The organism is Acidovorax sp. FG42, from assembly GCF_057809195.1.
Genome location: NZ_JBMDJM010000007.1, coordinates 57,672 through 113,195 on the forward strand (window position 1 = coordinate 57,672; position 55,524 = coordinate 113,195).

55 protein-coding genes and 1 pseudogene (1 of these 56 cut by a window edge) are annotated in these 55,524 nt (G+C 65.8%); 24 read left to right on the forward strand and 32 right to left on the reverse strand.

Translation table 11 applies throughout. From position 1 onward, the window contains the following. Window positions 1-153: 153 nt before the first annotated feature. A complete protein-coding gene (gene panB / locus ACODSM_RS09490; protein ID WP_488805083.1) occupies window positions 154-1,035 on the forward strand; it encodes a 3-methyl-2-oxobutanoate hydroxymethyltransferase in 882 nt (293 codons plus the stop codon). 36 nt (window positions 1,036-1,071) lie between these two features. Next, the gene (gene panC / locus ACODSM_RS09495) at window positions 1,072-1,917 is read left to right on the forward strand and encodes a pantoate--beta-alanine ligase (RefSeq protein WP_488805084.1); all 846 of its coding nucleotides are present in this window, start codon (window positions 1,072-1,074) and stop codon (window positions 1,915-1,917) included. A 73-nt stretch (window positions 1,918-1,990) separates the two neighbouring features. Here the strand turns inward: panC and ACODSM_RS09500 are convergent, their stop codons facing one another. Next, window positions 1,991-2,713, reverse strand: coding sequence for an alpha/beta fold hydrolase (locus ACODSM_RS09500; RefSeq protein ID WP_488805085.1), 723 nt, complete (start codon window positions 2,711-2,713; stop codon window positions 1,991-1,993). 161 nt (window positions 2,714-2,874) lie between these two features. On the opposite strand from ACODSM_RS09500, the gene ACODSM_RS09505 reads away from it, so the two are divergent. The 3 genes from ACODSM_RS09505 (at window position 2,875) to ACODSM_RS09515 (ending at window position 10,169) form a co-directional block, all read left to right on the forward strand. Further along, entirely contained in the window at window positions 2,875-6,372 is a 3,498-nt protein-coding gene (locus tag ACODSM_RS09505) for a transglutaminase family protein (RefSeq protein WP_488805086.1), read from the forward strand. 162 nt (window positions 6,373-6,534) lie between these two features. Next, window positions 6,535-9,180: a circularly permuted type 2 ATP-grasp protein gene (locus tag ACODSM_RS09510; protein ID WP_488805087.1), complete on the forward strand. Its 2,646-nt coding sequence runs from the start codon at window positions 6,535-6,537 to the stop codon at window positions 9,178-9,180. A 2-nt stretch (window positions 9,181-9,182) separates the two neighbouring features. Then, entirely contained in the window at window positions 9,183-10,169 is a 987-nt protein-coding gene (locus tag ACODSM_RS09515; RefSeq protein ID WP_488805088.1) for a transglutaminase family protein, read from the forward strand. Here ACODSM_RS09515 and ACODSM_RS09520 read toward each other — a convergent pair. The 8 genes and pseudogenes from ACODSM_RS09520 to ACODSM_RS09555 form a co-directional block, all read right to left on the reverse strand. Continuing rightward, window positions 10,135-11,094, reverse strand: a complete 960-nt coding sequence (locus ACODSM_RS09520) for an alpha-E domain-containing protein (protein WP_488805089.1) — start codon at window positions 11,092-11,094, stop codon at window positions 10,135-10,137. The two genes, ACODSM_RS09515 and ACODSM_RS09520, sit on opposite strands and share 35 nt — an antisense overlap. Window positions 11,095-11,183: 89 nt before the next feature. Beyond that, a pseudogene (locus ACODSM_RS09525) lies at window positions 11,184-11,243 on the reverse strand (alpha-E domain-containing protein); the annotation flags it as partial. Between the two features lie 2 nt (window positions 11,244-11,245). Next, window positions 11,246-12,778 carry a circularly permuted type 2 ATP-grasp protein gene (locus ACODSM_RS09530; RefSeq protein WP_488805090.1) on the reverse strand — a complete coding sequence of 511 codons (1,533 nt, stop codon included), beginning with the start codon at window positions 12,776-12,778 and terminating at the stop codon, window positions 11,246-11,248. 93 nt (window positions 12,779-12,871) lie between these two features. Beyond that, entirely contained in the window at window positions 12,872-14,053 is a 1,182-nt protein-coding gene (locus tag ACODSM_RS09535; RefSeq protein ID WP_488805091.1) for a zinc-binding metallopeptidase family protein, read from the reverse strand. A gap of 183 nt (window positions 14,054-14,236) precedes the next feature. Further along, complete coding sequence (locus tag ACODSM_RS09540; RefSeq protein ID WP_015015472.1) at window positions 14,237-14,554, reverse strand: BON domain-containing protein; 318 nt, start codon at window positions 14,552-14,554, stop codon at window positions 14,237-14,239. Window positions 14,555-14,719: 165 nt separating this feature from the next. Next, complete coding sequence (locus tag ACODSM_RS09545; RefSeq protein ID WP_110960112.1) at window positions 14,720-15,112, reverse strand: hypothetical protein; 393 nt, start codon at window positions 15,110-15,112, stop codon at window positions 14,720-14,722. Between the two features lie 74 nt (window positions 15,113-15,186). After that, complete coding sequence (locus ACODSM_RS09550; RefSeq protein WP_010463174.1) at window positions 15,187-15,351, reverse strand: DUF1328 domain-containing protein; 165 nt, start codon at window positions 15,349-15,351, stop codon at window positions 15,187-15,189. 303 nt (window positions 15,352-15,654) lie between these two features. Then, entirely contained in the window at window positions 15,655-17,061 is a 1,407-nt protein-coding gene (locus ACODSM_RS09555) for a sensor histidine kinase (RefSeq protein ID WP_110960114.1), read from the reverse strand. Window positions 17,062-17,183: 122 nt separating this feature from the next. On the opposite strand from ACODSM_RS09555, the gene ACODSM_RS09560 reads away from it, so the two are divergent. Further along, on the forward strand, window positions 17,184-17,816 hold the full coding sequence (locus ACODSM_RS09560; protein WP_015015475.1) for a response regulator: 633 nt from the start codon (window positions 17,184-17,186) through the stop codon (window positions 17,814-17,816). A 131-nt stretch (window positions 17,817-17,947) separates the two neighbouring features. Here ACODSM_RS09560 and ACODSM_RS09565 read toward each other — a convergent pair whose 3' ends face one another. The 4 genes from ACODSM_RS09565 to gpmA form a co-directional block, all read right to left on the reverse strand. Then, entirely contained in the window at window positions 17,948-18,385 is a 438-nt protein-coding gene (locus ACODSM_RS09565) for a response regulator (RefSeq protein ID WP_043566880.1), read from the reverse strand. A 112-nt stretch (window positions 18,386-18,497) separates the two neighbouring features. After that, a complete protein-coding gene (locus ACODSM_RS09570; protein WP_488805092.1) occupies window positions 18,498-19,247 on the reverse strand; it encodes a HesA/MoeB/ThiF family protein in 750 nt (249 codons plus the stop codon). A gap of 105 nt (window positions 19,248-19,352) precedes the next feature. Next, the gene (locus ACODSM_RS09575; protein ID WP_015015478.1) at window positions 19,353-20,789 is read right to left on the reverse strand and encodes a S41 family peptidase; all 1,437 of its coding nucleotides are present in this window, start codon (window positions 20,787-20,789) and stop codon (window positions 19,353-19,355) included. 122 nt (window positions 20,790-20,911) lie between these two features. Continuing rightward, window positions 20,912-21,655 (reverse strand): 2,3-diphosphoglycerate-dependent phosphoglycerate mutase, encoded by a 744-nt coding sequence (gene gpmA, locus ACODSM_RS09580; protein WP_488805093.1) that lies wholly within the window; start codon window positions 21,653-21,655, stop codon window positions 20,912-20,914. An 87-nt stretch (window positions 21,656-21,742) separates the two neighbouring features. Between gpmA and ACODSM_RS09585 the strand changes: the two genes are divergently transcribed. The 4 genes from ACODSM_RS09585 (at window position 21,743) to ACODSM_RS09600 (ending at window position 24,122) form a co-directional block, all read left to right on the forward strand. After that, window positions 21,743-22,150 (forward strand): rhodanese-like domain-containing protein, encoded by a 408-nt coding sequence (locus ACODSM_RS09585; protein WP_110960116.1) that lies wholly within the window; start codon window positions 21,743-21,745, stop codon window positions 22,148-22,150. Between the two features lie 78 nt (window positions 22,151-22,228). Then, window positions 22,229-22,486, forward strand: coding sequence for a glutaredoxin 3 (grxC, locus tag ACODSM_RS09590; RefSeq protein ID WP_488805094.1), 258 nt, complete (start codon window positions 22,229-22,231; stop codon window positions 22,484-22,486). Window positions 22,487-22,594: 108 nt separating this feature from the next. Further along, window positions 22,595-23,053 (forward strand): protein-export chaperone SecB, encoded by a 459-nt coding sequence (gene secB, locus ACODSM_RS09595; RefSeq protein ID WP_488805095.1) that lies wholly within the window; start codon window positions 22,595-22,597, stop codon window positions 23,051-23,053. Between the two features lie 52 nt (window positions 23,054-23,105). After that, the gene (locus tag ACODSM_RS09600) at window positions 23,106-24,122 is read left to right on the forward strand and encodes an NAD(P)H-dependent glycerol-3-phosphate dehydrogenase (protein ID WP_488805096.1); all 1,017 of its coding nucleotides are present in this window, start codon (window positions 23,106-23,108) and stop codon (window positions 24,120-24,122) included. A 332-nt stretch (window positions 24,123-24,454) separates the two neighbouring features. Here ACODSM_RS09600 and lysA read toward each other — a convergent pair whose 3' ends face one another. Further along, on the reverse strand, window positions 24,455-25,699 hold the full coding sequence (lysA, locus tag ACODSM_RS09605; protein ID WP_488805097.1) for a diaminopimelate decarboxylase: 1,245 nt from the start codon (window positions 25,697-25,699) through the stop codon (window positions 24,455-24,457). Between the two features lie 237 nt (window positions 25,700-25,936). Between lysA and ACODSM_RS09610 the strand changes: the two genes are divergently transcribed. Next, entirely contained in the window at window positions 25,937-26,887 is a 951-nt protein-coding gene (locus ACODSM_RS09610) for a LysR family transcriptional regulator (protein WP_488805098.1), read from the forward strand. Between the two features lie 112 nt (window positions 26,888-26,999). Here the strand turns inward: ACODSM_RS09610 and coaD are convergent, their stop codons facing one another. Next, a complete protein-coding gene (coaD, locus tag ACODSM_RS09615) occupies window positions 27,000-27,506 on the reverse strand; it encodes a pantetheine-phosphate adenylyltransferase (RefSeq protein WP_488805099.1) in 507 nt (168 codons plus the stop codon). A gap of 218 nt (window positions 27,507-27,724) precedes the next feature. On the opposite strand from coaD, the gene ACODSM_RS09620 reads away from it, so the two are divergent. From ACODSM_RS09620 to ACODSM_RS09645, 6 genes are all read left to right on the forward strand, one after another. After that, a complete protein-coding gene (locus ACODSM_RS09620; protein WP_488805100.1) occupies window positions 27,725-28,525 on the forward strand; it encodes a DUF3667 domain-containing protein in 801 nt (266 codons plus the stop codon). 146 nt (window positions 28,526-28,671) lie between these two features. Then, complete coding sequence (locus ACODSM_RS09625; RefSeq protein WP_488805101.1) at window positions 28,672-29,853, forward strand: helix-turn-helix transcriptional regulator; 1,182 nt, start codon at window positions 28,672-28,674, stop codon at window positions 29,851-29,853. 74 nt (window positions 29,854-29,927) lie between these two features. Further along, complete coding sequence (locus ACODSM_RS09630; RefSeq protein WP_488805102.1) at window positions 29,928-31,658, forward strand: TPM domain-containing protein; 1,731 nt, start codon at window positions 29,928-29,930, stop codon at window positions 31,656-31,658. Window positions 31,659-31,673: 15 nt separating this feature from the next. Further along, window positions 31,674-31,994, forward strand: a complete 321-nt coding sequence (locus ACODSM_RS09635; RefSeq protein WP_488805103.1) for a hypothetical protein — start codon at window positions 31,674-31,676, stop codon at window positions 31,992-31,994. 73 nt (window positions 31,995-32,067) lie between these two features. Further along, window positions 32,068-32,547, forward strand: a complete 480-nt coding sequence (locus ACODSM_RS09640) for a lysozyme inhibitor LprI family protein (RefSeq protein ID WP_488805104.1) — start codon at window positions 32,068-32,070, stop codon at window positions 32,545-32,547. Then, window positions 32,544-32,984 carry a hypothetical protein gene (locus ACODSM_RS09645; RefSeq protein WP_488805105.1) on the forward strand — a complete coding sequence of 147 codons (441 nt, stop codon included), beginning with the start codon at window positions 32,544-32,546 and terminating at the stop codon, window positions 32,982-32,984. Before ACODSM_RS09640 ends, ACODSM_RS09645 begins: the two co-directional genes overlap by 4 nt. A 111-nt stretch (window positions 32,985-33,095) precedes the next feature. Here the strand turns inward: ACODSM_RS09645 and rsmD are convergent, their stop codons facing one another. Genes rsmD through ACODSM_RS09660 form a run of 3 tightly spaced genes read right to left on the reverse strand, consistent with a single transcriptional unit; the run spans window position 33,096 to window position 36,599 of the window. Beyond that, the gene (rsmD, locus tag ACODSM_RS09650) at window positions 33,096-33,788 is read right to left on the reverse strand and encodes a 16S rRNA (guanine(966)-N(2))-methyltransferase RsmD (protein ID WP_488805106.1); all 693 of its coding nucleotides are present in this window, start codon (window positions 33,786-33,788) and stop codon (window positions 33,096-33,098) included. Continuing rightward, window positions 33,785-35,143 (reverse strand): M16 family metallopeptidase, encoded by a 1,359-nt coding sequence (locus tag ACODSM_RS09655; RefSeq protein WP_488805107.1) that lies wholly within the window; start codon window positions 35,141-35,143, stop codon window positions 33,785-33,787. The genes rsmD and ACODSM_RS09655 overlap by 4 nt, the downstream gene beginning before the upstream one ends. A 22-nt stretch (window positions 35,144-35,165) precedes the next feature. Next, window positions 35,166-36,599, reverse strand: coding sequence for a M16 family metallopeptidase (locus ACODSM_RS09660; protein ID WP_488805108.1), 1,434 nt, complete (start codon window positions 36,597-36,599; stop codon window positions 35,166-35,168). 28 nt (window positions 36,600-36,627) lie between these two features. On the opposite strand from ACODSM_RS09660, the gene ftsY reads away from it, so the two are divergent. From ftsY to ACODSM_RS09680, 4 genes are all read left to right on the forward strand, one after another. Next, window positions 36,628-38,013: a signal recognition particle-docking protein FtsY gene (ftsY, locus tag ACODSM_RS09665; RefSeq protein ID WP_488805109.1), complete on the forward strand. Its 1,386-nt coding sequence runs from the start codon at window positions 36,628-36,630 to the stop codon at window positions 38,011-38,013. Window positions 38,014-38,131: 118 nt separating this feature from the next. After that, entirely contained in the window at window positions 38,132-40,780 is a 2,649-nt protein-coding gene (locus tag ACODSM_RS09670; RefSeq protein WP_488805110.1) for an EAL domain-containing protein, read from the forward strand. 230 nt (window positions 40,781-41,010) lie between these two features. Further along, window positions 41,011-41,952, forward strand: coding sequence for an RNA polymerase sigma factor RpoH (gene rpoH, locus ACODSM_RS09675; RefSeq protein ID WP_488805111.1), 942 nt, complete (start codon window positions 41,011-41,013; stop codon window positions 41,950-41,952). 115 nt (window positions 41,953-42,067) lie between these two features. Then, complete coding sequence (locus tag ACODSM_RS09680) at window positions 42,068-43,108, forward strand: Bug family tripartite tricarboxylate transporter substrate binding protein (protein ID WP_488805112.1); 1,041 nt, start codon at window positions 42,068-42,070, stop codon at window positions 43,106-43,108. Window positions 43,109-43,197: 89 nt separating this feature from the next. On the opposite strand, the gene ACODSM_RS09685 is transcribed toward ACODSM_RS09680, so the two are convergent. The 5 genes from ACODSM_RS09685 to ACODSM_RS09705 are packed head-to-tail and all read right to left on the reverse strand — an operon-like array spanning window position 43,198 to window position 47,374. Then, on the reverse strand, window positions 43,198-43,812 hold the full coding sequence (locus tag ACODSM_RS09685; RefSeq protein WP_488805113.1) for an SCO family protein: 615 nt from the start codon (window positions 43,810-43,812) through the stop codon (window positions 43,198-43,200). Between the two features lie 8 nt (window positions 43,813-43,820). After that, entirely contained in the window at window positions 43,821-44,723 is a 903-nt protein-coding gene (gene cyoE, locus ACODSM_RS09690; RefSeq protein WP_488805114.1) for a heme o synthase, read from the reverse strand. Further along, window positions 44,720-45,904, reverse strand: a complete 1,185-nt coding sequence (locus ACODSM_RS09695) for a COX15/CtaA family protein (RefSeq protein ID WP_488805115.1) — start codon at window positions 45,902-45,904, stop codon at window positions 44,720-44,722. The genes cyoE and ACODSM_RS09695 overlap by 4 nt, the downstream gene beginning before the upstream one ends. Further along, a complete protein-coding gene (locus tag ACODSM_RS09700) occupies window positions 45,901-46,644 on the reverse strand; it encodes an SCO family protein (RefSeq protein WP_488805116.1) in 744 nt (247 codons plus the stop codon). Before ACODSM_RS09700 ends, ACODSM_RS09695 begins: the two co-directional genes overlap by 4 nt. Continuing rightward, complete coding sequence (locus tag ACODSM_RS09705) at window positions 46,586-47,374, reverse strand: SURF1 family protein (protein ID WP_488805117.1); 789 nt, start codon at window positions 47,372-47,374, stop codon at window positions 46,586-46,588. The genes ACODSM_RS09700 and ACODSM_RS09705 overlap by 59 nt, the downstream gene beginning before the upstream one ends. A gap of 15 nt (window positions 47,375-47,389) precedes the next feature. Between ACODSM_RS09705 and ACODSM_RS09710 the strand changes: the two genes are divergently transcribed. Next, entirely contained in the window at window positions 47,390-47,611 is a 222-nt protein-coding gene (locus tag ACODSM_RS09710; RefSeq protein ID WP_015015500.1) for a twin transmembrane helix small protein, read from the forward strand. A gap of 126 nt (window positions 47,612-47,737) precedes the next feature. Here the strand turns inward: ACODSM_RS09710 and ACODSM_RS09715 are convergent, their stop codons facing one another. From ACODSM_RS09715 to ACODSM_RS09750, 8 genes are all read right to left on the reverse strand, one after another. Then, entirely contained in the window at window positions 47,738-48,619 is an 882-nt protein-coding gene (locus tag ACODSM_RS09715; RefSeq protein ID WP_015015501.1) for a cytochrome c oxidase subunit 3, read from the reverse strand. 63 nt (window positions 48,620-48,682) lie between these two features. Then, the gene (locus ACODSM_RS09720) at window positions 48,683-48,910 is read right to left on the reverse strand and encodes a DUF2970 domain-containing protein (protein ID WP_488805118.1); all 228 of its coding nucleotides are present in this window, start codon (window positions 48,908-48,910) and stop codon (window positions 48,683-48,685) included. Next, a complete protein-coding gene (locus ACODSM_RS09725; protein ID WP_209818369.1) occupies window positions 48,907-49,542 on the reverse strand; it encodes a cytochrome c oxidase assembly protein in 636 nt (211 codons plus the stop codon). The genes ACODSM_RS09720 and ACODSM_RS09725 overlap by 4 nt, the downstream gene beginning before the upstream one ends. A 16-nt stretch (window positions 49,543-49,558) precedes the next feature. Further along, window positions 49,559-49,669 carry a cytochrome oxidase small assembly protein gene (locus ACODSM_RS09730; protein WP_209819187.1) on the reverse strand — a complete coding sequence of 37 codons (111 nt, stop codon included), beginning with the start codon at window positions 49,667-49,669 and terminating at the stop codon, window positions 49,559-49,561. 11 nt (window positions 49,670-49,680) lie between these two features. Next, window positions 49,681-51,312, reverse strand: coding sequence for a cytochrome c oxidase subunit I (gene ctaD, locus ACODSM_RS09735; protein ID WP_488805119.1), 1,632 nt, complete (start codon window positions 51,310-51,312; stop codon window positions 49,681-49,683). 30 nt (window positions 51,313-51,342) lie between these two features. Next, window positions 51,343-52,512, reverse strand: coding sequence for a cytochrome c oxidase subunit II (gene coxB, locus ACODSM_RS09740; protein WP_291443930.1), 1,170 nt, complete (start codon window positions 52,510-52,512; stop codon window positions 51,343-51,345). 59 nt (window positions 52,513-52,571) lie between these two features. Next, window positions 52,572-53,048: a DUF2244 domain-containing protein gene (locus ACODSM_RS09745; protein WP_056066007.1), complete on the reverse strand. Its 477-nt coding sequence runs from the start codon at window positions 53,046-53,048 to the stop codon at window positions 52,572-52,574. Between the two features lie 152 nt (window positions 53,049-53,200). Further along, on the reverse strand, window positions 53,201-54,103 hold the full coding sequence (locus ACODSM_RS09750) for a methyltransferase domain-containing protein (RefSeq protein ID WP_488805120.1): 903 nt from the start codon (window positions 54,101-54,103) through the stop codon (window positions 53,201-53,203). 35 nt (window positions 54,104-54,138) lie between these two features. Here ACODSM_RS09750 and ACODSM_RS09755 point away from each other — a divergent pair, with 35 nt between their 5' ends. Both ACODSM_RS09755 and ACODSM_RS09760 read left to right on the forward strand, forming a co-directional pair. Then, complete coding sequence (locus tag ACODSM_RS09755) at window positions 54,139-54,861, forward strand: ComF family protein (protein WP_476017397.1); 723 nt, start codon at window positions 54,139-54,141, stop codon at window positions 54,859-54,861. 116 nt (window positions 54,862-54,977) lie between these two features. Continuing rightward, window positions 54,978-55,505, forward strand: coding sequence for a tRNA (cytidine(34)-2'-O)-methyltransferase (locus ACODSM_RS09760; RefSeq protein WP_015015510.1), 528 nt, complete (start codon window positions 54,978-54,980; stop codon window positions 55,503-55,505). On the opposite strand, the gene ACODSM_RS09765 is transcribed toward ACODSM_RS09760, so the two are convergent. Further along, window positions 55,498-55,524, reverse strand: the end of a protein-coding gene (locus ACODSM_RS09765) for a LysR family transcriptional regulator (RefSeq protein WP_056746814.1). It continues 915 nt past the right edge of the window; only the last 27 of its 942 coding nucleotides appear in the window; the start codon falls outside the window, past its right edge; it ends in the stop codon at window positions 55,498-55,500. The genes ACODSM_RS09760 and ACODSM_RS09765 overlap by 8 nt on opposite strands.

Genomic DNA, 55,524 nt, shown 5'->3' on the forward strand with positions numbered 1-55,524 from the left:
GGGGGTGTCGCAGCTGTCATGGGCCGCGAGCATACCGGGAACGCAAAGGCCACTGTGCCAGCGCAGGCCCACCCTGCCCGCGCAGGAAACCAATAAGTACACCCAGTATTGGTCGCATAGACTCGCGGCAATTTTTTGGCCCCACCGCGCTCCATGACCGCCACCAGCCCTGTTTCTGCCACGCCCTACGGCACGCTGCCGCCTGCATCGCCCCTGCCCCAGCGCCGCCCTGTGAGCCTGCCGCGCCTGGCGCAGATGCGCGCAGCGGGCGAGAAGATCACCATGCTGACCGCCTACGACGCCACCTTTGCGGCCGTGGCCGATGCGGCGGGGGTGGAATGCATTTTGGTGGGTGACTCGCTGGGCATGGTGTGCCAGGGCCTGCCCAGCACGGTGGGAGTGACGCTGGACACCATGGCCTACCACACGGCCAGCGTGGCGCGCGGCCTGCATCGCGTGCAGGGCACCGCCTGGCTGGTGGCCGACCTGCCCTATGGCACCTACGCCGAAAGCCGCGAGCAGGCACTGCGCAGTGCCTGTGTGCTGATGCAGGCGGGGGCGCACATGGTCAAGCTCGAAGGTGGTGGCTGGACCGCGCCCACAGTGGAATTTCTGGTGCAGCGCGGCGTGCCGGTGTGTGCCCACCTGGGCCTCACGCCACAGACGGTGCACGCGCTGGGCGGCTACCGCGTGCAGGGCAAGACCGACGACGCCGCCCGCACCCTACGCAAAGAAGCGCATGAACTGCAGGACGCAGGCGCCGCCATGCTGGTGCTGGAGATGGTGCCCGCCGTGCTGGCCGCCGACCTGACAGCCGAGCTGCCGCACTGCCACACCATTGGCATCGGCGCGGGCAACGGCACGGCCGGGCAGGTGCTGGTGTTGCACGACATGCTGGGCATGAACCTCGGGAAGATGCCGAAGTTCGTCCACAACTTCATGCAGGACGCGGGCAGCGTGCGCGGCGCCATGGAGGCGTATGTGCAGGCCGTGAAACAAGGGCGTTTCCCGGACAACGCTGTACACGCCTGGTAAGCCCTTTTCCTTCCTTTCTCTGACCCCTCCGAACCCATGCTGATCGCCCGCTCCATTGCCGACCTGCGCCAGGCCCTGGCCCCCTACCGCCGCCCCGCCTTTGTGCCCACCATGGGCAACCTGCACGATGGGCACATTGCCTTGGTGCGCCAGGCCCAACCCCTGGGCGATGTGACCGTGGCCAGCATCTTTGTGAACCGCCTGCAGTTCTTGCCGCACGAGGACTTTGACAGCTACCCCCGCACCTGGGAGGCCGACTGTGCACAGCTGCAGGCCGCTGGTTGCGATGTGCTGTTTGCCCCGCGCGAGACGGACCTGTATCCCGAGCCCCAGACCTTCAAGGTGCACCCCGACCCGCAGCTCGCCGACATGCTGGAGGGGAACTTTCGCCCCGGCTTTTTTGTGGGCGTGAGCACGGTGGTGATGAAGCTGTTTGCCTGCGTGCTGGGCGCCACGGGCGGCACGGCCGTGTTTGGCAAGAAGGACTACCAGCAGCTCATGGTGATCCGCCACATGGTGCGGCAGTTTGCGCTGCCCATCGAGATCGTGGCGGGCGAGACCTGCCGGGCGGCCGATGGTCTGGCGCTGAGTTCGCGCAATGGCTACCTGGGCCTGGAAGAGCGGCAAGAGGCCGTGGCCCTGTCGCAAGCTTTGCAGCGGCTCGCGCAGCAGTGGCTGGGCACCGCCCCGAGCGACCGCAACCTGCTGGAGACATTGGCCCTGGACGCCCTGCGCGCACGCGGCTGGGCGCCTGACTACCTCACCGTGCGCCGCCGCGCCGACCTGTTGCCCGCCACAGCCAGCGATGCGGCGGGCACGCTGGTGGCACTGGGCGCCGCGCGGCTGGGCAGCACACGGCTGATTGACAACCTGGAGTTTTGATTAGCTACTAATTTCATAGCTATCAGCGCTTACCCATCGCGCGGCAGGGGCCAAAAAGGCCTCAGAACCCGGATCAAATCCACCCGTTGCGGCCCAGCCACTGCACCAGCAGGCGGGTCACCACCTCGGGCTGCTCCATGGTCAGCATGTGGCCGCTGTCGGGCAGCAGGTGGTGTTCGGCGCCGGGCACCAGCGCCGCAATCTCTGCAGAACATTCGGGCGGTGTGAGCTGGTCGGCCGCGCCACACACCACCAGCACGGGGCTGGCCACCTGCGGCAGATGCACCCGCGCATCGGGCCGATGGATCACGGCGCGGTTTTGGCGCACCAGGTGGTCGGGGCCCGCGTCCAGCACAAAGTCCAGGTAGGCCTGCACTAGGTCCGTGTTGGCGGCATTCACGGGGTGGAAGGCCAGGGCCACGTTGGGCTCGATGACCTCGCGCATGCGGCCCTGTTCAAACAGCTCGATGGCGCCCTCGCGCAGGGCGCGCATGTCGGGCGTCTCGGGCCGCGCGGTGGTGCCCAGCAGCGCCAGCCCTGCGACACGCTGCGGCGCCTGGCGCGCGGCCTCCATGGCGATCATGCCGCCCATCGACGCGCCCGCCAGCACCAGCGGCCCCGCGTGTTGTGCCAGCAGGCGTGCGGCAAAGTCTTCGATGCGGTGCAGGTTCACATCCTGGTGGGCGGTGGCGACCTCGGGGCGCAGCGCGGCGGGCAGCAGCGGCAGAACGCCGCGCCACATGCGTTCATCAGCGGCCAGGCCCGGCAGGAGCAGTAGTTGGGGGGAATGGGACATGGGTGAATCAGGGCATCACCAAGTTGGTGCGCGATAAGCCAAAGAGAGACAGCCCCAGCAGCGGGGCACGGACCGCACATTGTGAACAGCCGATGACCGCTTGTCACCGCCCCCGGAATAGTTGCCCGCGATGGCTCGGGACTTGCTAGCATGGCCTGCATATGCCCATCCACGCCGCGCTCCACCACGTCACGCATTACCAATACGACCGGCTGGTCGGCCTCGGGCCACAGACCATCCGATTGCGGCCCGCGCCCCACTGCCGCAGCAACGTCATTTCGTATTCGCTCAAGGTCGAGCCTGCACAGCACTTCATCAACTGGCAGCAGGACCCGTTTGCCAACTACCAGGCGCGGCTGGTCTTCCCCGAGAAGACGCGCGAGTTCAAGGTCACGGTGGACCTGGTGGTGGAGATGGCGGTGTACAACCCCTTCGACTTCTTCCTGGAGCCCGAGGCCGAGAACATCCCGTTCAAGTACAGCAGCGATGTGCAGCAGGAGCTGGCGCCCTACCTGGCCACCGACCCAATGACACCGCTGGTGCAGGCCTATCTGGACAAGGTGGACCGCAGCAAGCAGCGCACCATCGATTTCCTGGTCAAGCTCAACCAGCAGGTCTCGCAAGACATCCGCTACCTGATCCGCCTGGAGCCCGGCGTGCAGACACCCGAGGAAACGCTGCAAAAAGCCAGCGGCTCGTGCCGCGACTCGGGCTGGCTGCTGGTGCAGCTGCTACGCCACCTGGGGCTGGCGGCGCGGTTTGTGTCGGGCTACCTGATCCAGCTGACCCCCGACGTGAAGGCGCTCGATGGCCCCAGCGGCACCGACCACGACTTCACCGACCTGCACGCCTGGTGCGAGGTCTACCTGCCCGGCGCAGGCTGGATCGGCCTGGATGCCACCAGCGGCCTGATGGCGGGCGAGGGCCATATCCCGCTCGCTTGCACACCCCAGCCCTCGGGCGCCGCGCCGATTGAAGGCGGCGTGGACAAGGCCGAGGTGGAGTTCAGCCATGATATGCGCGTGACGCGCATCTTTGAATCGCCCCGCGTGACCAAGCCCTACACCGAAGACCAGTGGCAGGCTGTGCTGGCGCTGGGCGAGCAGGTGGACGCCGACCTGGTGGCGGGCGACGTGCGGCTGACGATGGGCGGCGAGCCCACCTTTGTGGCCGTAGACGACCGCGACGCGCCCGAGTGGAACACCGACGCGCTGGGCCCCACCAAACGCGGCCTTGCCACCGAACTCACGCACAAGCTGCGTGCCGAATATGGACAGGGCGGCTTTCTGCATTTTGGCCAGGGCAAGTGGTACCCGGGCGAGCAGCTGCCGCGCTGGGCGCTGTCGATCTGCTGGCGCGCCGACGGCCAGCCCGCGTGGCAGAACCCCGCGCTGTTCGCCGACGAGCGCAACCCCTCGCACTACACCAGCGCCGACGCCGAGCGTTTTGTGCGCCACCTCACGCGCAAGCTGGGCGTGACGGACCGCTACATCCAGCCCGGTTACGAAGACACCTTCTACTACCTGTGGCGCGAGCGGCGCCTGCCGGTCAACGTGGACCCGTTTGACGCGCGCCTGGACGATGAGCTGGAGCGCGCACGCCTGCGCCGCGTGTTCGAGCAAAGACTCGACAGCGTGGTGGGCTATGTGCTGCCGCTGCAGGCGGGTGTGGGCGCGGGCACGCTGGCGGGCAGCGTGTGGAGCACCGGGCCCTGGTTCTTCCGCGACGACCGCATGCTGCTCATCCCCGGCGATTCGCCCATGGGTTACCGCCTGCCGCTGGACGCCCTGCCCTGGGTGAAGGCCTCAGACACCGAGCACCTGATCCCGCAAGACCCGACCGCACCCCAAGGCCCGCTGCCCGCTGCAATCGCGCTGCGGGCGCGGTATTCCATTCCAGCGGGCCCGGTCACCGGCGACCGCGACCTGGCCTACCTTGCGGGTGCCACCGCGCCGGGCGAGGCACGCCGCATGACGCAAGGCACCGCAGGTGGCGACCACGCACGCCAGGCCGGACAACCTGACCCGCATGCGGGTACGCAGCCGCCGGGCAAATTCCAGTCGGCCGCAGGCCTGTCGCGCACCGCCTTGTGTGTGGAGGTGCGCGACCCGCGCCGCGCCAGCGGCCCCAAGGCCGAGAAGGTGGGCGAGAAGTACGGCGTTTTGTACGTGTTCATGCCGCCGCTGGCGCGCCTGGACGACTACCTGGACCTGCTGGCCGCCATCGAGGCCACGGCCGAAGAACTGGGCATGAAGATCGTGCTGGAAGGCTACCCGCCGCCGCGCGACGCGCGCCTGAAGGTGCTGGCGGTGACGCCCGACCCGGGTGTGATCGAGGTGAACATCCACCCCGCCAGCCACTGGAAGGAACTGGTGCAGCACACCGAGTTTCTGTACCAGGCCGCGTGGGAGACGCGCCTGTCGGCCGAGAAGTTCATGACCGATGGTCGCCACACGGGCACCGGGGGCGGCAACCACTTTGTGATGGGCGGTGCTACCCCGGGGGACTCGCCGTTCTTGCGCAAGCCCGAGCTGCTGGCCAGCCTGCTGCTGTACTGGCACAACCACCCGAGCCTGAGCTACCTATTCAGCGGCCTGTTCATCGGCCCCACCAGCCAGTCGCCGCGTGTGGACGAGGCCCGCAACGACCAGCTCTACGAACTGGAAATCGCCCTGCGCGAGATCGAGGCCAACCGCGCGATCTATGGCCAGGACATGCCGCCCTGGCTGGTGGACCGCACGCTGCGCAACATCCTGGTGGACGTGACCGGCAACACACACCGCAGCGAATTCAGCATCGACAAGATGTTCTCGCCCGACAGCAGCACCGGCCGCCTGGGCCTCTTGGAGCTGCGCGCCTTTGAGATGCCGCCCCATGCCCACATGAGCGTGGTGCAGCAGTTGCTGCTGCGCGCCTTGATCGCCCGCTTCTGGAAGGCGCCCTACCGCGCCCCCGCCGCCCGCTGGGGCACTGAGTTGCACGACCGCTGGATGCTGCCCACCTTCATCCAGCAGGACATGCACGACGTGGTGGCCGAGATGAACGCCGCAGGCTACGCGTTCGACCCCGCCTGGTTTGCGCCGCAGTTCGAGTTCCGCTTCCCCATGGTCGGCACTGTCCAATCGATGGGCGTGGAGCTGACCCTGCGCAACGCGCTGGAGCCCTGGCATGTGATGGGCGAGGAAGGCTCTGCCGGTGGCACGGTGCGCTACGTGGACTCGTCGCTGGAGCGCATCGAGGTGCGCGTGACGGGCATGAACGAAAGCCGCCATGTGGTCACCGTCAACGGCCAACCGCTGCCGCTGCAGAGCACGGGCACGACCGGCGAATTTGTGGCAGGCGTGCGCTACAAGGCCTGGAACCCGCCTTCGGCCCTGCACCCGACCATTGGCGCGCATGCGCCGCTCACGTTCGACATCATAGACACCTGGATGAACCGCTCGCTGGGCGGCTGCCAGTACCACGTGGCGCACCCGGGCGGGCGCAACTACGACACCTTCCCGGTCAACGCCTACGAGGCCGAAAGCCGCCGCCTGGCGCGCTTCTCGCGCATGGGCCACACGCCGGGGCGGCTGGCTGTGCCGCCTGCGACGATTGAGCTGCCGGGCAGCCGGGAGTTTCCGTTCACGCTGGATCTGCGGCGCAAGATGCGGCCGTAGGAAAGCCCCCCTGAGTCGCTGCGCGCCTTCCCCCAAGGGGGACGACGCCAGTGGCCTGGCAAAGCCAGTTCCACGGCGTCCACGGGTCGGGGCCGCGCTGGCTTTGCAGGCTGTGGGTAACCCGCAGAGTGCCGGAGACCAAATGCCCGAAAATCGAGCGCAGTGAACCATCTTAACGACAGCCTTCCCCCTCCCGACCCTTCCGACAGCGCGGCCCAATGGGCGGCTGCGCTGGCGCCTGCTGCGGCGGCCGGGCATTTTGACGAGTTGCGGGGTGCCCGTGTGCCGGACGACTCCAGCACGGCCACCGCAGCATCAGCTCCTAAATCAATAGCAACCAACCCAAATATCACTAGCGCCTGGGCCCAATTCTTTGATCAATTAGGTCCAGAAGGTTTTCAGGATCTGGACCGGCGCATGCAGAGCCTGCAGCGGCAGGTGCGCGACAACGGCATCACCTACAACGTCTATGCCGACGCCGACGGCCCGCAGCGGCCCTGGTCGGTGGACCTGTTCCCGCTGATCCTCTCGCAGGGCGACTGGGCGCACATCGAGCGCGGCGTGTTGCAGCGCGCGCGCCTGCTCAACCGCGTGATGGCTGACGTGTATGGCCCGCAGGAGCTGCTGCGCAGCGGCCTGCTGCCAAGCGCCCTGGTGCAGGGGCACCCGGGCTACCTGCGCGCCATGCATGGCGTGCAGCCCGTGGGCGGCACCCATTTGCACATCGCAGCGTTCGACATGGCGCGCGATGCGCAGGGCGACTGGTGGGTGGTCACACAACGCACGCAAGCGCCCTCGGGCCTGGGGTATTTGCTGGAGAACCGGCTGCTCATCTCGCGCCTGTTCCCCGAGGCGTTCAGCCAGATGCATGTGCAGCGCCTGGCCGCCACCTACCGCGCGTTGCTCGACGGGCTGCGGCAGATGAGCCCTGCGGGGGCGGATGCGCGCATCGTGCTGCTCACGCCCGGCCCGTACAACGAAACCTACTTTGAGCACGCCTACCTGGCGCGCTATCTGGGCCTCACGCTGGTGGAGGGCAACGACCTCACGGTGCGCGATGCACGCCTGTACCTCAAGACACTGCACGGCCTGCAGCCGGTGCATGGCATATTGAAGCGCCTGGACGACGAGTTTCTGGACCCGCTGGAGCTGCGCAGCGACTCGCGCCTGGGCGTGCCCGGCTTGCTACAGGCCATCCGCGCGGGCAACGTGCTGGTGGCCAATGCGCCGGGCTCGGCGTTTCTCGAATCATCGGCGCTGCTGGGCTTCATGCCCGCGCTGTCACGCCACCTGCTGGGCGAAGAGCTGGCCCTGCCGTCGCTGCCCACCTGGTGGTGTGGCGAGCGCTCGGCCATGCAGGCGGTGCTGCCGCAGCTCGCGCACAGCGTGATCCGCCCCACCTGGCCCATGGCGCAGCGCGTGCCCGTGCTGGGCGGCGCGCTGTCGGCGCAAGACCTGATGCAGTGGTCTGCGCGCATCGAAGCGCAGGGCGATGAATACACCGTGCAGGCCCACCTGCCGCTGTCGCAAATGCCCACTTGGCGCACGAAGGACACGGAGGATGCCGCGCCGAATAGCAGCCCCATCGCCCCCCGCTCGGTGATGCTGCGCGTGTTTGCAGTGTGTGATGGCCCGGGCTCCTGGCGCGTGTTGCCGGGCGGGCTGGCCCGCCTGGCCCAAGGCGACAGCGGCATCACGTCCATGCAGCGCGGCGGCAGCAGCGCCGATGTGTGGGTGCAAACCGATGACCCCGTGGACACCACCACGCTGCTGGCCCACAACCAGGCCGCGCCCGCCGTGGTGCAGCGCAGCCGCCAGGTGACCAGCCGCGCGGCCGAAAACCTGTTCTGGCTGGGCCGCTACACCGAGCGCACCGAGAACGTCACGCGCCTGGCGCGCATCACGCTGCAATGCCTGAACGGCGAGGACCAGACCTCGCAGCCGCTGCTGGCTTGGCTGAGCGCCATGGGCGTGAGCCAGGGGCTGGTGCTGCCCACGGTGCCGGCGGCAGGGCAAGCACGGCGCGTGTTCGAGCGCTCGCTGATCGCCGGGCTGACGCAACCCGCGCAGGTGACCAGCGTGGGCTTCAACCTGCGCGGCATTCTGGGCGCCGCATCGGCCGTGCGCGACCGCCTGTCGCAAGAGCACTGGAACCTCATCGTGCGGGCCGAAGCGGAATTTTTTGCGCCCCGCACCGGGGCCGAAGACGACGGCGACTATTCGCCACTGGATGCGCTGCGCCAGCTGGAAGTGCTGAGCGGCCACACCGCCGCCATGACCGGCCAGCAGACCGACCGCATGACCCGCGACGACGGCTGGCGCCTGCTGTCCATCGGCCGCCATCTGGAGCGCCTGGGCTTTCTGGCCTCGGCACTGGAAAGCGGCCTGCAGACCGGCGCCGTGCACGATGAGGGCGGCTTCGAGGCCATGGTGGCGCTGTTTGACAGCACCATCACCTTCCACGCGCAGTACCAGCAGCGGCGCGACATGCCCGCCCTGCTGGACCTGCTGGTGATCGACCGCGACAACCCCCGCTCGCTGGCCTGGGTCGCGCAGACGCTGCGCGGGCGCATTGCCAAGATCGAAGCGGCCGCGGGCACGCCCGGCGAATCCGCCGCCACGGGCATCCCTGAGGCGGCCGACCTGTCGCTGGTGGCGCTGTGCGCACAGGATGCCGAGGGGCGCCATGCCGCGCTGGAAGAGTATCTGGGCCGGTGTGTGCGGGGTGTGATGGGCTTGTCGGATGTGCTGGCCACGCGCTACTTCACCCACTCCATCGATGCGTTGCGGCACAGCGTAGGAGCTTGACCATGAAGCTGCGCGTCATCCACGAAACGGTGTACCACTACACCCCCACGGTGCAGAACGCCCAGCACATGGCCCATCTGCGCCCGCGCACCGGCATGGTGCAGCGAGTGCTAACCCACAGCCTGCAGGTGGACCCCGCCCCAACCCAGTGCAACATGGTGCAGGACGTGTTTGGCAACACCCGCACGTTCTTCAGCCTGCCCTTCACCCACGAGCAACTGCGGGTACGCGCCGAAAGCCTGCTGGAGACCCGACCCGTGCCCGCCGCACCGCCCGGCGAGCCATGGGAGGCCGTGCGCGAGCGCCTGAGCTACCGGCGCGGCCAGCCCTACCACGCGGCCACCGAGTTCAGCTTTGCCTCGCCCTATATCCCCCGGCACGCCGACTTTGCGGCCTATGCCGCCAAGAGCTTTGCGCCAGGCCGCCCGCTGATGCAGGCCGCCAGCCACCTGATGTCGCGCATCCATGCCGACTTTGCCTACACCGCCAACGCCACCGATGCGGGTACGCCCGCGCTCGAATCGCTGCGGCTGCGCCGGGGCGTGTGCCAGGACTTTGCCCACGTGATGATTGGCTGCCTGCGCAGCCTGGGCCTGGCAGCCCGCTATGTGAGCGGCTACCTGCTGACCGAGCCCCCGCCCGGACAGCCCCGGCTGGTGGGCGCCGATGCCTCGCACGCCTGGGTGTCGGTGTGGTCGCCTTCAGCGGATGGTGGAGACAGCGCGCAGGACGAGAACGCCTGGTTTGACCTGGACCCCACCAACGACCGGCCGGCGGGCGAGGACTATGTGACGCTAGCCATCGGCCGCGATTTTTCGGATGTGTCGCCGCTGCGCGGTGTGATCCACGGCGGCGACCACCATGTGCTGCAGGTGGGGGTGACGGTGGAGCCGGTGCCCGAAGCCGCGGCCACTAGTGCTGCGGCCGCTGCACTGACTGCGTCAGACGCACCCCTCACACCGCCGCAGGCACCAGGAAGTCCCGGCTGATCCGCGCCCCCAGGTCGTTCACCCGCTCCAGGAACTGGGTGAGGTAGGCGTGCAGGCCATGGGTCAGGATTTCATCGATGCGCGCGAACCTGAGGTGCGCCAGCAGCCGCCCCGCGTGCCGCTGGGTCTCGGCCGACTGGCCGCTGGCCAGCATGTCGAGGTTGCCCAGCACCTCCTTCATGCAGGCGTGCAGCGAGCGGGGCATGTCGGCCCGCAGGATCAGCAGCTCGGCCACACGCTCGGGGGTGATCACATCGCGGTACACCTTGCGGTAGGTCTCGAAGCCCGACACGCTGAGCAAGATGGCGCTCCAGTGATAGAAGTCATAGTCTTGGTCCTGCGCCGCGGCCGCGCCCCTGAAGTCGCTTTGCACCGCGTGGAACTTCACGTCCAGCAGCCGCGCTGTGTTGTCGGCCCGCTCCAGAAACGTGCCCAGCCGCATGAAGTGCAGCGCCTCGTCCTGCAGCAGGGTGCCCACCGTCACCCCGCGCGACAGGTGCGAGCGGAACTTCACCCATTCGAAGAACCGTGCAGGGTCCTGCTCCAACGCACCGCTCGCAATCAGGCGGTTCACTTCAAGCCAGGTCTGGTTCTGGATCTCCCAGGCCTCGGTGTTGAGCGCCCCGCGCACCGCCCGCGCGTTCTCGCGCGCGGCCTGCAGGCAGGCCACGATGGACGAAGGGTTGCTCGGGTCCTTGACCATGAAGTCGAGCACCTTGACGGGCGTCACCTCGCCATGCTGGGCGGTGTAGGCGGGTAGCAGCTCGCTGATGGACAGCAAGCCCTGCCAGCCGAGGGTGGCGACCTCGGTCGATTGGGGCAGCAACGCGCTCTGGTAATTGACGTCCAGCATCCGGGCGGTGTTCTCTGCCCTTTCGGTGTAACGGGCCATCCAGAACAAATGATCGGCGGTGCGGCTTAGCATGTGATCTCCTTCTTGGACGAGGGCAGAGAACCCCGAGCGTGTTGCACACGCTTGCCGTATTTTTTCGAAAGCCCCGCTGCGCAGGGCTTTTCTGCCCGCTCGGTGTAACGGGCCATCCAGAACAAATGATCGGCGGTGCGGCTTAGCATGGTCATTCCCTCCCTTGGCGTTGTGTTTGCATGGGCAGCGGCGAGGCCTGCGCTGCCGCAGGCTGGTCGCCCAGCACCCAGGTGTCTTTGGTGCCCCCGCCCTGTGATGAATTGACCACCAGCGACCCCTCCTTAAGGGCCACGCGCGTCAGGCCGCCCGCCACCATCTGCACCTTCTGGCCGCTGAGCACAAAGGGCCGCAGGTCGATGTGGCGGGGAGCAATGCCGCTGTCCACATAGGTAGGGCAGCTGGAGAGGCTCAGCGTGGGCTGGGCGATGTAGCCGTCGGGCTTGGCGATGACTGCTGCGCGGAAAGCGTCGATCTCGGCCCGGGTGGCTGCGGGGCCAATCAGCATGCCGTAGCCGCCCGCGCCGTGCACCTCCTTCACCACCAGTTCGTGCAGATGGTCCAGCACGTACCGCAGGTCGTCCGACTTGCGGCACATCCAGGTGGGGACGTTCTGCAGGATGGGCTCCTCTCCCAGGTAGAAGCGGATCATGTCCGGCACGTAGGGGTAGATGGACTTGTCGTCGGCCACGCCCGTGCCTACGGCGTTGCAGATGGCGACATTGCCCGCCCGGTAGGCGGACATGAGCCCCGCACAACCCAGGGTGGAGGTGGGGCGGAAGACATCGGGATCGAGGAAGTCGTCATCCACCCGGCGGTAGATCACGTCCACCCTCTGCAGCCCGCATGTGGTGCGCATGTACACAAACTGGTCCTTGACCACGAGGTCCTGCCCCTCGACCAGCTCCACGCCCATCTGCTGCGCGAGGAAGGCGTGCTCGAAGTAAGCGCTGTTGTACATGCCCGGCGTCAGCACCACCACGGTCGGGTTGGCCGCGCCGGCCGGGGCGCTGGCGCGCAGGGTGTCCAGCAACAGGTCCGGGTAGTGCGCCACCGGTGACACCTGGTGCTGTGCGAACAGTTCGGGGAACAGCCGCATCATCATCTTGCGGTCTTCGAGCATGTAGCTCACGCCGCTGGGCACGCGCAGGTTGTCTTCCAGCACGTAGTACACGCCCTCGCCCGACGCATCCGGCGCACGCACGATGTCGATTCCGCTGATGTGGGAGTAGATGTCGAGCGGCACATGAACGCCGACCATCTCGGGCCGGAACTGGGCGTTGCGCAGGATTTGCTCGGCGGGCACGATGCCGGCGCGCAGGATGTCCTGGCCGTGGTAGACGTCGTGAATGAAGCGGTTGAGCGCCGTGACCCGCTGCACCAGGCCGCGCTGCATGTGCGCCCATTCCTGCTGCGGGATGATGCGGGGGATCAGGTCAAAGGGGATAAGCCGCTCGGTGCCCGCGCCGTCCTCGTCCTTGGCGCCATACACGGCAAAGGTAATGCCCACGCGCCGGAAGATGACCTCGGCCTCGGCGCGGCGCGCCTGCATGGACTCGGCGCTCTGGCGCGCCAGCCATTGCGCAAACCGCGCATAGTGGGGCCGAACATCGCTGCCCGCCCAGCCTGCCGCACCGTCCAGGCCGGCCAGGGGCAGCCGGGTAACCATCTCGTCGAACTTCTGCATGAGAGCCAATCTCCTGCAAGCCCTCAAGCAAGTTCCAGGCCGTTTTCAAGCCCAGCGGACGGCATGGCCGCCAAATTTCAGCCAAACCACCTGCTAGCGCCGGTCCTTATTGACTGTTTTGCTATTCTTTTTGATGCCTTGATTGGCAGCAGGTGGAGCTAGCGGAACGGGGGCCGAAGCGGCCACAGGGGCCGGCCGCAAGGCGGCTTCGCGCACCATGTCGTGCACAAAGCGCAGTTTGGCCAGCACCGCGCTCGCCAGCGCAAACGGGTAGGCATCGGGCTGCCCCAGGCTGCGTGTGAGGCTGTTGAGCAGCAGCGTCAGCGGCACCAGGTGCTGCACCATGGACTGAAAGTCGGGCGCCGGACTGGCAAATGGGTCGATGGCGCTGCTGCGCTGCGGGCCGTAAATCCCGGGCACGGTGACCTCGGTGGCATAGCTGGCCGAGGTTTCCAGCAGGTCGATCATGTGCAGGTAGTGCGCCCAGGTTTCGGCCCAGTCTTCCCAGGGGTGGGCAGCGGCGTAGGCGCTCACATGGTGGTCGGCCCAGTCGTTGCCCTCATTGCCCTTGGCATAGTGGGCCTCCAGGGCCGCTGCATAGTCCTGGCGCTCGTCACCAAACATCTGGCGAAAGTCATCCAGCCGCCCGCCATCGCGCACCAGCTGGTCCCAGTAGAAGTGGCCGGACTCGTGGCGCAGGTGGCCAATCAGCGTGCGGTAGGGCTCACCCAGCGCGATGCGGCGGCGCGCGCGCTCATCGTCATCAGCCTCGGCCACGTTGAGGGTGATGGTGCCGTTGTTGTGACCCGTCAGCACGGGCGGGCCGCCCGGCACTTCGGCCAAAAATTCAAACACCGGGCTCGTGCCGCCGGGCGCGGGCTCCAGCCCCAGGCGGGCCAGGCTGTAGAACAGCCGCCGCTTGGCGGCTTCGATCTGCATCCAGCGACCCATGTTCGCAGGCTCGGACAGGTCGGGCATCACGCGGGTCTGGCGGCACGACACACACAGCTCTGTGAAATCGTGGACAGGTATCGCAAAGTTGCAGGCTTGGTGTTCCGTGTGGTTGCGGCACATGCGGTACAGGCGCCCGCTGGAATGAGCGCCGCCCTGCCTGCCCCGGCGGCGCCACAGTTCGGCACCGTCCTGCGGTGCAGGGGTCAGCGCGGCGATGGTCAGCACATCGGGCAAAAACGCCAGCGTACTGCCGCAATGCAGGCACTGCACGCTGTCAAAAAACACCAGATGACCGCAGTGGTCGCAATTGAATACCCGCATGGTGTGGAGCTTATACCCCGTGGGTCGGGGCAATGAGAGTGAACGAAGCGCAGGCTCTCCCGACACAGCGCCGGAGGAGCCCACAAAAAAACAGGCTCCGGGATATGCCCGGAGCCTGCTTCAGGGGGTAACGCCATCGGGCGTGAGCGTTAGGCACATGCGCGTGGCGCAAGCCCCATCCGGTCAAGGACGCACAACGATGCTGTTGCGCACTTCGCGCACGTGCTTGGTATTGCGCGCAATGTTTTCAGCCTGGTTCTTTTCGGTCTGCGACTTGGCAAAGCCCGACAGCTGCACCGTGCCGTTCAGCGTTTCCACGCTGATGGAGGTGGCTGACACGTTCTTGTCTTCGGCCATCTTGGCCTTCACGGCAGCGGTGATGCCAGCGTCATCCACATATGAACCCACAGTCTGCTGTTCGCGAGCCACCGAGCAGCCTGTGGCCGTAACGATGGTGATGCCAGCAACTGCGGCGAAAGCGAGGGCACGTGCGTATTTCATGGTGTTTTCCTTGTTCAAGAATGGTTGGGAACGCGGGTGCTGGGACATATTCAATCCACCGGTCTGTTGCACCCTCCGCGACCGGCGGACTGTGGGAAAAGGGCTAAAAAATCAGAGCTGGCAGGGCACCGGCGGACGAACGCCGGCATCACCCACTTTCAACGCTCAGTATGCATCGCGGCGGCGCGACATCCACATCGCCACGGTGGCCAGCAGGGCACCCGATGCGGCGGCGATCAACAGCGACTTGCCGGGCTGCTCAGCCACGTACTTGCTGGTGGCTTCTGCGGCCTGCTGCATCTGGCGGCGTGCACGCGCGCTGGTCTCGGCGCAGTAGTCAATGCTGCGGGCAGCCAGGTCCTGGGCACGGGCGGCCAGGTCGTCAATGGCGGGGTCGGCCTGGCGGCGCAGGGCACGCACACGTTCTTCGGCCTTGTCGAGCGACTGGTCTGCGGCAGCACGCGTGGTCTGCACAGCCTCTTGGGCGCTTTGCAGCACGTCATCGGTGAGGTTGCGAACGCCAGTCGTCACTTTGTCGGTTGCTGTCTGAAGGCTCATCAAAAAACTCCTTGGGATATGCAAAAGGGGAATGCGCGAGGGGCTGGGGCGAAGGCCGGGCCGTCAGGCCAGGCTTACCCCTTTTTGAGCAGACCCAGCACGAAGGTGACCACGGCCATGATCACGAACACAAAGAACAGAATCTTTGCGATGCCCACGGCGCCGGCAGCAATACCGCCAAAACCGAAGAGGGCTGCAATCAGCGCGATCACCAGAAAAACAACTGCGTAGTGCAACATTTCCATCTCCTTATGGGTGGCCGGCTTGCCGGCAGATCGGGTGGCGCCAAAACCTCAGCGCCTGGGGTCAACTGTAGGTATCGCCCGCAGCCCTGAATGCCGGTGTGCGGCGCGCCCCCGTGTCGGCGGCGCAGTGGGGGTGGTGTAGGACGGCACGCACGGGCAGATACCGACGGCTACGCCGCGCAGGGCGGTGCTACGGCCCAGGTGCAGCGCCCCGTGCCCGTGATGGCCGTACCCGGTTAGCCGTGCATCGCGGCGAGAGGGGAAGAAGGGGGATGGGAAAAGCCGTAGGCCTGGGCTTCAGGCGTCATGCGCAGCGGCGTCGCGGCGTGTATCTGAGGCAGTGCGCGGCAGTGGCAAAACGGCCGACAACAAAGTGCCATTGCCCGGCCGCGAGGTGAGCGTGAGGCGCCCGCCCGCCGCCTCAACCCGGTGGCGCATGCCGGCCAGGCCGTGCGAGGTGGGGCGCACGCTGCCGGGGTCAAAACCCACGCCATCGTCGCGCACCTGCACCGCCACATGCGTGGGGTAGCCGTGCACCGACACCAGCACCTTGCTGGCCTTGGCGTACTTGCCGATGTTGGTCAGTGCCTCCTGCACCATGCGGTACACCGTGAGCTGCGCTGCATCGGGCAATTGCACCGGCTCCAGGCTGGTCTCGACGTCGATGCCTGCGCGCTCGGCGTATTCGCGCGTCAGGATCTCCAGTGCGGCCGTGAGCCCCAGGTTCGACAGGGACGAAGGCCGCAGGTCTTCGATGATGCGGCGCTTGAGCGCAATGCCGCTGTTGAGCGTCTCCGTAAGGTGCTTGAGCCGCTCCGACACATCGGGGGCAGTGGCGTCGATCTTTGACTTGAGGCGCGCCACATCCAGCTTGGCGGCCGTCAGCAGCGCGCCGAGTTCGTCATGCAGCTCTCGCGCCAGATGGCCGCGCTCTTCTTCGCGTACCTGTTGCAAGTGGTTGGCCAGCTCAGACAACGTCGCGGTGCGATCGCGCACGAGGCCCTCCAGGCGGTCGCGCTCGCGCTCCAGCACCTCTTGCTCGCGCAGGTTCACCGTTTGCACGGCCTGCGTCTGGCGCAGGTACATGTAAAAGGCCAGCAGGCCGATGGCAGTGACTGTGGCAATGCCGATGCGCGACAGCATCAGCGACTGCTCGATCTGCTCGCGGCCTTGCTGCAGGCGCTTGTCGCTGCGGGCGATGAGCTCTTGCGCATGTTGGCGGATCGCCTCCATGTGTTCCTTGCCCACATCGGTGTTGAGGATGAACTTCCACGCGTCTTCGTTGCCCTGGCGGCGCAGGCGCAGGCTCAGTTCCATCTCGGCCAGCTTGCGCGATATCTGCCGCGACAACAGCGCAAACTCCTGCATGTCTTCCGGCGAGGCCATGAACTGCATGCGCAGGCTGTCGAGATTGGTCTGCACGGTGGCCACGGCCTTGTCGTAGGGCTCCAGGTAGGTTTCATTGCCCGTGAGCAGATAGCCGCGCTGGCCGGTTTCTGCGTCCAGCATGCTCTGCAACAGCTTGTTCACATCAGACCGTGTGGTGAGCCCCTGGGCCAATTGCTCCACCGCATCTTGCGAACGCATGTGCCCCGTTTCATTGATGCCCACCAGCACCATGGCCGCCAGCAGCGCCATGGGCAGGCTCAAGGCCATCTGTCGGACTTTTGGTAACCAACGCCGGGTGTTTTCTTGGAGATTCATACGCTTATTCTGGATAATGACTGACTACCGTTTTGACGCCCCTGCCGTGCCATGACACGATGGGGCATCTGGACTTCAACACACACCGGCAGTCTGTGGCTGCCGCCTCGAAAGAAGCATCAATGATCAAGATCGGCATTGTGGATGACCATGCGATTGTTCGTTCCGGGCTCAAGCAGTTCCTGTCCGAGCATGTGGACCTTCGGGTCGAGGGCGAAGCCGCCAACGGCCGTGAGGCCATCGACCTGGTGCGCAACAAGGAAATCGATGTACTGCTGATGGACCTGTCGATGCCCGGCCAAAGCGGGCTGGATGCCCTGGCCATGCTGCGCGCCAAGGCGCCTGACATGGGCATCCTGATCCTGAGCGGGTACCCCGAAGAACACTATGCGATCAACCTGATCCGCCAGGGCGCGAGCGGCTACCTGAACAAGGAGTGCGAGCCGTCGGAAATTGTGGAAGCCATCCGCACCATCGCGCTGGGCCGCCGTTACCTGACGCCTGCCGTTGCCGAGCTGCTTGCGCAGCAACTCAACCGCAAGGACGACGCGCCGCCGCATGAGCAGCTGTCGGAGCGCGAGTTTCAGGTGTTTCTCAAGCTGGCCAAGGGAGAGACGGCGGGTGACATTGCCAAGTCGCTGTCGCTGAGTGTGAAGACTGTCAGCACCTACCGCACACGCCTGATGGAAAAAATGAGCCTGTCGTCCAACAGCGACCTGACCTACTACGCGCTCAAGAATCGCCTGATCGACTGACATCGTCTCGCCTGCCTGCGCCCTGCTGCCTCGCAGGGCCCGGGCAAGGTCACCTGCCGCACTCCAAAAAAGAGAAGAAAAGCAAACACCGCGACCACCGCATGCACCTACGCACGCGGCAGCGGGTGGTGTCACTGGGCCGCGCCTGATGACGCAGCTGGCGCTCCGCCGCTGCTGGTGGCGCCCATGGTGTGCGACAGGCTGCTGTGTTGCACACAATAGTCCACCAGGGCATCGATCTCGTTGGACTTGTCGAACACCGCATCCACACCCAGTTGCGCACAGCGCATGCGCACATCCGGCGTGGCGTAGTTGCTGAGCACGACCATCTTCTGCCCGGGCCGGCGCGTACGGCAAGCCGCCAGCACACCCAGCCCGCTGCCTTGCCGCAAGAACAGATCGACGATGGCCAAGTCCCATTCCTCGGGGTGGGTGGACAACCAGTTCGTGCCCTCGTCTTCCGTTTCTGCCACGCCCACTGCTTCCACAGACGCCAACTCCTCCAGAGTCCCGATCAGGTTCTCTCGGATGGTGGCGTTGTCTTCAACAATGTAGGTGCGCAGTTTCACGGGCGGGTCCATCTGTACGGACAGCGCAGATCACGCTGTCCTAGCCTTGAATTTAAGGCTTCTGTCCGCCGGATTCTGCCAGCCACAGCACGCTGGCCATGTAGGAAGAGTCCTACCGCGCAACACATACCGGACAGTCGGCATGGCGCTGCACCCGCATGGTGTTCCACTCCATGGCCCGGCCATCCAGCATGAGCAGCCGACCCGCCAGCGACTGCCCCACCCCCGCAATGAGCTTGAGCGCTTCGGCCGCCTGCATCGCACCCACGACACCCACCAGCGGTGCAAACACCCCCATCGTGGAGCAGCGGACTTCCTCAAACTCCGCGTCGGGCGGGAAGATGCAGGCATAACAAGGCGACTGCGCATCGCGCGGGTCCACCACCGTGATCTGCCCGTCAAACTGGATCACAGCCCCTGCCACCAAAGGCTTGTGATGGCGCACACACGCCGCATTGACTGCCTGGCGGGTCGCGTAGTTGTCGCTGCAGTCGAGCACCACGGTGGCATCACGCACCAGGCTGTCCAAAGCTGCAGCATCCACCCGGGCCTGCAGGGCGGTGACCTGCACCTCGGGGTTGATGTCGGCCATGGCCAGCGCTGCCGACTGGACCTTGGGAGTGCCCACACGGGCTGTGGTGTGCGCGATCTGGCGCTGCAGGTTGGTCAGGTCCACCACATCGTCATCAACGAGGGTAATGCGCCCCACACCAGCGGATGCCAAATACAGCGCAGCGGGCGACCCCAATCCGCCAGCGCCGATGATGAGCGCATGGGCTGCCAGCACCCGCTCCTGCCCTTCGATGCCGACCTCGTCGAGCAGGATGTGGCGGGAATAGCGCAGGAGCTGGTCGTCGGTCATGGGAAGGCTGGCCTGCAGCGGCCAAAAAATCAACGGTGAAACAGGCGGACATGAAAAAGGCTGGATTCCTCGCGAAATCCAGCCCGGGTTCAGAGCGCGAAGGGCTCAATTCTCTTTCTTTTCTTCCTTGCGTTCGGTCAACGTCTTGCTGACCAGCACAGGACGGCCCTTGAGTTGGTTGAGGGCCTGCACCAACTGGAAGTCCTTGTCGGAGCCAAACTCGGGCACCTTGCGGTCGGCCGCAGGCTTCTTGGCCTCTTCTTCCATGCGCTTGCGGGCTTCCTCACGGGCCTTTTCACGGGCTTCGTCCTTCTTCTCTTCACCCTGGCCGCTGTTCAAGTGCTTGTCCAGATCTGCCTCGCGCATGCGCAAGGCGGCAAAGATGTTGCCCTCTTCCGACTCGTCAATCATCACGTCGGGCACGATGCCCTTGGCCTGGATCGACTTGCCGCTGGGGGTGTAGTAGCGGGCAGTGGTCAGCTTGATGCCCGTGTCAGGGCCCAGCGGCCGCACGGTCTGCACCGAGCCCTTGCCAAAAGTCTGGCTGCCCATGATGGTGGCGCGCTTGTGGTCCTGCAATGCGCCCGCCACGATCTCACTGGCGGAGGCCGAGCCCTCGTTGACCAGCACCACCAGCGGCACCGACTTGAGGGACGCTGGCAGGCGCTTGAGCGGATCACCGCCGCCCCGGCGCTGGTAATAGTCGGGCGCGGCTTTGTAGGTGGCCTTGCTGTCGGCCAGCTGGCCGTTGGTGGTCACCACCGTCACGTTCTCGGGCAAGAAAGCCGCAGAGATGGCCACGGCTGCATCCAGCAGGCCGCCCGGGTCGTTGCGCAGGTCCAGCACCAGGCCCTTGAGATTGGGCTCCTGCTTGTAAACCTCTTCCACCTTGCGCACAAAGTCATCCACCGTGCGTTCCTGGAATTGAGACAGGCGAATCCAGGCGTAGCCCGGCTCGATCACCTTGCCCTTGACGGACTGGGTCTTGATCTCTTCCCGGGTGATGGTGACAGGGAACGTGCGGTTCTCGTCCTTGCGGAAGATGGTGAGCGTGACCTTGGTGCTGGGCTCGCCGCGCATGCGCTTGACGGCGTCATTCAGCGCCAGGCCTTTGACAGCGGTTTCATCGATCTTGGTGATCAGATCGTTGGTCTTGAGGCCGGCGCGGAAGGCGGGAGAGCCCTCGATGGGCGATACGATCTTGATCAGGCCGTCTTCCTGCGTGATCTCGATGCCCACGCCCACAAAGCGGCCGGAGGTGCCCTCGCGGAATTCCTTGAAGGACTTCTTGTCGAAATACTGGGAGTGCGGGTCCAAGCTGGACACCATGCCGGAGATGGCGTCGGTGATGAGCTTCTTGTCATCCACCGGCTCGACGTAATCGGTCTTGACCAGACCAAACACGGCGGAGAGTTGCTGGATTTCCTCAAGTGGTAGCGGTGTCATGGCGCCGCGCGCCACCGTTTGCAGTGACACCGTGGTGAGCGCACCCGCCACCACACCTACCGATACCCATCCTGCAATCTTGAGTTTGTGGCCCATACAACACCTTTTACCGCTTCGAAACCAATATACACCTTGGAAGGGCCAAACCCGCCGCAGTTCCGCATGCACTCTCACTTTGGCGGGGATAAGCGGGGTTTTCCCCGCTCTTTACCTGCGATTTACGCTTTGCCCTGCGATGCCACGGCAGCTGCAGCCTTGGCCGCCGCTTCGGCATCGCCCAAATAGTAGTGACGGATGGGCTTGAGGTCGGCGTCGAGCTCGTATACCAGTGGAATCCCGTTGGGAATGTTCAGGCCCACGATGTCGGTCTCGGAGATGTTGTCCAGGTACTTCACCAGCGCGCGGATAGAGTTGCCATGCGCAGCCACCACCACCCGCTTGCCCGAACGGATGGCGGGCGCCATGGCCTCGTTCCAGAACGGCAGCACGCGGGCCACGGTGTCTTTGAGGCACTCGGTCAAGGGCACGTTCTCGGCAGCCACACCGGCGTAGCGGCGGTCGCCGCGCTCGCTGCGGGGGTCGGTGGCTTCCAGTGCGGGCGGCGGCGTGTCATAGCTGCGGCGCCACACCAGCACCTGTTCGTCGCCGTACTTCTTTGCCATGTCGGCCTTGTTGAGGCCCTGCAGGGCGCCATAGTGGCGCTCGTTCAGGCGCCAGTCCTTGACCACGGGCAGCCAGGTGCAGTCCATCTCGTCCAGCGTGTACCAGAGAGTGTGGATAGCGCGCTTGAGTACGCTGGTGAACGCCAGATCGAACTCGTAGCCCTCAGCCTTGAGCAGCTTGCCGGCCGACATGGCCTGGGAGACGCCAGTGGGCGTGAGGTCCACATCAGTCCAGCCGGTGAAGCGGTTTTCAAGGTTCCAAGTGGATTCGCCGTGGCGGATCAAAACGAGCTTGTACATGGTTTCCCCAGGAAATACGGGCTAAAGAAAAAGCAGACCAAACCCGGCATTCTAGAATTACGCGGTTCGCCAACCCAAGGAAGCTTCGTGAAATTCATTATTGATAACTGGTATCTGTTCCTCGTTGCACTGGCTTCGGGCAGCATGCTGCTGTGGCCGGTCCTGCAGAACGCCAGTGGCGGCTCGCTGACACCCGCACGCGCCGTGCAGCTCATCAACCGCGAAAAAGCGGTGGTCATCGACGTGTGCGAAGCCGAGGAATTCGCGGCCGGCCACGTCACCGGCGCCAAGAACGTGCCCGTCTCCCAACTGGAAGAGCGCCTGCCCACTGTGGTCAAGAACAAGGCCCTGCCCGTGGTGCTGGTCTGTGCCAGCGGTGCCCGCGCCAACCGCGCCGTCGGCATTGCCAAAAAGCTGGGCTACGACAACGCCCAGGCCATGGCCGGCGGCATGAAGGCCTGGCGCGAAGCCAGTCTGCCTGTGGAAAAAGCCTGATCCACCCCCAGTTATTCGGTCAGCGCTAGTCTTGCGACTGGTTTTTCAGTCCCACAGGAAGAAAGAGGAAGGTTCGCCATGCAACCCGTGAAGATGTACACCACCGCCGTCTGCCCCTACTGCATCCGGGCCAAGCAGATCCTCAAGTCCAAGGGCGTGGAGCAGATCGAGGAGATCCGCATCGACGCCGACCCCGCCGCGCGCAGCCACATGATGGAAATCACCGGCCGCCGCACGGTGCCGCAGATCTACATCGGCGACACCCACGTGGGCGGCCACGACGACCTGGTGGCACTGGACAGCCGGGGCGAGCTGATGCCCCTGCTCGGCGCCTGACCCCCTGTCTGGGCGCTGCATAATGCAGCCCCATGTGCCCGCTGCGGGAGCTGCTCCCCGGCGGGTTTTGTTTTGCTAGCAATTTCGTAAGAGCAAAGAGACTTCACCATGGCCGACCAAGAAAACCCCGTGTTCCAAATCCAGCGCGTCTACCTCAAGGACCTGTCGCTGGAGCAGCCCAACTCCCCCGCCATCCTGCTCGAACAAGAGCAGCCCAGCGTGGACATCCAGCTCGGCGTGGAAGCCACTCCCGTGGCCGAAGGCATCTTTGAAGTGGCCGTGACGGCCACCGTGCAGACCAAGATCAAGGACAAGACCGTGTTCCTGGTCGAAGCCAAGCAAGCCGGCATCTTCGAAATCCGCAACGTGCCCGAAGACCAGATGGGCCCCATCATGGGCATCGCCTGCCCCCAGATCGTGTACCCCTACCTGCGCGGCAACGTGGCCGACCTGATCAACCGCGCTGGCTTCCCGCCCGTGCACCTGGCTGAAATCAACTTCCAGGCCATGTACGAGCAACAACAAGCCCAGGCTGCTGGCCAAGCTTCGCCCATCATCACGCAGTAAGCATTCACAGGCATTTATGCCTGTAGTGCTGGATGAATAAGCGCATACAGCTATGAAAATCATAGTATTGGGCGCTGGAGCCTGGGGGACTGCGGTGGCAATGAGTGCCGCCCAGCACCCCGCAGGCCATGCCGTCACCTTGTGGGCGCGCGATGCCGCCCAGGCGGCCCAGATGCAGACGCAGCGGCAGAACGCGCGTTACCTGCCCGGCATCACCCTCCCCCCCGCCCTCACGCTGGCCCATGGCGACTTTGCTGCGCTATGGCCAGGAGCCGACCTCGTCATCGTGGCCACCCCCATGGCCGCTTTGCGCGGCATGCTGCAGGCCCTGCAAGGCTGCGCCGCGCCCGTGGCCTGGCTGTGCAAGGGGTTTGAAGCCGTGCCTGCGGAGGCCGACTTGACATCTTTTGGGCTGCTAGCGCACGAGATACAAGCGCAGATAGCTCCCAATTTGATAGCAGGCGTATTCAGCGGTCCCAGCTTTGCGCAAGAAGTGGCGCTGGGCCAGCCCACCGCCCTGGTGGCTGCCAGCCCCCATGCGCAGGTGCGCGATGCACTGGTCAGCGCCTTTCACAGCCCCAGCGTGCGCGTGTATGCCAACGAGGACATCGTGGGCGTGGAGGTGGGTGGCGCGGTGAAAAACGTGCTGGCCATTGCCACCGGCCTGTGCGACGGGCTGGCGCTGGGGCTGAACGCCCGCGCCGCGCTCATCACGCGCGGCCTGGCCGAGATGACGCGGCTGGGCCTGGCGCTGGGCGCGCGCCCCGATACCTTCATGGGCCTGTCGGGCCTGGGCGACCTGGTGCTGACCGCCACGGGCGACCTGTCACGCAACCGGCGCGTGGGCATGCTGCTGGCCGAGGGCAAAACCCTGCCCCAGGCCGTCGAGTCGCTGGGTCATGTGGCCGAGGGCGTCTACAGCGCGCGCACCGTGGCGCAGCGGGCGGCAGCGCTCGGGGCGGACATGCCCATCACCCGCGCGGTGGTAGCGCTGCTGGATGGCCAGCTCACCCCGGCCGATGCGGTTGTCACGCTGATGGGGCGCGGGCCGGCCTCCGAGTTGATGTGACCCCTACTGATCCCCCAAGACAAAAGGCCCCTGCGGAACTCCACAGGGGCCTTTTGTTTGGCGGCGTCAATGCCATGCGCGCCAGGATGCGGGTTCAGAACACCCCAAACAACATCAGCAGCAGCACAACCGACAGCGGGACGCCAAGTAGCCAGGCAATGAGAGGCATGGGGATCTCCTTGAAAGGGTGAGAAGTTCAGGTGGTTTCACTGTATTTCTCACCCCGGCTGGTGCTTGTCCGGCTTTGCACCCCAAACCCGTAGGCCCTCACCTACCCCACCTCGTGGCGCGGGCCATGCCCACAGCGCAGGGGGCCAGCGCGGCAGCCGGGCTTACAGCCCCAGTTCCAGCGCCAGCAGCTCGTCCACCGTCTGGCGGCGGCGGATCAGGCGGGCCTGGCCGCCATCCACGAGCACCTCGGCAATCAAGGGCCGCGTGTTGTAGTTGGAGGACATGCTGGCACCGTACGCGCCCGTGTCGTGGATCACCAGCAGGTCACCCACCTGGGCGGCAGGCAGGTCGCGCGGCAGCACCACACCGCCGTCGCCCTGGGTGAACACGTCGCCCGATTCGCACAGCGGGCCTGCCACCACGCTGGGCTGCTCGGCCGCCTGGGTGCCGTCGCGGCGCAGCACGCTCATGGCGTGGTAGCTGCCGTACATGGAAGGGCGCATGAGTTCGTTGAAGCCGGTATCGACCAGCACGAAGTGGTTGCTGCCCGCGTTCTTGGTGGCGCGCACCTGGCCCAGCAGCACGCCCGATTCGGCCACGAGGAAGCGGCCGGGCTCAATCTCCAGGCCGAGCTTGTGGCCCACGATGGCCTCGGCCTGCTGGCGTGCGGCGTCCCACAAGCCGTGGTAGTGCTGCGTATCGACCACCGGGTCGCCGCTGCGGTAGGGAATGGACAGGCCACCGCCCGCCGAGATGGCGTGCAGGTCATGCCCGGCCGCATGCGCAGTGCGCACCAGGTTGACCATCGCACCACACACCTCCTGCAAGTGGCTGTAGTCCACGCCCGAGCCGATGTGCATGTGCAGGCCCACCAGCTTCAGGCCGTGCTGCTTGATCGCAGCCAGCGCCGCAGACAAGTCGGTGTGCCAGATGCCGTGCTTGCTGTGCTCGCCGCCGGTGTTGGTCTTGTTGCTGTGGCCGTGGCCAAAGCCGGGGTTGATGCGCAGCCACACCGCGTGGCCCGGCGAGCGCGCGCCCAGCTGGTGCAACATGTCGATGGAGCCTGCGTTGACGGGCACGCCGTGCTCGACCACACAGTCGAGCGTGGCGGCGTCGAACAGGTCGGCGGTGAAGACGATCTCCGACGGCTCGCCACCCGCCACATAACCCGCCGCCAGCGCACGCAGGATCTCGCCGCGCGAGACCGCATCCACCTTCACGCCCTGCTCGCGCATGAGCTTCAGGATATGGATGTTGGAGCAGGCCTTCTGCGCAAAACGGATGGTCTCGAAATTGGACACCTGCGCAATGCGCTGGCGGATGGTCGCCGCGTCATACACCCACAGCGGGGTGCCAAACTGGTCGGCCAGGGCCCAGAGCTGGGCGGGGGAGAAAGGGTTGGACATGGGGAGGCTCCAAGGGTACTAAGAGCGGCTAACAAAACTCAGCGAAGCGGTTCTGGCTAGGCGCTGTGTCGCAGGCAGTACGAGCAGTACGACAAGACACAGCAACGACGCCAGAAGAGTTTTGTTAGCCGCTCTCAGCGTGAACGATGCGCGGATGATGCCGCTATCCATGCATTCAGTCGAATGCTTTGATTTACGCCATCCATTCAATATGGATATGCTCTGTGCATGACTGGCATGACCGAGCCCACCCTCACTCACCGCATCACCCACCGCCATATCGAGGTCTTCCGCGCCGTGATGACCGCTGGCAGCGCCACCGGCGCGGCCGACCTGCTGCACAGCTCGCAGCCCACTGTGAGCCGCGAGCTGGCGCGGCTGGAGTCGCTGCTGGGGTACGCGCTGTTCGAGCGCGTGCAGGGCCGCCTGCGCCCCAACGCGCGGGCGCTGGCGCTGTGGGATGAGGTGCAGCGGTCGTGGCAGGGGCTGGAGCGTGTGGTGGACCGGGCCGTGGCGCTGGGCCGGTCGGGTGCAGTGCAGTTGTCGGTGCTGTGCCTGCCCGCGCTGGCCCATGCGCTGCTGCCGGGCGCGGCGGCGCGGCTGATGCAGTCGCACCCCGAGGCACACTCCACAACGCGCGTATCGGTCACACCGCAGGAATCGCCCCTGCTCGAAGAATGGATGAGCGCCCAGCGGTTTGACCTGGGCCTGTGCGAGCAGACCACCGCCCCGCCCGGCACGCGGGCGGAGGTGCTGCTGACGCTGGACGAGGTGGCCGTGCTGCCCGCAGGCCACACACTCGCGCACCAGCCGGTGCTGGACCTGGCCGACTTTGCGGGCGAGTTTTTTGTGAGCCTCTCGGCCGAAGACCCCTACCGCCGCCTGATCGACGCCCGGTTTGCCGAGGCGGGCGTGGAGCGCACGCTTCGCGTGGAGACCCACAGCGCCGCCGCAGTGTGCGCCATGGTCGAGCAGGGCCTGGGCATCGCCATCGTCAACCCGGTCACCGCCCTGGCCGCCGCCAGCGAGCGACTGGTGCTGCGGCGGCTGGCGTTTTCCATCCCGTTCAGCGTGACGGCGCTGCTGCCGCTGTACCGCCCACCGTTGCCCGAGGTCGTGCCCATGCTGGAGGCCCTGCGCGCGCAGGCACACGCCATTGCGGAGAGGCTACCGCCCGCCATGGACTGAGGCCACAGGATCTATAAACTATGATTTTGATAGCATCCCAGGCATATTCCACTAGCGCTACCGGCAAAAAAGAGCCACAACCGGGGCTCTTGGTGCCTTTCGGACAGTGTCCTCAGCCCCCCGGCGCTGCCAGGCTGCGCACCTTGACCGCCAGTCGCCCTTCCACCGAGGGCGATACGAACTTGGTCACCTCGCCGCCCAGCACCGCGATCTCGCGCACAAAGGTGCTGCTGATGAACTGGTACTTGTCGCTGGGGGTGAGGAACACGGTTTCGACCTGCGGCATCAGGCTGCGGTTCATGCCCGCGAGCTGGAACTCGTAGTCAAAGTCCGTCACGGCGCGCAGGCCGCGCACCATGGCCTTGCCGCCGCGCGACACCACAAAGTCGCGCAGCAGGCCCGAGAAGGGCTCGACCTGCACCTGGGGATACATCTTCACGGCCTCGCGCACCATGTCGATGCGTTCTTCCAGCGAGAACAGGGTCTTCTTGTGGTGGCCCGCCGCCACGGCCACGATCACACGTTCAAACAACTGGGTGGCTCTGCGCACCACATCTTCATGGCCCAGGGTGATGGGGTCGAAGGTTCCGGGGTACACGGCGAGCACGTTCTGGGCCATGGCTGGTTGTCTCCTGTCTGGCGATTGACGTTGGCCCCGGCCCCCGGGGCGCTCCCCGCAGGGCCCGCCGGGCCGCGTGCGCGCATTATGCAGTGCAGTGCAACATGAACCCGGACACCACATCCGCCCAACCGCCGCATCGTCCACCTGAACGATGCCAGGCGCAGGCTCGCGGCCTACCATGCCCAGCCCTTTCTGCCCCAAGGTAGGCCCCGCCTGTGACCTCCTCCCCCAACGCATCCCCCAGCACCCCCATCAACGACGCGCTGTTCGACACCACCGCCTGCCTCAACTGCGGCGCGGCGCTCACTGGCCCGTTCTGCGCACACTGTGGGCAGAAGAAAGCGGCGCGCATGGGCACCCGCATGGTGCGCAAGGAGGCCTGGGAGCGGTTCCGGTGGTTTGAATGGAGCACCATCCGCAACGCGCTGCGGGTGTTGCCGCAGCCCGGCACCATGGCGCGCGAGTATGTGCTGGGCCAGCGCAAGGACCACCCGCACCCGCTCACGCTGCTGTTCCTGTCCATCGGTTTTTTGCTCATCGTGCTGGGTCACACCGACTACCTGCGGCCCGAGCTGCCCAGCGAGGCCGCGCAGCGTATGTATGCGCTGGTGACTGGGTACTCGAAGTGGTCGTTTTCGCTGGGGGCGGTGGCGGCTTTGGCCAGCATGTGGCTGGTGTTCCGCCGGCGCGGCTACAACACGGCCGAGCTGCTGGCGCTGGCGCTGTACTGCCAGGCGGTGTTCATCGCGCTGCAGATGGTGAACCAGCTGCCCCTGGTGCTGGCGCATTCGCCGGAACTGCTCAAGTGGCACAAGCAGTGGTCGCCCTGGTACATGACGGCGCTGCAGACGTTGATGTTCATGCTGGCGCTGCGGCAGTTCTTTCTGCTGGACCCGCGCCGCGACGCGGGCTGGCTGCTGCTGGCCGGGGCGCTGTTTGCCGGGCTCAAGTGGCAGGCCACGCAGCTCTATGCCCGGGGCGTGGTGGAGCTGGTGCTCTGGCAGATGGGGGGCTGAAAACAGCGGGGCCACTGAAAAATGTGAACCAGTTCACGATTGTGTGTCGGAGTGCCACCACATCCTTCACCTGAATGATGCCGCCCTGACGGCAACGCACCTACGATCCGCCGCAGTTCAACACATACAGCGAAAAGGAGGCCGACTTGGCCGGTCAGGAGTGGAACACGCAGCACCTGGGAATCCCCGGTTTTGAGGCCCTGATGGCCGAAAGCCTGGAGGCCCTGGGCGAGCCCGGCATGGTGGAGCGCCTGCTGCGCCGCCTGGGCGAGGCGCTGGGCAGCCACAAGGTGGTGCTGTTCTGCCCCCTGCCCGGCTCGGACGACCCGCTGGCCGCCTACCAGTGGGGCATGCCCGACGATTTTCTGGCGCGCTACGCCAACCTCATCCAGGGCTGCGACGCCTGGAGCGAGGCGCTGGAACGGCAGCAGGGTGCCGCACTGGCGCGCGGCGGCTCGCTCAGCCAGCAGCTGGTCAGCACCCCGGCGCTGCGCCGGGGCGCGTTTTATGCCGACTACCTCAAGCCCCTGGGCATTGATGCCATGGTCAACAGCATCGTCGAGGCCTCGCCCGAGGTCGGCATGCATGTGCTGGCGATGTACAACGACCTGGGCCAGAGCGAGTTCACGCCCGAGCAGTTTGCCCGCCTGCGCGCCGCCACGCCCTGGGTGCGCAGCCTCATGCGCGCCCAGCGCCGCCTGCAGCAGGCCCAGCGCCACACCAGCGCGCTGGAGCGCACACTGGACCAGCTGCCCCTGGGCGTGATGCACGTGAACCGCCGGGGTGAGCTGCGCTACCTGAACGAACACGCCCGTACATGGCTGGGCATTGAGGACACCTGCCGCATCCTGCTGCACAGCGCCACAGGCTGGCAGGCGCGCCAGCCACTGCAGCTGGCACAGATCCACCCCGCGCTGGTGCCGCTGCTGGGCACCAGCCTGAGCACGCAGACACCCGTCTCTGCCCGGCTGCAGCCCCAGCACCCCGGGGCCCCTGCCACGCTGGTGGCCCTGGCCGCGCCCCTGCGCGGCGGTACGGCCCCCGCCACTGGCGAGGCGCTGGCCCAGTTCATCCTGGTGCCCGAAACCCCGCCCCACGCGGGCGCCACCGTGTCGGTGTGCAGCGCGCTCTACGGCCTCACCCCCGCCGAAGCGGCCCTGCTGCCCCTGTTGCTGCAGGGCATGACACCGCGCGAAATGGCCGACACCCGCCAAGTGAAGATGCCCACCGTGCGCTCGCAGCTCGCCAGCCTGTATGCCAAGACCGGCACCCGGGGCCAAGCGGAGCTGGCCCAGCGCGTGCTGCGCGTTGCCGCGCTAGTGGCTTGACGTTCGTTTCTCTGTTTTTTTGTCTCTGTTCATTTTTTGCGCGGCGCTGAACGCTGCATGAAAGGCCCCTGCCCATGACCTTGTCTCGCAACTCCCTGCCCCAGCTTCGCCAACTGCGCCCGGTCGCCCTGGCCTGCTGCGCCCTCGTCGGCCTCGCTGTCGGTGGCCTGGCCATGGCCCAGAAGACCGCCGCTGTGGCCAAGCCCAGCAAGGCGCAGCTGGTGGCCGACCTGGCCGCCACACTGCAGGCCTGCTCGTACGACGGCAGCCCGCTGGCGTTTTCGCCGCCCGACCTGTCCAAAGGTGGCGGCACCGGCAAGCAGGTAGTGGCCGAGATCATGAAATACACCGGCCTGCCCGCCAACTTTGTGGTGGTGGAGGGCAAGGTGCCCAACGCGGCCGCCGTGATCATGCAGGGGCCCGACCAGGTGCCGCGCCGCGTGATTGCCTACAACCCGGCGTTCATGGGCCAGGTGATTGAGGCCACCAAGTCCAACAACTGGGCGCCCGTAAGCATCATGGCCCACGAGATCGGGCACCACCTCTCGGGCCACACCATCGTGCCCGGCGGCAGCCAGCCGCCCATCGAGCTGGAGTCCGACAAGTTCAGCGGCTTTGTGCTCTACAAGATGGGCGCGCCGCTGGCCGACGCCCAGCGCGCCATCGCCACGCTGATCCCCGAGAAGGACGGCGAAACCCACCCCGGCCGCAGAAAGCGCCTGGCCGCCATCGAGTCGGGCTGGAAGGAAGCCTGCGAGCTGCAGGGCGGCGGGCCACAATGCTCCGGCGGGCTGCCGGTGCGCACGGCAGCAGTGGCGCCTGCTGCACCATCGCCAGCGCAGGCACCCGCCACCCCGGTGGCCAAGGCCCCGGCACCCACGGCTGCGCCCACCCCCACGCCAGCCACCCCTGCGGCCAAGGCGCCAGCCCCGGCCCTGGCAGCTGCCACCGCCGAAACCCTGCCCAAGGCCGACGTGGCTGCCATCCCGTCCAAGGGCACACAGTTCATCTACGACGAGTTCGGCATCCTGGACCCGGCCATCCGAGCGCAGTTTGAAAAGCAGATGTACGAGCATGCGCAAAAGACGGGCGTGGAGATCGTCACCCTGCTGGTGAAGGACCTGGGCGGCAAGAGCGCCGAGGACTACGCCCACGCCATGATGCGCCAACTGCGCGTGGGCAAGCTCGACGTGGGCAACGGCGCCGTGCTGGTGGTGGCGCCCGAGCAGAACCAGGCCGCCGCCGTGCTGGGCGCGGGCGTGGCGCTGGAGATGGGCAGCCATGACAAGACCGAGCAGCTCAAGCGCTGGATGAACACCGCATGGGCGCTGTGCAAGAAAAAGAACGCCTGCGGCAACTGGACCGAGAACCTGATGCTCGCGGCCGACCACATCCGCCGCGACACCAGCCGCGCCGACTGGACCATCGCCTACCAGTCCCTGGGCGACATCCAGAAGGCAGACGCTGCCGAGAACGGCAAGGTCACCAACCCCAACGACAGCAAGGTGTGGCGCAAGATCGTGCGCCTGTCAGGCACCGTGGAAAGCCTGAACCCTCCCTCTGGCAACAAGGCCGCCTGGGTCAACGACGCAAAGGTCCAAAGCGGCAAGCAGCCCGTGCTGCTGCGCAGTGCTGAAGGCCTGACCACCATGCTCTATGTGGACCCGCGCACCGCCGCACTGCAGCCCGGCGGCAAGCTGGAACAGGGCAAAACCTACACGGTCATTGCGCGTGCGGCCGCCCTGTCGTGGAACCCCAAGGACACGCAGTCGCTGGACTTGCTGAGCTACGCCGTCACCGAATAAGCCGCTGTCCCGTCCATGTCATCCACCGCCGTCACCCTGCTCATTGCAGGCGCCGCCAACCTGCTGCCCGCGCTGTTTTTCATGTTCACGGCACTGCTGGGCAGCAACGGCATGAACTCCACCCAAGGCGGAAAGCTGCTGGGCACTCTGGCCGTGCTGCTGGTGCTGGGCTGGCTCGCTGCGCTGTGGCTGGCCCGCCACCTGGCGCACTGGGGCCAGGCGCGCGGCTGGTCCACCATGGCCAGCGTGGCAGCGGCCTGCGGCGGCGCGGTGCTCGCCTTCACCGTGCTGGCGCTGGTGTCCACCCTGGCGGCGCTGCTGTGGGTGGGGGCATGAGCGGACAACGCCGCAACGGATAGACCCAAGCGATCACGCCAGCACAACAGCAGACCCCGAGGGACACACCCACATGCACCACTACCATCACCACCGCCTCCACAACCTCCATCGCACCGCACTTGCGCTGCTGACCACCTCCCTGCTGCTGGCCTCTGGCCCGCAGGCCGCCCAGGCCGCCGAACATTTCTGCGGCCAGCGCACCGCCCACCCCATCGACAAGGCCCTGGGCGCCGCCTCCGAGCGCAGCGGCGGTGTGACGGTGGACCTGATCGACGCCCAGAACGCAGCCTACGCCGCGTGGGACAAGGAGCTGAACCGCATCTACGCCCAGGTACTCAAGGCCGCGGGCCCCGGTCGGCGCGACACCCTGCGGGCCGCCCAGCGCGCCTGGCTGGCGTTTGACACCGCCCAAGGCCAGTGGGACAGCGCCATCTTTGCCGAACAGGGCAGCTCGGCCGCGCTGAACATTGGCGGTGCGGCGCTGGAGCGCCGACGCGCCCGCGTGTGCGCGCTCACCAACGACCTGGACAGCCTGAAGGATTCGCCATGATGCGCCGCACCTGGCTGCAGCGCCTGCCCCTGCTGGCAGCCGCCTTGGCGCCACTGCTGCGCCCCACCGCTACCCGCGCGCGAGGCAGCGCCCAGGTGTGGCTGCGCGTGCGCAACAGCGGCCAGGAAGCCTTCACCCATGTCTGGCAGGGCCTGCCGCAGCAGGGCACCGATGTGGACCTGGGCCCGCTGCTGCCCGGCGACACCAGCCGCTGGCACGCGCTGCCCGCCACGCTGGCGCATTACCGCAAGACCCGCATCCAGATCGGCCAGCGCCAGCTCACGCATGTCACCGACCAGTCCTTCCCCGGTGGCCAGGCCACGCTGGCACCGGGCCACTACACCTTCAGCTACACGCTCGAAGGCGGCGCGCTGCAGCTGTTGGTGATACCGGAGGCTGGCCCCGTCGACAGCAGCCAGCTGCTTCAAAAACAATAGCGACCAGCACATACAACACAAGCGCTTGAGGCGATTTTCCCAAAAATCAGCGCCCCAGCAGCCAGCGCAAACGCGGGGAACACCCGCCCTGGGTCTGCAGCGCCCAGGCGCTCAGCCGCGCTGCAGCAGGTGCGCATGCACCGCACCGGCCTTGAGGTGCCGGTACAGCACCAGGCCGTGCGCTGCCAGTTCCTCGTCCGCCCACAAGCGAGGCGCTTCAAGGTAGATGAAGCCCCCAGCCGCCACGGCCTGGGCAGCGGCCTGCAGGGCGGGTTCAAAAAACGGGCCATCGAATGGTGGGTCCAGCAGCACCAGTTCCAGGCTGGCGGGGGCGGCCTGCTTCAGCGCAGACACGCCGTCGCCGCGCTGCACGCGCACGGCGCTGGCCTGCAGCCTGGCCTGCAGCACCTGCAGCTGGGCCACCAGCGCAGCGTCGCTCTCCACAAGTTGCACCGATGCGGCGCCGCGCGAGGCGGCTTCAAGCCCCAGCGCACCGGTGCCCGCAAACGCGTCCAAGCAACGCCAGCCCGCCAGGTCCTGGCCCAGCCAGTTGAACAGGGTTTCGCGCACGCGGTCGGGTGTGGGGCGCAGGCCGGGGCGCTGGGCCACGGGCAGGCGGGTGCGCTTCCATTGCCCGCCGATGATGCGGATTTCGCCCGCGCCCTTGGGGGAGGCCGCCGCCGCAGCTTTGTCCTTGGCGTTTTTCTTGGCGGCCTTGGGGTCCACCGGGGCCGCAGCGGCGGCGGCCTGGGCCTTGCGGATTTCGGCGGTGATGGCGCTACCGCGCAGGGTGGATCGGCTCATGGCTGCTTGCCTCCCACCACCACAGTCACCATGCGGTCGGGATGCAGCTTTTGGGCCATGGCGGTGCGCACGTCGGCCACCGTCAGAGCCTCGACCTTTTTGGCCCACTGGTCCAGGTAGTCCAGCGGCAGGTCGTTCCAGGCGATGTTGGCCACGTTGCCCAGCAGCTTCTTGTTGCTGTCGATGCGCAGCGCAAAGCCGCCGATGAGGTTGTCCTTGGCGGCGCGCAGTTCAGCCTCGGTGGGGCCTTCGGCTACAAAGCGGGCGATCACGTCGCGCGAGACCTGCACGGCCTGGGCGGCCTGGTCCGGGCGCGTCTGCAGGCCCACGGTGAAGGCCCCGGCGTGCAGGCCAGGGGCAAAGTAGCTGTAGACGCTGTAGCTCAGGCCGCGCTTTTCGCGCACCTCGTGGGTCAGGCGCGAGACAAAACCGCCGCCGCCCAGAATGTGGTTGCCCACCAGCAGTGCGAGGAAGTCCGGGTCGCGGCGCTGGAAGCCCGGCTGGCCGATCAGCACATGGGCCTGGGCCGACGCGAAGGGGATGGCCTTCTCGGCAGGCGCCGTCAGCGCCGCCACCTCGCCCACGGGCGGCAGCGGTGCGCAGCCTGCCGTGGCAGGCAGGCGCGACAGCAGCGTGGCCACCAGTGTCTGCGCCTGGGCGCGCGATACAGCGCCCACGATGCTGACCTTGGCGCGGCAGGCGGCCACGTACTGTGCGTGAAAGCCCTGCATGTCGGCCACGCTGATGCGGGCCAGCGTCTCTTCGGTGGTGCGCACGCCGTAGGGGTGGCTGCCATACACCGCAGCGGCAAACGCGTGGTTGGCCACGGTGGCGGGGCGTGTGTTGGCTTCTTTCAGGCTGGCGCTCCAGCGGGCGCGATCGCGTTGCCAGACGTCTTCGGTCGTCATGGGCTCGGCAATCTGGCGGGCCGCCAGGCGTGCGGCGCGCTCGAGCAGCGGCGGGTCGGTCAGCGAGCGCAGCACGTAGTGCAGCGTGTCGTTGTCGGCATTGGCTTCAAAGCTGGCGCCCAGGTCGGCCCAGGCCTCGCCCAGGCCGTTTTCGTCCAGCGCCGGCTCGGCACTCGCATCGCGCCCGGCCTTCACGCCCTTGCTCGCCATGGCGGCCACCGCATTGGCCAGGCCGGACTGGCCTGCCGGGTCGCGGCGCGTGCCGGCGTCAAAGTCGATCTGCACGTCCACCATGGGAATGACCGGGCTTTCGACCAGGTAGACCTTGGCTCCATTGGGCTCCGTCCAGTGCTGGATGGGCAGCAGCGCCCAGGCCGAATTGGAAGAAAAAAGGGCGATAGCGCTAGTGCATAAAGCACGGACAGCTATGTTTTTGATAGTAATCATGGGCAGTTTCCGCAGGGCGGGTTCAGCGGATGACAGCACCCGCAGGCAACTGGGGGCGGGCGCGGGGGGCATCCAGCGGCTGGGGCAGCAGCGTGGCCACGGTGAGCTGGTCGTCGCCAAAATACTTGGCGGCCACGGCCTGCACCTGCGCCGGGGTCACGGTGCGCAGCAGGGCCAGCAGGCGCTCGTTGGCGTCCAGCGGAAAGCCCTGCACCCAGTTGCCGCCCAGCTCCTGCGCCTGGCTCATCACCGAGTCGCGCTCGTACACGGTGGAGGCGATCCATTGCGTCTTGACGCGGTTCAGCTCGGCCTCGCTCACCCCCTCCTTCGCCACCCGGGTCACCTCGGCGCGCAGCGCGTCTTCGACCTGCTGGGCGGTCTTGCCCGCAGCAGGCACGCCACTGAGCATGAACAGGCTGGGGCCGCGCCCCGTGACCATGGCGGAGCTGCTGGCGCTGTCGGCCACGCGGTTGGGCCCCTGGGTCAGCGCGCGGTCCAGCCGGGCACCGTCGTAGCCGTTGAACACGGCCGACAGCACCATCAGCGCGAGGGCGTCGCGGTCTTCGTCGGTGAGGTTGTCCACGCGGTCCAGGCTGGGCGCGCGGAAGGCCAGGGCCACGTAGGCCTGCTCGGCCGGGGCTTTGACGGCGATGCGGCGCAGGCCCTTTTGCTCGGGCTCGGTACGCGGCTTGCGCGCGGGCAGCGCGTGCACGGGCAGGCTGCCGTAGTACTTCTCGGCCAGGGCACGCACCTGGGCCACATCCACATCACCTGCCACCACGACGGCGGCGTTGGTCGGGGTGTACCACTGGCGGTGGAAGGCGCGCACGTCCTCAGGCGTCATCGCGTCCAGGTCGCTCATCCAGCCCACGATAGGGCGGCGGTAGGGCGATGCGTTGAAGGTGGCGGCAAACAGCTGTTCGGCCAGCATGGCGCGGGGCTGGTCTTCAGTGCGCAGGCGGCGCTCTTCCTTGACGACCTCGATTTCTTTCTTGAACTCCTCGTCTGGCCAGTGGTTGTTGGCAAACCGGTCCGATTCGAGCTTCATCACGTCTTCCAGCCGGTTAGATGGGATCTGCTGGTAGTAGCCGGTGTAGTCGCGGCTGGTGAATGCGTTTTCCCGGCCTCCCAGCGCCGCCACGCGGCGCGAGAACTCGCCCGGCGGCAAGGTCTTGGTGCCCTTGAACATCATGTGCTCCAGCGCATGGGCCACGCCCGAGGTGCCGTCCACCTCGTCCATCGAGCCCACACGCACCCAGACCATGTGCACCGCCGTCGGCGCGCGGCGGTCGGGCTGCACGATGAGCTGCATGCCGTTTTTGAGCGTGAACTGCTGCGCGCCAGAGGCCGTGGCGGACGGCGTGGTGGAGGGTTGAGACACCGGGGTGGTGGCCGCAAAGGCAGCCCCGGACGAGAGGCAGGCCAGCAGGCCCAGAAGGGTGAAAGCGCGTTTCATAGAATGGGGAGATTCTAAGAACCCGCCAATGTTCAGTTTTTTCAAGAAAAAGCCCGCTCCCTCGCCCGCCCCCACCGATGCGCCCGTCCCGGCCCAGCCGGTAGGCGCACCGGCGCCCGCCGTGGATGCGCCCGTAGCGCCGACCCCACCCGCCACGCCGCCCGTGGCGACCCCTACCGCCCCTGCGCCGGTCGCACCCGCGCCCGTGGCGGCGCCCGCCCCGGCCGGTTTTGGCTGGCTGCGCAACCCGTTTGGCAGCAAAGCCCCCGAGCCCGCGGCGCCGCCCCCCGCCGCACCCGCGCCCGCCATCGAGCCCCCTCCGGCGCCTGTGGCGATGCCACCGGTGGCGCCGATCGTCACACCGCCCACTGCGGCGCCTGCAGTTACCGTACCGGCCGCTGCCGCAGTGGCCACAAGCCCAGCATTCCCCCCCGTCGCGCCCCCGGTTCCCGTTGCCGCGCCTGCGCCGGTGGCCGCACCCGCCGTGTCGGCTGTCCCCCCTGCCCCGGCGCCCGAGCGCAAAGGCTGGCTCGACCGCCTCAAGGCGGGCCTGCGCAAGACCGGCAGCAGCATTGCCACGGTCTTTACCGGCACGCAGATTGACGACGCGCTGTATGAAGAGCTGGAAGAGGCCCTGCTGATGGCCGACACCGGTGTGAAGGCCACCACGCACCTGCTGACGGACCTCAAGCGCCGCGTGAAAGACAGCAAGACCGCCGACCCTGCGGCCGTCAAGGGCCTGCTGGCCGATGCACTGGCCGACTTGTTGCGCCCGCTCGAAAAAGCCCTGGTGATTGGCGAGCACACCCCCACCGTGATCATGGTGGCGGGCGTGAACGGCGCAGGTAAAACCACCTCCATCGGCAAGCTCACCAAACACCTGGCAGACGAAGGCGCCGCCGTGCTGCTGGCCGCCGCCGACACCTTCCGAGCCGCTGCGCGCGAGCAGCTGGGCGTGTGGGCCGACCGCAACACGGTCGAGATCGTGAGCCAGGAAGGTGGCGACCCCGCCGCCGTGAGCTTTGATGCCGTGACCGCTGGCAAGGCGCGCGGCAAGGACGTGGTGCTGGTGGACACCGCCGGCCGCCTGCCCACACAGCTGCACCTGATGGAGGAGCTGAAAAAGATCCGCCGCGTGGTCACCAAGGCCGACGCCACGGCCCCGCACGAGGTGCTGCTGGTGATCGACGGCAACACCGGCCAGAACGCGCTGGCCCAGGTGCGCGCGTTTGACGATGCGCTGCAGCTCACCGGCCTGATAGTCACCAAACTGGACGGCACGGCCAAGGGCGGCGTGCTGGCCGCCATCGCGCAGGAGCGCCCCATCCCGGTGTACTTCATCGGTGTGGGCGAAAAGCTCGAAGACCTGGAAACCTTCAATGCCCGCGAATTTGCCCAGGCTTTGCTGAGCTGAGCCTCACGATCTGCGCTCAACCGATGTGAGAAATGGCCCCATCCGGGGCCACTTACACGTTTACGGATCGCAACGTTTCCTCCATCATGGGCTTTCCCCTTGGAAAGCACGGAGGCCCATGTTCATTGAGCTGGTCAAAGGCGTTGCGCTGCTGCTGGCGCTGTGCTTTCTGCACGGGTTCAACATCCGCGTCTGGCGCCAGCACCCGTGGGTGGGCCAGGTCTTTTCGGGACTGATCTTCGGCGGCATCTGCGTGGTGGGCATGCTCACCCCGGTGGTGCTGATGCCGGGCGTGATCTTTGACGCGCGCTCGGTGGTGCTGAGCATGGCCGGCCTGTTTGGCGGCCCGCTGGTAGCGGGCATTGCGGCGCTGATGGCGGCCACCGGCCGCCTTTGGCTAGGGGGCGCCGGGGCCGAGGTGGGGCTGATGGTGATCGGGCTGTGCACTGCCCTGGGGCTGGTGTACCGCAAGGGCCGCGCCCGGGGGCGGCTGGGTGTGGAGCCCGTCACCCTGGCACTGTTCGGGCTGCTGCTGCACACGGCGGTGATCGCGCTGTTTCAGCTGCTGCCCACCGACGCCGTGCAGCGCATCAACCAGACGCTGGCCCTGCCCTATCTGCTGACCTTCCCCCCCGCCACCGTGGTGCTGGGCCTGCTGCTGCACGATGTGGAGCAACGCATGGCCACCGAGCGTGCACTCACTGGCACGGCAGCCCGCCTGCATGCCATCACGCAGGCCATCCCCGATGTGCTGCTGGTGCTGGATGCCCAGGGCCGGTATGTGGAGGTACTGTCCCCCAACGACGCCACCCTGGTCGCCAGCGCCCCCGAGCTGGTAGGTAAACGGCTGCACGATGTGCTGCCCGCCGAGCAGGCAGAACGGTTCATGGCGCTCATCCGGGACACGCTGCAGTCTGGCCAGACCCACAGCGTGGAATACGAGCTGCAGACCCTGTCGGGACTGCGCCAGTTCGAAGGGCGCACCCAGCCCCTGGGCGTGCAGGTGGGCGGCCAGGCGGCCGTGGTGTTTCTGGCCCGCGACATCACCAAGCGCAAGCAGGCAGAAAGTGCGCTGCGCGAGTCCGAGCTGCGTTTTCGCTCGCTGCTGCGCAATATTCCGTCCATCTCGGTACAGGGCTACCTGCAGGACGGCACCACCAGCTACTGGAACCAGGCGTCCGAACAGCTGTACGGCTACACCGCCGAGGAGGCCATCGGTGCCAATCTGCTCGACCTCATCATCCCCCCGCCCATGCGCAACGATGTGCGGGCGCACATGCAGCACATGTTCGCCACCGGCGAGGTGATCCCAGCGGGCGAGCTGCAACTGCAGCGCAAGGACGGCACGCCGGTGCACGTGTTCTCCAGCCATGCCTACATCCAGGTACCAGGCCACCCGCCCGAGATGTTCTGCATCGACATCGACATCTCAGGCCGCAAGGCCGCCGAGGACGAGGCCCGCTATCTGGCGTTTTACGACGCGCTCACCCAGTTGCCCAACCGCCGCCTGCTGGTGGACCGGCTGCAGCAGGTGCTGGTCAACGGTGCGCGCTCGGGCCTCACCACGGCCGTGCTGTTTGTGGACCTGGACAACTTCAAGACCCTGAACGACACCCGGGGCCATGAGGTGGGCGACCTGCTGCTCAAGGACGTTGCCCAGCGCCTGCGCAGCTGTGTGCGCGAGCAGGACACCGTGGCCCGCCTCGGAGGTGACGAGTTTGTGGTGGTGCTGCAGAACCTGAGCAGCGACGCCCCCGAGGCCGCCGCGCAGGCGCGCACGCTGGGCGAGCTGATCCTGGCGCAATTGCGCCAGCCCTACGAGCTGGCGGGGCACGAACACCACTTCACCGCCAGCATCGGTGTGACCCTGCTCAATCACCAGCGCGACTCGGTGGACGAGGTGCTCAAGCAGGCCGACATGGCCATGTACCGTGCCAAGGACGCCGGGCGCAACACACTGCGCTTTTTTGACCCCGACATGCAGCAGGCCGTGAACCGCCGCGCCCTGCTGGAAACCGAGCTGCACAACGGCCTGCGGCGCGCGCAGTTCCTGCTGCTGTACCAGCCGCAGGTGGACAGCCAGGGGCGCGTGACCGGCGCAGAGGCCCTGGTGCGCTGGCAGCATCCGGTCCAGGGCATGGTGCCGCCGTCGGAGTTCATCCCGCTGGCTGAAGAATCGGGCCTCATCCAGCCGCTGGGCCACTGGGTCATGGAAACCGCCCTGCGCCAGCAGGCGCGATGGCAGCAAGACCCGCTGTTTGCGCAACTCAGCCTGGCCATCAACGTGAGCGCGCGACAGTTTCTGCAGGACGACTTTGTGGCCCAGGTACTGGCGCTGGTGCGGCAGACCGGCGCCAACCCTGCACAAATCAAGCTGGAGCTGACCGAAAGCCTGCTGCTGGACAACGTGGACAGCGTGATCGCCACCATGCGCGCACTCAAGGCCCATGGCCTGGGGTTTTCGCTGGACGACTTTGGCACGGGGTACTCGTCGCTCAGCTACCTCAAGCGCCTGCCGCTCGACCAGATCAAGATCGACCAGGGCTTTGTGCGGGACGTGCTGCTGGATGCCAGCGATGCGGCCATCGCCCGCTCCATCATCGCGCTGGCTGGCAGCCTGGGCCTGTCCGTGATTGCTGAAGGGGTGGAAACCACCGCCCACCATCAGTTTCTGCTGGCGCACGGCTGCCAGGCCTTTCAAGGTTACCTGTTTGGCCGCCCGCTCACGCTGGAAGACTTTGAAAACCGGGTGCGGCAGGGGGTGTAGAAGGGACAGAGGCACTCCATAACAGCTGGAACCGACCGTTTGAGGGCGATACGTTGACAATTATTCACTAGGTTTTTGATAGCTTCACAGGCATGTTGCACTGGCGCTGGATACCGATTTGACTCAGAAAATTTCTAACGGTATCAATGAGCAACCCGACGGGAACTCCGGGCTTAGCACTCAATCAGAGAGAGTGCTAATATGATGGCTTAGAGGAAAGGATTCCCGGAATGAACATTCAATCTGGAACCGCGACGATGTCTCTGGCACCCGCCAATCCCTGGGCGCTGGTGCCCCCCTTGGGCAACCTGGACGCCTATATTTCGGCCGTCAACCGCCTGCCCCTGCTCACTCACGAAGAAGAGCAGACCTACGCACGCCAACTCAAGGACAACAACGATCTGGACGCCGCCGGCCGGCTGGTGATGTCGCACCTGCGCCTGGTGGTCTCGATTGCACGCCAGTACCTGGGCTATGGCCTGCCCCATGGCGACCTGATCCAGGAAGGCAATGTGGGCCTGATGAAGGCCGTTAAGCGCTTTGACCCCGACCAGGGTGTGCGCCTGGTGAGCTACGCCATGCACTGGATCAAGGCCGAGATCCACGAATACATCCTGAAGAACTGGCGCATGGTCAAGGTGGCCACCACCAAGGCGCAGCGCAAGCTGTTCTTCAACCTGCGCTCCATGAAGCAGGGCTTTAAGGCCGACGCCTCGGCCGCCGACGTTGCCACGCACCGTGACACCCTGTCGGACCACGAGATCGACGCCGTGGCCGCGCAGCTGAATGTGAAGCGCGAAGAAGTCATCGAGATGGAAACCCGCATGGCGGGTGGTGATGTGCTGCTGGACCCCGCCCCGTCCGATGACGGCGAGCAGGCGTTTGGCCCCATTGCTTACCTGGCAGACGCGTCGCACGAGCCCACCGCCATGATCGAGTCGCGCCAGCGCGACGCCCTGGCCACCGACGGCATTGCCAACGCCCTGGCCAGCCTGGACGACCGCAGCCGCCGCATCGTGGAAGAGCGCTGGCTCAAGGTCAACGACGACGGCTCCGGCGGCATGACGCTGCACGACCTGGCCGCCGTGTACGGCGTGAGCGCCGAGCGCATTCGCCAGATCGAAGTGGCCGCCATGAAGAAGATGAAAAAGGCCCTGGCCGAATACGCCTGACCGGGCCGGGCAGCGGGGTTAATATCCCAGGCCGCAGAAGTTGCCTCGCGGGGCCCCAGTTCTGGGGCCCCGCGTCGTTTGGCCCCCCGAATATTCTTCAAGGAGATTGCACCCCATGCCCTCACGTCCCGCCTTTACCGGCCGTGTTTCCCGCCGTGCTTCGCTGTTGATCGCGCTGGCTGCCGCGTCCCCGTGGGCGCTGGCGCAAAGCGCCGGCAAGGCTACCGCTACGGCGCCCGCGCCACTGGCCTGGCCGACCAAGCCGCTGAAGATCATTGTGGGCTTTCCAGCCGGTTCGTCGCCGGACCTGACGGCGCGCACGTTCTCGGAGCCCCTATCCAAGGCCTTGGGCCAGCCCGTGATCGTGGACAACAAGGTGGGTGCAGGCGGCAACATTGGTGCCGACGCAGTGGCCAAGGCCCGTGACGACCACACCATCGGGCTGATGATCAACGGCAACATGACGATTGCAAAGCTGCTGAACCCGGCGGTTCCGTATGACCCGATCAAGGACTTGGCACCGCTCAGCCTAATCGGCACGTCGCCGCTGATCCTCACGGCCCCCGTCAACCAGCCTGGCGTGGCTGCCAACGGCACTGCGCGGGACTTCTTCGTGGCCGCACGCAACGGGGGCGACAAGTGGAGCTATGGCACGCCAGGCGTAGGCACCGTGGGCCATATCGGCACCGAGCTGCTCAAGGCACGCAGCAACATCAACCCCGTGCATGTGCCCTACCCCGGCTATCCGCAGGTGGCCAACGCGATGCTAGGCGGCCAGTTGCAGATGGCGCTGCTGCCCCCGGCGCTGGCCCAGGCCCAGGTGCGTGCAGGCAAGCTGCGCGCGATCGGCGTCACCTCGTCCGGCCGCAGCCCGCTGGCCCCCGATGTGCCGAGCCTGGCCGAGGCTGGCATCAGCAACTTCAACCTGGAGATCTGGAACGCCTTCGCAGCGCCCTCCACCATGCCCAAGCCCATCCAGGCCAAGCTGGCCGCGCTGCTCAGCGAGATCGCCCGCAGCGAGGACGTGCGCAGCAAGCTGTTCCAGCAAGGGTGGCAGACGGTGGGCTCGTCGCCCGAAGGCCTGGCCAACCGCATCAAAGCCGACACCAATCTGCTGGGCGGCGTGATTGCGATGCGCGGCATCAAGGCCGAATAAGGCCCGAGGGCGTCAACTCGTGCGGGGCCACACAGCGCCCCGCGCCACGGCGGCTTGGCACAGACCCAGGGTCACCCAGAGGCTGGGGCTTAGCCCCCGGCCTCGGCCAACAACACCTTCACATCGGCCGCCAGGGCCTGCGCGCCGCTGCCGTAGCGGTTGTAGACCCGCAGGCGGCCTGCAGGGTCGTACACGTAGCTGCCCGCCGAGTGGTCCATGGTGTAGCTGGTGGGCGTCTTGCCATCGACCTTTTTGTAGTAAATCTTGAAGTCCTTGGCCACGGCAGCCAGCTGCTCGGGCGTGCCATACAGCGCCAGGAAGCTTGGATCGAAATTGGCCATGTAGGCCTTGAGCACCTCGGGCGTGTCGCGCTCCGGGTCTACGGTCACAAAAATACCCTGCAGGCGGTCACCGTCCTTGCCCAGCATCTGCTTGACCTCGGCCAGCTCCTGCATCGAGGTGGGGCACACGTCGGGGCACTGGGTATAGCCAAAGAACACCACCACCACCTTGCCGGCAAAGTCCTTGATGTGGCGCGGTTGGCCGTTGTGGTCGGTCAGGGGAATGTCGCGAGCGTATTCAGCACCGGTGACGTCCACACCCCTGAACTCGGCCTTTTTCTCGGAACATGCGCCCAGGAGGCCGGTAGCGCAGAGGGATAGTGCACCAGCAGCTATCAAATGAAGAGCATTTCGTTTCTGCATGGAGGTCATCACAGCACGTAGTGGTCCACCAGCAGTGCCGCAAACAGCACGCTCAGATGGATGAGGGAAAAGCGGAAGGTCTTGCGGGCCAGAGCGTCCGAATAGTTGCGCCACAGCGCGAACGCATACCCGCAGAAACCGAGACTGAGCAGCACAGCGGCAGCCAGATAGATCCAGGAACTCATGCCATAGATGAACGGCATCATGCACCCGGCCAGAAGGATCAGCGTGTACAGAAACACCTGCAAACGCGTGAACTCATTGCCATGCGTGACGGGCAGCATGGGCAAGCCAGACTTGCGGTAGTCCTCCACCCGGTACAGGGCAAGCGCCCAGAAGTGCGGCGGCGTCCACAAAAAGATGATGAGGAAGAGAATGAGCGCCTCGGGCCCCACATCGTTGGTCATGGCCGCCCAGCCCAGCACCGGTGGCATGGCCCCGGAGGCGCCGCCGATCACGATGTTCTGGGGCGTGAGGGGTTTGAGGATCACGGTGTAGACCACCGCATAACCCACAAAGGTGGCGAAGGTGAGCCACATGGTCAGCGGGTTGATCCAGACGTACAGCAGCACAGAGCCTACGGCACAGAGGACGGCTGAGAACAGCAGCGTCTGCGCGTTGGACAGCTCGCCCTTGGCCGTAGGGCGCCAGGCGGTGCGCTTCATCTTGGCGTCGATACCCTGCTCGACGATGCAATTGAACGCGGCCGCAGCGCCGGCCACCAGCCACACACCCAGGCAGGCCAGCGCCATGTGGCCCAGTTGCGCAGCATTGGGCAGGCCGGGCACGGCCAGCACCATTCCGATCAGCGCACAAAAGACGATGAGCTGCACCACGCGGGGCTTGGTCAGCGCATAAAACTGCTGGAACCGTGAGGGCGGTGCAGCAATGGCGGAGGGGGCAACACTCATGCAGATACTCTCGATGCGCCCGTGGGCGCGGAAAACTCTCGGGGCGCGGGTGCCGCGCGGCTGGACACCAGGGACCAGGTCAGCACCACCACCAGGGCAGCGGCGCCGCCGGTGTGCAGCACCGCGGCCACCAGGGGCCAGTCCAGCACCACGTTGGACAAACCCGTCACCAGCTGCAGCAAGGCCAGACCGCCAATCCACCGGGCCTGCGTAGGCAACACGCCATTGCGATGGAAGCGCCAGGCCATCAGGCCCAGTGCCAGCAGCACCACATAGGCCATCAGGCGGTGCACGTAATGAATGGCGGTGAGCGCAGCAAAGCTGATGTGGCTACCGTCTTGCAACATGCCCAGCTTGCGCCAGATCTGGAAGCCCTGCGCAAAGTCCATGGCGGGCCACCAGCTGCCCTGGCAGGTGGGAAAGGTGGTGCATGCCAGCACCGCATAGTTGGTGCTGACCCAGCCACCCAGCACCACCTGCAGGGCCAGCAGCAGCGCCGTCAATATCAGTCCCCAGCGCAGCACGGGGGACAAGGCCACCGGTGAGCGCCCCTGGGCACTGTGGGTATGGCGCACGGCCTGCACACACAACAGTGCCAGCAGCACCAGACCACCGATCAGATGCAGGGTGACGATGGCGGGAAAAAGCTTCATGGTCACCGTGAGTGCGCCAAACGCGCCCTGCAAGCACACCCACAACAAGGTCACCGTGGGCCACCAGGGACTGAGCGGCGGCGCCTGCTGTCCGCCCTCACGCCGAGCACGCCGTTGCTGTACCCAGGACGACACAGTGATCACAATGATCAGCACCCCCACCCCCGTCGCCAGGTAACGGTGGATCATCTCGATCCAGGCCTTGCCGTGCGTCACGGGGCCGGTCGGCATGGCCTCCTGGGCGGCCGCAATCTCGGCGCGGGCACCCACCGGGCTGGCGCTGCCATAACAGCCGGGCCAGTCGGGACAACCCAGGCCCGAATCGGTCAAGCGTGTGAAGGCGCCGAACAGCACCAGATCAAACGTGAGGAACAGCGTGAGCACCGTGAGCGCCTGCAAGCGCCGCATGGGCGTGCTGCGGCGATTGCGCGCCCACACCCAGACCAGCGGCCCCAGCGCGATCACCAGGCCGAGCAGCATCAGCTCGAACACTGGGGCCAGGTCGTACAGCGGTTGGGTATCGGTCATGGCTTGACCGGCCGCCCCGGCTCGTCCCACGAAGAAGAAGCGCGCAGCAGCCGCTCCAGGTCCCGCTTGGCCTTGGCGGCGCCACTGGTGTCCATGGCCGCCGGAAAACGCATCATCCAGTTGCCCATCGGGTCCACCACATAGAGGTGGTCTGCCAGTTGCTGGCCCGGGGCCGGCTCCAGCCAGGCCTTGACGGCACTGGGCTCGACCCGCAACACAGTGGCTTGCTGCAGGGCGGGCGTGAGAGCGGCGGGTGGCAGGGCGTTGTCGTTGATCAGCCAGACCCAGTCCACCCGGTCTTTTTCCTTACCCAAGCTCTCGCGCAGCTGGCGCTGCAGGTACAGGTGCTTCTGGCAGGCCGGATCGCAATCGCCTCCGGCCACACTTACCAGCAACCATTGGCCTTTGAGGGACTCCAGCCGCTTGGCCCCGCCATCGAGCGTGGAGGCGGTGAGCGCAGGCACGGTGCGCTGGGGGTTGATCAGCTCGCCGTAAACGCGCCGCCCCTCCGGGCGGATCACGTAGTAGGTGAAGTACGAGGCGACCACTGGCGCGGCGCAGATCAGCAGCACGCCCAGCATCTTCCAGCGCCCATGGCGCGCACGCTGTGCGGTGGCGACCGCCTCCCCCGCCTCGGGCAAGGTGTGTACGGTCAGCCCCAGCGGGTGCTCCGCACGCGCCTCAGGCGGCAGGCTGGCTGCGCGGGCGAATGAACCGTCGGACGATTTGGAACCAGACATAAAGGAGTGCTATCAGGCCGCAGAGCCCGAACCATTGAAATGCGTAACCGTAGTGTTTTTCGACACCTGCGCCGACCACAGGCCAGTCGCGCAGCAGGCCATCGCCCGCGTCGCCCACTGGGCCCGTCTGCAACACCGTGAGGAGGGCGAGCGCCAGACCGGTTTCGGTGCGGAACGCTGCCAAGTCCAGATTTTGCCGGATGCGGGAAGACCCCTGTGCACTATCGCCCCCCTGGAACTCGTACAGCCGCGAGGGCGACAAGGCCACACGGCCTTGAATGCGCACCTCGGTATCCGCCGGCGTGGTCACGGAAGGCAGTTGGGTGCGGTCCTGGAAATTGCGAGCCACCCATCCCCGTTGCACAAGCACCACCCCAGCGCCATCGCCAGAAAGTTGCAGTGGTGTGAGCACAAAAAACCCAGGGCGCCCCTGCATCTGCCGGTTGTCCAGATACACCGTGTGCTCAGGCAGCCAGCGCCCCTGCAGCATCACAGCACGGTGTACGAGGGCTTGTTGGGCCTCGGGCGTCGCGCTAGCCGGGTCTGTCAGCGTACGCCCGTCTATAGCCGGCTGGCTGGCCCGCGCATCCAGCATCGCCTGCAGCGACTCTTTCTGGGCGGCTCGCGACAATTGCCAACGCCCCAAAGAGGCAGTGACCAGCATGCCCACCACGGCAGCCAGGGTAATGAGCCAAAAACGCAGGCCCGCAGGACGGTGAAGGGGGGTCACAGGATAATGCGCTCCATGAAATACCTCGTAGTGCTGGCGTTCATCGCCATTTTGGCCAGCCTGGCATCGGCCTTGTTCTTCATGATGCGCAACGGACGCGACGACAAGAGCAAGGGCAACCACATGGCCAAGGCGCTGGCGGTGCGTGTGGGGCTGTCCATCGTGCTGTTCTTGTGCATTCTGGTCGCTTGGCAGTTGGGATACATCCAGCCCACCGGGCTGCCCGCCACCCGTTGACCCTGGGGCTTGATCCGCCAACCGGAGAACCTGCGCCCATCACAGGCTACTGCTGACCCGCACCACCGAGCGGTAGAACAAAAAAAGCGCCGCGAGGCGCTTTTTTTGATGGCGTCCGGGCCTGGCTTACATCCAGTAGACCAGCACGTACAGGCCCAGCCACACCACGTCCACAAAGTGCCAGTACCAGGCAGCACCTTCAAAGCCAAAGTGCTTGTCGGCCGTGAAGTGGCCCTTTTGCAGGCGCAGCGTGATCACCAGCAGCATCAGCATACCCAGGAACACGTGGAAGCCGTGGAACCCGGTGAGCATAAAGAACGTGGAACCAAACACACCCGAGCTGAGCTTGAGATTCAGGTCGGTGTAGAGGTGGTAGTACTCGTAACCCTGCACCAGCAGGAACACGAAGCCCAGCAGCACCGTGGCCCACATGAAACCGATGGTCTTGCCACGTTGGTTTTCACGCAGAGCGTGGTGGGCAATGGTCAGCGTCACGCCCGAGGTCAACAGCAGCGCGGTGTTGATCGTGGGCAGCCAGAAGGGGCCTACGGTCTGGAAGGGTTCGATGATGCCGGCGGGCGATGCCGTGACACCGGCAGCCATGCTGGGCCAGACGGCCTTGAAGTCAGGCCACAGCAGCGCGTTGTCCAGGCTACCCAGCGCAGGCACCGAGTGCGAGCGCGCCCACCACAGGGCGGTGAAGAACGCTCCAAAGAACATCACCTCGGAGAAGATGAACCAACTCATGCTCCAGCGGTACGACAGGTCGATCTTGTGACCGTACAGGCCGCCTTCGCTCTCGCGCACTGCGTCGCCAAACCACTGGTACAGCGTGAACAGCCACCACACCAGCCCCACGGCCAGCGAATATTTGCCCCAGTCGTGACCATTGATCCACTGGCCAGCGCCCAGGATCACAAAGAACAGACCGGCCGCGGCCATCACCGGGTGGCGAGACTCGGCGGGCACATAGTAGTACGGGGTTCCGCCGTGGGTTGATGCACTCATTTCAGCTCCTGATTCTCAAAATCTTTGTTTTCAGTATTTGTTCGCACAAACCAGCCAACACACTCACACGACCCAGTTCACCAGCCCGATCAGGCCCATGACCAACAAAAAAACTGCCATCAATCCCACCACGATGATGTGGATCGGGTTGAGTTTTTCGACATCTTGCTGGTACTCGCTGCCTTTGCGCAAGCCAATCAGCGACCATGCCACCGCGCGCACCGTGCGCAGCAATGAGCCTTTGCGTTGCGACGGCTTCACGCCTGCGGATGGCCCGCGCGGCGCGCTCATGAGCCCGCTCCTTGCAAGGCCGCCGCATTGACACCCGGCACCACGGCAGCGGCCGTTGATTCGGGGGCTGCGGGCGTTTTACCGCCCACTTCAAAGAAGGTGTACGACAGCGTGATCGTGGTGACGTCTTTGGACAATTTCGGATCAATCACGAACGCCACGGGCCAGGTTTTCTTTTCACCGGGCTCCAGGGTGTACTGATTGAAGCAAAAGCATTCCAGCTTGTTGAAGTGCGCAGCGGCCTGCCGGGGCGCGTAACTGGGAATGGCCTGGGCGGCCATACGGCGGTTCTGCACGTTCTGGAACTCGTACATCACCGTCGTCAGCTCACCAGGGTGCACCTGCACGGAACGCTGCGCCGGCTTGAAGTCCCAGGGGCCGCGCGAGTTCGCGTCGAACTCCACCGTGATGGTGCGCGACTTGTCCACCTGGGTATTGGCGGGTACGCGCACATCCTTGCCGGCCACACCGTTGCCCGGCACCTGCCGCTCCGACAGCGACAGGATGTTGATGCCCGTCATCTCGCAGATGTGCTTGTAGATGGGGATCAGCACGTAGCCGAAGGCGAACATGCCGGCCGCAATCACGACCAGCTTGCCGACCATCTTGGCGTTTTCGCGGTGCAGGCTCATGGGGTGGGCCGGTGGCTCAGCGGGACAGCAAGACCACCTTGACCATGAACCCGACAAAGAACACCGCCGCCACGGACGCCAGGATCAGCGCCAGCCGCAGGTTGTTCTTCTTTTGCTCGGGGGTCATGGACATGGTGTTCAGCCAATCACGCGGGTTGCCGTGGCGTCCAGCTTGGGAGGATTCTCAAACGTGTGGAAAGGCGCGGGGGAAGGAACTTCCCACTCCAGACCCTCGGCACCGTCCCATGGCTTGGCAGGGGCCTTGGAGCCGTTGCCACGCATGGCTGGCAGTACCACGGCCAGGAAGAAGTACACCTGCATCAGACCGAAACCAAACGCGCCCACCGAGGCAATCGCGTTGAAGTCAGCGAACTGCATGGGGTAGTCGGCATAACGACGGGGCATGCCAGCCAGACCCAGGAAGTGCATCGGGAAGAAGGTGATGTTGAACGTGATCAGCGAGCCCCAGAAGTGGATCTGGCCACGGGTTTCGGAATACATCACGCCGGTCCACTTGGGCAGCCAGTAGTACACGCCAGCAAACATGGAGAACAGCGAACCGGCCACCAGCACGTAGTGGAAGTGGGCCACCACGTAGTAGGTGTCTTGCAGCTGGATGTCGATGGGGGCCATGGCCAGGATCAGGCCGGTGAAACCACCCATGGTGAACACGAAGATGAAGCCCACGGCAAACAGCATGGGGGTTTCAAACGTCATCGAACCGCGCCACATGGTGGCGATCCAGTTGAAGATCTTCACGGCCGTGGGCACGGAGATCAGCATCGTGGCGTACATGAAGAACAACTGGCCAGTCACAGGCATGCCGGTCGTGAACATGTGGTGGGCCCACACGATGAACGACAGGATGGCGATGGACGAAGTGGCGTACACCATGGAGGCATAGCCGAACAGCTTCTTGCGGCTGAACGCAGGCACGATCTGACTGATGATGCCGAAAGCCGGCAAGATCATGATGTACACCTCGGGGTGACCGAAGAACCAGAAGATGTGCTGGTACATCACCGGGTCACCACCACCGGCGGGGTTGAAGAAGCTGGTGCCGAAGTGACGGTCCGTCAGCGTCATGGTGATGGCACCGGCCAGCACAGGCATCACGGCAATCAGCAGATAGGCGGTGATGAGCCAGGTCCAGGCGAACATGGGCATCTTCATCAGCGTCATGCCAGGGGCGCGCATGTTCAGGATGGTCACGATGATGTTGATCGAGCCCATGATGGACGAAGCACCCAGGATGTGCATCGCGAAGATGCCGGCATCCATGGAAGGACCCATTTGCAACGTCAACGGTGCGTACAGCGTCCAGCCGGCAGCGGGAGCGCCACCGGGCATGAAGAACGAGCTGACCAGCATCAGTGCAGCAGGAATCATCAGCCAGAAGCTGAAGTTGTTCATGCGCGCAAAGGCCATGTCGGAGGCGCCGATCTGCAGCGGGATCATCCAGTTCGCAAAACCCACGAAGGCCGGCATGATGGCGCCGAACACCATGATGAGGCCGTGCATGGTGGTGAGCTGGTTGAACAGCTCAGGGTTCACCAGTTGCAGGCCGGGCTGGAACAGCTCGGCGCGGATCAGCAGGGCCAGGATGCCCCCGACCATCAGCATGGTGAACGAGAACAGCAGGTACAGCGTACCGATGTCTTTGTGGTTGGTGGCGAACACCCAGCGGCGCCAGCCGGTGGGGCCATGGTGGTCGTGGCCGTCGTGTGCGTGGTCGCCAGCGTGCCCGTGGTTGTCGAGTACTGCGCTCATGGTGAATTCCTCAATACGATGGGGCGATGATTACTTGCCACGCAGGGCCAGAACTTCAGCAGGCTGCACCAGCTGGCCGGTCTTGTTGGACCAGTTGTTCTTGGTGTAGGTGACCACGGCGGCGATGTCGGTGTCGCTCAGCTGCGCCCATGCAGGCATGGCGCCATTGTTCTGGCCCTTAAGCAAGACCTGGATCTGCTTGGCATGGTCGGCATCCAGCACCACGGCAGCACCGTCGAGTGGCTTGATGGGGCCAGCGCCCTTGCCGTTGGCCTGGTGGCAGGCAGCGCAGTTGGCCGCATACACCTTCTCGCCGCGCTTGAGGATGTCGTCCAGCGCCCACACCTTCGTGGGGTCGTCCAGCTTGGCTGCGGCCTTCTTCTTTTGTTCGGCCACCCAGGCGGTGTAGTCCTCGGCGGACACGACCTTCACGTGGATGGGCATGTAGGCGTGTTCCTTGCCGCACAGCTCAGCGCACTGGCCGTAGTAGTCGCCGATCTTCTCGGCGCGGAACCAGGTGTCACGCACAAAGCCCGGGATCGCGTCCTGCTTGATGCCGAAGGCAGGCACCATGAAGGCGTGGATCACGTCGTTGGCCGTGGTGATGATGCGGATCTTCTTGTTGACCGGCACCACCATGGGGTTGTCCACCTTGAGCAGGTAGTTGGCCGGGGCGTCCTTGACGTTGCCGCTGTCAGACATCACACGGTGGCTGCTGTCCAGTGTGGAGATGAAGGCCAAGCCTTCGCCTTCGCCGGTGATGTAGTCATAGCCCCACTTCCACTGGTAGCCCGTGGTCTTGATCGTGAGGTCGGCGTTGGTAGTGTCCTTCTGGGCGACCAGCACCTTGGTGGCGGGCAAGGCCATGAGGATCACGATGATGAACGGAACAATGGTCCAGACCACTTCGACCGTCACCGACTCATGGAAGTTGGCAGCCTTCGCGCCCTTGGAGCGGCGATGCTTCCAGATCGAGTAGAACATCACGGAGAACACTGCAACAAAGATCACCGTGCAGATGATCAGCATCATCCAATGCAGAAAATGCTGCTCTTCTGCGATCTTGGTGACGGGCGGCGCCAGGTTCAGCTGGTTGACTGCAGGGCCGCCAGGCAGGTCCTGAACGGCATGGGCTGCGGAGCCCACCCATGCACTGGCAATCAGCAGCAGAGAAGCCAGCTTGTTGGAAATGCTCTTCATAGTTCTCACTTACTTCTAAGCCTCAATTTAACCAATCCCTTTCGCGCGCCTGCGTGGGGTCAGGCAGCGCGCAAGGCCATGCGGATCTCCGATGCCAAGGCCGGCCGGAGCTCTGGGCGCACATAGCGCCCCACCTCCACCGAACGGCCCTGTGCAGACAGCGTGATCAGCGAATGGTCTCCCGTCTTGGGCTCTACGCGAACCCGGCTCCGGTCAAACTCCGCGCGCTCCAGCCTGCCTGCTGTCTCCAGCTCCACTACAAGGCGTGAGCCCTGCAATGAAATCCTCTCGCCATCCGCCGCATGGCGACCGTACATGGCGAATGCAATCCCTACTGCCACGATTTCGAGCCAGGCGAAGGGCATCACCAGGTGGGCGCCGAGCATCCAGAAGAATGTCGCGATCCCCAGGGACACCACACACAGCGACAGATACATCCAGCCCAATTGCGTCGGCGTGACCGAACAATTGCGAACCAGACGCCAGTCAATGCGCTGACCCGACACCGTGGCAAAACGAAAAACCAAGCCCGTCACCGTGAGTGCTCACAAGACTGCCGGCTGCAGCACACGTTGCGCCTTGGGCACAACAGGCACAGCCTGCCAAATTGCGCGGGAAGATGCCCGAAATCTTAATAACCAAGAATTGTAGCGTGCCTTGTTCCAAGTCATTGACACGCCGTTACAGGTTAGTTCTCAGTGCCGCCCTTGCGCAACATGGCGCGCATGTCCTGCAGCGACACCGCACTGCTGGAACTGACGCGCACCCGGGGTGCAGGCTTGAAGGCATGGCCATAGATGATTTCAAAAGTCAGTGCCAACTGACCTTTCTGGCCCGGATCGGCCAGACGCTCGGACAGCACTTGGTAGAGCTTGTCGCGCCAGCGCCGTCCGCGCAATGAGGGAAAGCGATCAGGATGCAAATTCGCACCCAGCTCGCGCAGCTCTTGAACCAGCCGCTCGGGCGTGGCAAAGGTAAGCGTGATGCGTTCCATATCCATCACCGGCTCTGCAAAACCGGCGTGCACCAGCATGTCTCCCCAGTCGTGCATGTCGGTGAAGGCATGGCCCGCAGGCGGCCACCCCATGGCGGCGTACACGCCGTGCAGCTCACGGAGGGTGTCCGGTCCGAGACACGAGAACATCAGATAGCCATCCACCGCCAGGGCGCGGTGCCAGCGGCCGATCAGGTCTTGCGGGTCGGCAGCCATGTGCAGCGCCATGTTGGACCACAACATCTGTACGCTGGCATCGGCTGGCGGCCCGACTTGCAAGGCCCCTGCACCCCAGCGGGCGGGGTTCCACCAGGGCTTGGCCAATGCCTGCCTCGCCACAGGTTCGCAATGCGCGCTGGTCTCATACACCTGGCAACGCGCCTGCGGGTAGCGAGCACTCACCAGGGCATGCGTCTGCAGACCCCCACGCACTGGGTCCCAATGGCACCAGGAGGCGGGTGCCTGGCGAATCCACTGCAACCGGTCCTCCATGCGGCGCGCCACCTCTTCGTGCAGCCAGGGGGACGCGGCCGGGGCCGCAGCATGCCAGCGGGCTGCGGCAACAGGATCAATGGTGGGGGGACGCTCGGAGGACATGGGCGGGGCAGAAGGACGCGCGAGTATATTGATTCATGCTCTTTTTGGGTTTGCCAGGGATTTCACGCCGCCTCCACGCCTGGGTGGACAAAGTGCCTAGCCAGTGCGCCGTGTGCCACGCCTGGCCGTCGCAGCGTGTCTGCAATGCGTGTGTGATGCGGTTTGCCCAGCCTGCCACGCGTTGCCAGCGCTGCGCGCTGCGGGTGCCCGCAGGGGTTGCCGTGTGCGGCGCCTGCCTGCAGAACCCGCCCAGCTTCGACGCCTGCATTGCCGCCGTGGACTACGCGTACCCATGGGCCGACGCTCTGGCGCAGTTCAAGTTCAGGGGCGACCCGGGATGGGCCAGGGCCTTGGCCACCCTGATGCGCAGCACGCCCTGGATGGAGCCGGCACTGGAGGCGGCCGACCGGGTACTGGCAGTCCCCCTGTCCACCGAGCGCCTGCGCGAGCGGGGCTTCAACCAGTCGGCCCTTCTGGCAAGGCAACTGGCTGGCACCAAGGCGGACTGCCACACCCTACTGCGACTGCATGCCACCGAAGTCCAAAGCGGCCTGCCCCGGGTGCAGCGGCTGCGCAATCTCCGCGGCGCCTTCGCCGTAGAGCCCGCCCGCGCAGCCAGCCTGCGTGGCCAGCGGGTGGTACTGATCGATGACGTGATGACCACGGGCGCCACCCTGCATGCAGCCACCTTGGCACTGCGCGAGGCAGGTGTCGCGCATGTCACGGCCACTGTGCTGGCGCGCACAGGGCTGGACTGAAAAGCGCCAGACAGGTACCGAACCGGCACCGAACGAACACCGAACAGGTACTAAAGGGATACTTTTGATTACGAGCGGTTGCTCAACTCACAGGTCCAACGATGACAATGGCGGTCATGTTCCATATCGTCCTCGTCGAACCCGAGATTCCGCCCAACACCGGCAATGTGATTCGCCTGGCGGCCAACACCGGGTGCTCGCTGCACCTGATCGAGCCCCTGGGGTTCTCGATGGAAGACCGCCAGATGCGTCGTGCAGGGCTGGATTACCACGAATATGCCAGCGTGCAGGTCCATGCAGGCTGGACGGCCTTTCTGCGGGACACCCAGCCGGACCCGACCCGGATGTTTGCGATGACCACCCACGGCTCGCAACCCGTGCACTCCACCTGCTTTCTGCCCGGCGACTGGCTGGTGTTTGGCGCGGAAACGCGGGGGCTGCCCCCCGAGTTGCGCGAGAGCTTCCCACCAGCGCAGCGCCTGCGCCTGCCCATGGTGCCCGGTCAGCGCAGCCTCAATTTGTCCAACGCCGTGGCGGTCACCGTGTTCGAGGCCTGGCGGCAGAACAGCTTTGCCATGCCTGATGGGCAGGTGATGGTCGAGCCCGAGGGCACGATCATCAGCGGGTTCGCACAGCTCAACTGAGCTGGCCGGACTTTTCCGC

Coding starts and splice junctions, on each gene's coding strand:
- panB (WP_488805083.1), top strand. CDS start 154: ATGACCGCCACCAGCCCTGTTTCTGCCACGCCCTACGGCACGCTGCCG.
- panC (WP_488805084.1), top strand. CDS start 1,072: ATGCTGATCGCCCGCTCCATTGCCGACCTGCGCCAGGCCCTGGCCCCC.
- ACODSM_RS09500 (WP_488805085.1), bottom strand. CDS start 2,713: ATGTCCCATTCCCCCCAACTACTGCTCCTGCCGGGCCTGGCCGCTGAT.
- ACODSM_RS09505 (WP_488805086.1), top strand. CDS start 2,875: ATGCCCATCCACGCCGCGCTCCACCACGTCACGCATTACCAATACGAC.
- ACODSM_RS09515 (WP_488805088.1), top strand. CDS start 9,183: ATGAAGCTGCGCGTCATCCACGAAACGGTGTACCACTACACCCCCACG.
- ACODSM_RS09520 (WP_488805089.1), bottom strand. CDS start 11,094: ATGCTAAGCCGCACCGCCGATCATTTGTTCTGGATGGCCCGTTACACC.
- ACODSM_RS09530 (WP_488805090.1), bottom strand. CDS start 12,778: ATGCAGAAGTTCGACGAGATGGTTACCCGGCTGCCCCTGGCCGGCCTG.
- ACODSM_RS09535 (WP_488805091.1), bottom strand. CDS start 14,053: ATGCGGGTATTCAATTGCGACCACTGCGGTCATCTGGTGTTTTTTGAC.
- ACODSM_RS09540 (WP_015015472.1), bottom strand. CDS start 14,554: ATGAAATACGCACGTGCCCTCGCTTTCGCCGCAGTTGCTGGCATCACC.
- ACODSM_RS09545 (WP_110960112.1), bottom strand. CDS start 15,112: ATGAGCCTTCAGACAGCAACCGACAAAGTGACGACTGGCGTTCGCAAC.
- ACODSM_RS09550 (WP_010463174.1), bottom strand. CDS start 15,351: ATGTTGCACTACGCAGTTGTTTTTCTGGTGATCGCGCTGATTGCAGCC.
- ACODSM_RS09555 (WP_110960114.1), bottom strand. CDS start 17,061: ATGAATCTCCAAGAAAACACCCGGCGTTGGTTACCAAAAGTCCGACAG.
- ACODSM_RS09560 (WP_015015475.1), top strand. CDS start 17,184: ATGATCAAGATCGGCATTGTGGATGACCATGCGATTGTTCGTTCCGGG.
- ACODSM_RS09570 (WP_488805092.1), bottom strand. CDS start 19,247: ATGACCGACGACCAGCTCCTGCGCTATTCCCGCCACATCCTGCTCGAC.
- ACODSM_RS09575 (WP_015015478.1), bottom strand. CDS start 20,789: ATGGGCCACAAACTCAAGATTGCAGGATGGGTATCGGTAGGTGTGGTG.
- gpmA (WP_488805093.1), bottom strand. CDS start 21,655: ATGTACAAGCTCGTTTTGATCCGCCACGGCGAATCCACTTGGAACCTT.
- grxC (WP_488805094.1), top strand. CDS start 22,229: ATGCAACCCGTGAAGATGTACACCACCGCCGTCTGCCCCTACTGCATC.
- secB (WP_488805095.1), top strand. CDS start 22,595: ATGGCCGACCAAGAAAACCCCGTGTTCCAAATCCAGCGCGTCTACCTC.
- ACODSM_RS09600 (WP_488805096.1), top strand. CDS start 23,106: ATGAAAATCATAGTATTGGGCGCTGGAGCCTGGGGGACTGCGGTGGCA.
- lysA (WP_488805097.1), bottom strand. CDS start 25,699: ATGTCCAACCCTTTCTCCCCCGCCCAGCTCTGGGCCCTGGCCGACCAG.
- ACODSM_RS09610 (WP_488805098.1), top strand. CDS start 25,937: ATGACCGAGCCCACCCTCACTCACCGCATCACCCACCGCCATATCGAG.
- coaD (WP_488805099.1), bottom strand. CDS start 27,506: ATGGCCCAGAACGTGCTCGCCGTGTACCCCGGAACCTTCGACCCCATC.
- ACODSM_RS09630 (WP_488805102.1), top strand. CDS start 29,928: ATGACCTTGTCTCGCAACTCCCTGCCCCAGCTTCGCCAACTGCGCCCG.
- ACODSM_RS09635 (WP_488805103.1), top strand. CDS start 31,674: ATGTCATCCACCGCCGTCACCCTGCTCATTGCAGGCGCCGCCAACCTG.
- ACODSM_RS09640 (WP_488805104.1), top strand. CDS start 32,068: ATGCACCACTACCATCACCACCGCCTCCACAACCTCCATCGCACCGCA.
- ACODSM_RS09645 (WP_488805105.1), top strand. CDS start 32,544: ATGATGCGCCGCACCTGGCTGCAGCGCCTGCCCCTGCTGGCAGCCGCC.
- rsmD (WP_488805106.1), bottom strand. CDS start 33,788: ATGAGCCGATCCACCCTGCGCGGTAGCGCCATCACCGCCGAAATCCGC.
- ACODSM_RS09655 (WP_488805107.1), bottom strand. CDS start 35,143: ATGATTACTATCAAAAACATAGCTGTCCGTGCTTTATGCACTAGCGCT.
- ACODSM_RS09660 (WP_488805108.1), bottom strand. CDS start 36,599: ATGAAACGCGCTTTCACCCTTCTGGGCCTGCTGGCCTGCCTCTCGTCC.
- ftsY (WP_488805109.1), top strand. CDS start 36,628: ATGTTCAGTTTTTTCAAGAAAAAGCCCGCTCCCTCGCCCGCCCCCACC.
- ACODSM_RS09670 (WP_488805110.1), top strand. CDS start 38,132: ATGTTCATTGAGCTGGTCAAAGGCGTTGCGCTGCTGCTGGCGCTGTGC.
- rpoH (WP_488805111.1), top strand. CDS start 41,011: ATGAACATTCAATCTGGAACCGCGACGATGTCTCTGGCACCCGCCAAT.
- ACODSM_RS09680 (WP_488805112.1), top strand. CDS start 42,068: ATGCCCTCACGTCCCGCCTTTACCGGCCGTGTTTCCCGCCGTGCTTCG.
- ACODSM_RS09685 (WP_488805113.1), bottom strand. CDS start 43,812: ATGCAGAAACGAAATGCTCTTCATTTGATAGCTGCTGGTGCACTATCC.
- cyoE (WP_488805114.1), bottom strand. CDS start 44,723: ATGAGTGTTGCCCCCTCCGCCATTGCTGCACCGCCCTCACGGTTCCAG.
- ACODSM_RS09695 (WP_488805115.1), bottom strand. CDS start 45,904: ATGACCGATACCCAACCGCTGTACGACCTGGCCCCAGTGTTCGAGCTG.
- ACODSM_RS09700 (WP_488805116.1), bottom strand. CDS start 46,644: ATGTCTGGTTCCAAATCGTCCGACGGTTCATTCGCCCGCGCAGCCAGC.
- ACODSM_RS09710 (WP_015015500.1), top strand. CDS start 47,390: ATGAAATACCTCGTAGTGCTGGCGTTCATCGCCATTTTGGCCAGCCTG.
- ACODSM_RS09715 (WP_015015501.1), bottom strand. CDS start 48,619: ATGAGTGCATCAACCCACGGCGGAACCCCGTACTACTATGTGCCCGCC.
- ACODSM_RS09720 (WP_488805118.1), bottom strand. CDS start 48,910: ATGAGCGCGCCGCGCGGGCCATCCGCAGGCGTGAAGCCGTCGCAACGC.
- ACODSM_RS09725 (WP_209818369.1), bottom strand. CDS start 49,542: ATGAGCCTGCACCGCGAAAACGCCAAGATGGTCGGCAAGCTGGTCGTG.
- ACODSM_RS09730 (WP_209819187.1), bottom strand. CDS start 49,669: ATGACCCCCGAGCAAAAGAAGAACAACCTGCGGCTGGCGCTGATCCTG.
- ctaD (WP_488805119.1), bottom strand. CDS start 51,312: ATGAGCGCAGTACTCGACAACCACGGGCACGCTGGCGACCACGCACAC.
- coxB (WP_291443930.1), bottom strand. CDS start 52,512: ATGAAGAGCATTTCCAACAAGCTGGCTTCTCTGCTGCTGATTGCCAGT.
- ACODSM_RS09750 (WP_488805120.1), bottom strand. CDS start 54,103: ATGTCCTCCGAGCGTCCCCCCACCATTGATCCTGTTGCCGCAGCCCGC.
- ACODSM_RS09755 (WP_476017397.1), top strand. CDS start 54,139: ATGCTCTTTTTGGGTTTGCCAGGGATTTCACGCCGCCTCCACGCCTGG.
- ACODSM_RS09760 (WP_015015510.1), top strand. CDS start 54,978: ATGTTCCATATCGTCCTCGTCGAACCCGAGATTCCGCCCAACACCGGC.